Genomic DNA, 57,671 nt, shown 5'->3' with positions numbered 1-57,671 from the left:
AAAACGCCCGCCCCCGCCGCTGCGAACCCCGTCGCATCGTCCGCGCCGTCCGGCGCGAGCGCACCGGCCGCGAACTGACCGGCGGTCCAACCGGCCGTCCAACTGGCCGCCTGTATCGTCGCGCCCGGCCGCATCCGGCGCAGCGCGACGATACGCATCCCTTCCCCGTCATCCCCCGCAGGAAGATCCGCACCTCCGGCTACGTTTCCGCCATTGCAATAACGGGAACGTGAAATCGACGCTTCGCGGCAAACCACGCGCAGCCAATGCCCGAGGTTGCCAAAATCGACGATCGTCCTTCCGTCACCCAACCAACCTGCGTACCGGCTTCCCCGTTTACCGCAACGTCGCGCGCAGCGTCTGCACGCTTCGCGACAAGCCGCGCTTAGCCGATGCCAGCGGTCGCCAAAATCGACGATCGTCCTTCCGTCACCCAACCAACCTGCGTACCGGCTTCCCCGTTTACCGCAACGTCGCGCGCAGCGTCTGCACGCTTCGCGACAAGCCGCGCTTAGCCGATGCCAGCGGTCGCCCAAATCGACGCTCGTCCTTTCGTCACCCAACCAACCTGCGTGCCGGCTTCCCGGCTTACCGCAACGTCGCGTGAAGCGTCTGCAGATGCTCGACGGTCGCCGTCACGCCGCCGCAGACGATCACGGCAATGTCCGATGCCGACGTCAGCACCGGCACCGGCCGCTCGAGCGCGGCCAGCGCGGCGCCGCATGCGGGCTCGACGACGATCCGGTGTTCGTCGAGGAACCGCAGAGACGCGGCCACCGCGTCCGCATCGGACACGACGACGGAATGGATCTCGTGCCGCGTCGCCCATTCGACCGCCGCGTCGCACGGCCGCTTCGCGCCGAGCGACGTCGCGATGCTCGCGATCGCCGGCAATTCGACCGGGCGCCCCTGCGCGAGCGAGCGCGCATAGCAGTCGGCACCTTCCGTTTCGGCCGCGACGACCGGCACGTCGTGCCAGCCGTTGCGCGCCAGCCCTTCGAGCACGCCGCACAGCAGCCCGCCGCCGCCGACCGCGAGCACGACCGCGTCGGGCTTCGGGCCGACGGCCGCCATCTCGTCGATCATCGTCGCGTGGCCCTGCCACAGCACGCGGTCGTCGAACGGATGCACGAACGCGTCGCGCTCGCCGAGGGCCGACTGCGCGAACGCGTTCGCCTCCGCCCAGCTCGCGCCGTGCACGACCAGCTCCGCACCCTCGACGCGGATCAGCTCGCGCGCGCGGGCCGACGCGCTTTCCGGCACGACGACGCGCACCGGCACGCCGAGTTCGCGCCCGCAGTACGCGACCGCGATGCCCGCGTTGCCGCCCGACGACGACACGAACCGCCGCGCGCCGGCCGCGTGCCGCGCGTCGCAAACAGCACCGATGCCGCGCAGCTTGAACGAGCCCGACGGCTGCAGCGCATCGAGCTTCAGCCGGATGGTCCTGCCGAGCCGGCGGGACGCGATTTGCGAGCGGATATAAGGGGTCTGAATATGAAGCGGCATGGGGCGGGACACGGTCGGAACGCAGGAAACGCACGCGACTCGCGGACGAGTGCGGCAACGATGGTCATCGTACGGCACGCGCGTCATGCCTTCCAATACCATCGAATGGCGTTTGCTATGCTTCACAGGCATATCCATTCACCGAAACGGGCTCCGCATGCGCCAGATCGAACTGCGTCACCTGCGTTACTTCGTGGCCGTCGCGCAAGCGGGCAGCGTGATGGCCGGCGCCCGCGCGGCCGGCATCGTCCAGCCCGCGCTGTCGCGGCAGATTCGCGAACTCGAGGACGCGATCGGCACGCCGCTGCTGATCCGCCGCGCGACGGGCGTCACGCTCACCGCGGCCGGTACGAGCTTCCTGCAGGATGCGACCGGCCTGCTCGCGACACTGCAGGACAGCCGCGAACGCGCGTTGCGCAGCGCGGCCGGCCAGCTCGGCGAACTGCGGCTCGGCGCGCTGCCGAACTGCCTGCCGCTGCCGATCGTCGCGAAGGTCCTCAAGACGTTTCGCGACGCGTGCCCGGACGTGAAACTGTCGATCGCGCCGATGCTGTCGGCCGAACAGGCGAGCGCGCTGGTGCGCGGCCAGCTCGACGCCGGGATCATGGCGTGGCGTCGCGAAGAGGCGCCGCACCTGTCGGGCGTGCGGCTGCTGAGCGACCGCTTCGTGCTCGCGATGCCCGCGCCGCCCGGCGGACGCTTCAACGCGCCGCGCGCGCTGGCCGACGTCGCGAACGAGCCGTTCGTCTGGTTCGACGCGCAGCGCTCCGCCGCACACCACCGGTTCCTGATGGCGCAATGCCAGCAGGCCGGCTTCATGCCGCGCATCGCGCAGGTCGGCAGCGACATCCCGACGCTGATCGGCCTCGTCGCGGCCGGGATGGGCTGTGCGTTCGTGCCGGAAAGCGCGTCGCCGACCTGCCCGCGCACGGTTCGGCTCGTCGCGCTCGACGAACTCGCGAGCCGCTTCGACATCGAGTTCGTGTTCGACGGCGCGGCAGCGGTACCGTCGCCCGTCGTCGCACGGTTTCTCGCGGCCGTGCGCGACGCGGCCGGCGAACCGGCTTGATCGGGCGTCGCGCGTCGGGCGCCGTGCGTCGGGCGCCGGGCACGCGCGACGAGCGATCGGGCGACGCGATTCGCGCCGCCGGCTCGCGAACGGATTCCGACCTCCGCTGCATCGACGTTTTAGCCGTTGCAGCGCACTAAACGTGCGGCATCACGCCCGCAAAAATTCTTTTGAAGCGATGACGACGGACACGCTGGCGCCCGCATTTTTAAATTGACACCAAAAACGGCCGTTTAACGCCAATTCGAATTGTCATCCTCCGAAATATACTTCGCGCGCATCCAGCCCTCGTGCCAAAGAGAGGATGCGTTTCCGCCCCGGTCACGGTCCCCCTGTGGCCGGGGCTTTTTTTCCCGCGCGCCGCGCCGGCAAAGGGTTTCAGGTCGCGAGGGGTTGCAGCCTGCGCATGAACGCCCCGTTCGATCCCCCGGGCCACACGCTGCTGTGCAGTCGCCTGCCGACTCCCGGATCGCCGCGCGGGACGCTCGTCAATCCGTCGCGAACCACCGCCGGATCACGATCCCACAACCGGAAACCACGCCCTTTTCTTTACGAAAACCTTTTAGACAAGACACCTTCGTTCGCCCGCCCCGCAGGAGCGCCGCCCGCGGGCCGCGCGCGCACGCCGGACGCGCTCCGCATTGTTGACATGAAATCAAGATAATTTCGCCTTCACGCAGCTTTTTCCACAAAAGTAATGCAGGCACACTTCGCGCTGTTCTCAACGGCCCCGTGCCGTTGTCCGTCGATTACAGGAGCCCATCGCGTGAACGCCACGACCTCTTCTCCTTCCCGCCCGCGCGGCGGCGCCGCGCTGCCGCTGCTGGCGCTCGCCGCCGGTGCGTTCGGCATCGGCACGACCGAGTTCTCGCCGATGGGCCTGCTGCCCGTGATCGCCGACGGCGTGCACGTGTCGATCCCGCAGGCCGGCATGCTGATCAGCGCCTATGCGATCGGCGTGATGGTCGGCGCCCCGCTGATGACGCTGCTGCTCGCGCGCTGGTCGCGCCGCTCGGCGCTGATCGCGCTGATGTCGATCTTCACGATCGGCAACCTGCTGTCGGCGCTCGCGCCGGGCTACACGACGCTGCTGCTCGCCCGCCTCGTGACGAGCCTCAACCACGGCGCGTTCTTCGGGCTCGGCTCGGTGGTCGCGGCCGGCCTCGTGCCGCGCGACAAGCAGGCGAGCGCGGTCGCGACGATGTTCATGGGTCTCACGATCGCGAACGTCGGCGGCGTGCCGGCCGCGACCTGGCTCGGCCAGATCATCGGCTGGCGCATGTCGTTCGCGGCGACCGCGGGCCTCGGCCTGATCGCGATCGCCGGCCTGTTCGCCGCGCTGCCGAAGGGCGCAGCCGGCAAGATGCCCGACCTGCGCGCCGAACTGTCGGTGCTGACGCGCCCGGTCGTGCTCGGCGCACTCGGGACGACGGTGCTCGGCGCCGGCGCGATGTTCACGCTCTACACGTATGTCGCGCCGACGCTCGAACACCTGACCGGCGCGACGCCCGGCTTCGTGACCGCGATGCTCGTGCTGATCGGCGTCGGCTTCTCGATCGGCAACATCGCCGGCGGCCGCCTGGCCGATCGCTCGCTCGACGGCACGCTGGTCGGTTTCCTGTTGCTGCTGATCGCGACGATGGCCGCGTTCCCGCTGCTCGCCAGCACGCACGCCGGCGCCGCCGTCACGCTGCTCGTGTGGGGTATCGCGACGTTCGCGGTCGTGCCGCCGCTGCAGATGCGCGTGATGCGTGCGGCCCACGAAGCGCCGGGGCTCGCGTCGGCCGTCAACATCGGCGCGTTCAACCTCGGCAACGCGGTCGGCGCGGCAGCCGGCGGCGCGGCGATCTCGGCCGGCTTCGGTTATGCGGCGGTGCCGCTCGTCGGCGGGCTGATCGCCGCGGCCGGACTCGCGCTCGTCGTGCTGCAGATGACGCAGCGGCGCCGCGCCCCGGCCACCGCGAATTCGTAAGCGCCGCCCATCCGGTGCCGGGACCCGGCGCGGACGGACGGCGCACACCATCCGGCGCTGCCGCGTCAGCGCGCGGCGGCGAACCCGCCGAAGAACGCACGCGCGTTCGCGTCGAGGCTGTCGAGGTGATAACCGCCCTCCTGCACGATCACCGTCGGCAGGCCGAGCGCGCCGATTGCGCCGCCGAGCCGCCCGAACCCATCGGTCGTGACGGCGACCTGCGATTGCGGATCGTCCTTGTAGATGTCGAAGCCAAGCGCGAGCACGAGCGCATCGGGCTGGAACCGCGCGAGCGCGCGCAGCGCGTCGTCGAGCCGCTCGAAGAACACCGACTCCGGCGCGCCGTGCGGCATCGGCAGGTTGAGGTTGAAGCCGTCGCCCGCCCCCGCGCCCGTCTCTTCCTCGTAGCCCGCGACGACCGGATAGAAGTTGGTCGGATCGCCGTGGATCGACACGTACATCACATCGTCGCGGCCGTAGAAGATCTCCTGCACGCCCTGCCCGTGATGCATGTCGGTATCGAGGATCGCAACGCGCCGATGGCGGCCGAGCAGCGACTGCGCGGCGATCGCCGCATTGTTCAGGTAGCAGAAGCCGCCGGCCGCGTCGCAGCGCGCGTGATGGCCCGGCGGTCGGCACAGCGCGTAGGCCTCGCGCGCGCCGTCGTTGACGTCGGCCGCGGCCGCGAGCGCGCCCTGCGCGGACCAGTACGCGGCGCGCCACGTGTTCGCGCCGACCGGGCAACTGCCGTCGGCGAGGTAGCGCGCGGCTTTCGCGAGTACGCCGCGCAGCGGGTTCGGCTCGCGCACGAACACGTTCGACATCACTTCGTCGCCCCAGTCGTCGGGCATCCGTTTCCAGTCGCGGTGCGCGTCCTCGAGAAAGCGCAGGTAGTTCATGTCGTGCACGGCCGCGATCTGCGCGATGCCGCGGTCGGCCGGCTCGCACACGTCGAAGTCGAGCGAGCGCACTGCGGCGACGAGCCGCGCCGCGCGCTCGGGCACTTCCTGCGGTTCGCGCATCTGCCCGCGCGACAGGTAGCTGCGCGGATGGTGCAGCAGTTGTTCGGGATGGAAATAGGTTTTCATCGTTCGTCCTCGTCGGTTCGCCGCGTCATGCACCGTGCGCGGTGGTCGCCGCTTCGATGCGCACCGCGATGCCGGCGCGCGCCAGCACCGCATGGAGCAGCACGTTCGTGCCGCGCGTCACGTCGTCGGGCAGCGCATCCTCGGCTTCGTTGTGCGACAGGCCGTCGACGCACGGGATGAACACCATCGCGGTCGGGAAGCGGCGCGCGAGCAGGATCGCATCGTGGCCGGCGCCGCTGACGATCCGCTCGTTCGTGTAGCCGAACGCGGCCGCCGCCTGCGCGACCAGCTCGACGCAGTCGCGATCGAACGGCGTCGCCGGGCTGCGCCAGCAGGTGTCGATCGCGACCTGCACGCCGCGCGCGGCGGCGACGCGTGCGCACGCCTCGCGCAGGTCGCGCTCCATCGCATCGACTTCGGCATCGTCGTGATGACGCAGGTCGACCGTGAACGTCACGTCACCGGCGATGGTGTTGCGCGACGCATTGCTGATGCCGACCTGCCCGATCGTCGCGAGCCCGCGCGGCGCGTAGCCGGCGACGATCCGTTCGAGCTCGAGCGCGATCTGCGCGCTCGCGAAATACGCGTCCTTGCGATACGGCATCGGCGTCGTGCCCGCGTGCGCGGCGACGCCCGTCACCGTCACGTCGAGCCAGCGGATCGCCTGCCCGCCCGTGACGATGCCGATCGTCGTGCCGTTCGCCTCGAGCACGGGCCCCTGCTCGATATGCGCTTCGAAATACGCATCGACCTCGCCGCCCGTCGCGCGCGTGCCGCGATAGCCGCATGCGTCGAGTGCCGCGCCGAGCGTGACGCCGTCGGCGTCCTGCTTCGCGAGCGCGTCGGCGAGCGGCAACGCGCCCGTGAACACGGCCGACCCGAGCATCGCCGGCGCGAAGCGCGCGCCTTCCTCGTTGGTCCACGACACGATCTCCAGCGGCTTGTCGGTCGCGATGCCGGCATCGTTCAGCGTACGCACGAGTTCGAGCGCGGCGAGCACGCCGTACACGCCGTCGAAGCGGCCGCCTTCGGGTTGCGTGTCGAGATGGCTGCCGATCAGCACCGGCGCAGCCTGCGCATCGGCGCCGTCGCGCCGCGCAAACAGGTTGCCGGCTGCATCGACGCTCACCGTCATCCCCGCGTCGCGGCACCATTGCGCGAACAGGTCGCGCCCGAGCCGGTCGTCGTCGGTGAGCGCGAGGCGCCGCACGCCGCCGCGCGGCGTCGCGCCGACGCGCGCCATGTCGGCCAGGCTCTGCCACAGACGTGCGCCGTCGATTTCCAACAGGTCTTTCATGTGCACTCCAGATGAATTCGTTCGTAGAGGTTCATTGCGAGCCGAGCGCTTCGGCGGCGGCCGGCTGCGCCGCCCGGCGCGCATCGAGCGCAACGATGCAGAGCAGCGAGATGCCGGCGAGACACGTGTAGAACACCGCGAGCGGCCACCATTGGCCCGTGAAGCGATGCGCGAGCCACGTGCCGACGAGCGGCGTCAGGCCGCCGGCGATCGCGCCGCAGATCTGGTACGCGAGCGAGATCGCCGAATAGCGCACGTGCGCGGGAAACACGTCGCTCACGAAGCCCGCGATCACCGAATAGAAACCGGCCATGCACACGACCGCGAGCGCGATGCCCGCAACGAGCGATACGGACGTGCCGCCCTGCACGAGCATGAACATCGGATACGGCGACAGCATCGCGAGCAGCGCCGCGAGCTTCAGGAAGCGCGCGCCGCCGATGCGCTCGGCGATCCATGCGGCGATCGGCTGCGCGACGAACTGGATGATCGCGACCGCGAACAGGCTGTCGAGGATCAGCGAACGCGATACGCCGACGTACTGCGTCGTGTACGCGATCATGAACGTGTTCGTGAAATAAACGCCCGCGATCCCGATCGTGTTCGCGCCGATGCAGAGGGCCACGAGCCCCGATGCGGAACGGAACACTTCGGCGACCGGCAGCTTCACCGTGCGGTTCGCTTCCTTCACGCGCGCGAATTCCGGCGACTCGTTCACGCCGAGCCGGATCAGGATGCCGACCACCAGCAGCACCGCGCTCGCGAGAAACGGCAGGCGCCAGCCCCATGCGAGGAAGTCGGCCTTGTCCATCGACGTGACCGCGCGGAACGCGATCAGCGACAGGATCAGCCCGGCCGGGCTGCCGAGCTGCGCGAACGACGCGAAGAATGTGCGACGCCCCTGCGGCGCATGCTCGCCCGCCATCAGCACCGCGCCGCCCCATTCGCCGCCGACCGCGATCCCCTGCACCACGCGCAGCACGACGAGCAGCACCGGCGCGAGCATGCCGACCTTCGAGTAATCGGGCAGCAGCCCGACGCAGACGGTCGCGACGCCCATCATCATCAGCGTCGTCATCAGCGCCTTCTTGCGGCCGATGCGATCGCCGAGATGGCCGAAGATGACACCGCCGAGCGGCCGCGCGAAGAAGCCGACCGCGAACGTCGCGAACGACGCCATCGTGCTGACGAACGGGTCGCGCGACGGGAAATAGAGCTCGCCGAACACGAGCGCGGCGGCGGTCGCGTAGATGTAGAAGTCGTACCACTCGATCATCGTGCCGATGAACGCGGCCGTCGCGGCGCGTCCCGGCTGGCGGGCGGAAGGAAGGGACTGGGTCATGCGGGCTCCTGACGCGCGCCGCGGCGGTGCGACGCGCACTATCGTGATGACGGCCGTCTGGCGCGGCCTCGCGCCGCACGCTGCGGCACCCCTCCTTTATCGGCGACCGCAAATCATTAGTCAAATTTCAAGTTATTATTCGCCGTATAAATTCAACTAATACCCGCCACTACGCCTCGCCCGGAGACCCGATGCGCCCCGACCTCGCCCCGTTCCTGAACGACCGTCTCGACTGGAACCTGCTGCGCACCTACCTGGTGATCATCCAGGAGCGCAGCGTGAGCCGTGCGGCCGCGCGCCTGCACGTGACGCAGCCGGCCGTGAGCCAGGCATTGCGGCGGCTCGAGGACGCACTCGAGCGCCGGCTGATCGAGCGCCGTGGCGCGCACTTCGCGCCGACACCGGCCGGCGAAGCCGTGTACCGGATCGCGAGCGACATCTACGGCGGCATCTCGCGCCTCGAAACCGAAATCGACGACAGCACGGCCGACCTGACCGGTTCGATCCGGCTGCTGACGGTGAGCCGCATCGAGTCGCCCGTCTACGACGAGTTCCTCGCGGACTTCCATCGCGCCTATCCGCGCATCGACCTGCAGATCGAGGTGATGCGCTCGTCGGACATCCTGTCGTCGCTGCTGCAGAAGACGGCCACGGCCGGGCTCGGCCTGTGCCGCACGCCGCACGACAAGCTGGAAATGCGCTGCTTCCTGCGCCAGCGTTATGCGATCTACTGCGGCCGCCATCACCGGCTGTTCGGGCAGACGCAACTGCGGATGGACGATCTGCTCGCGGAGAATTTCGTGTCGTTCACGAGCGACCAGATCGGCGACAGCCTGTCGCCGCTCACGGTGTTCCGCGACCAGAAGGGTTTCACGGGGCGCATCGTCGCGTCGTCGCCGAGCCTCGAGGAAGTGCGGCGGCTGATCTTCGCGGGCTACGGGATCGGCTGCCTGCCCGAGCACATCGTGCGCGACGACATCGCGCAGCAGCGGCTGTGGCGGCTGCCGCCCGACGACGGGCTCGTCGACGTCGACGTATTCCTGCTGTGGCATCGCGACCGCAAGATGAACGCGGCCGAGCACGCGTTTCTCGATGCGATGGAGCGTTGCATGCAGCGCTATTCGCTCGCGGAGCGGCTGGGGAAGTAGCGGCGCGAACGCGCCCGGGGAAAGCGCCGGGCGCACACGGCCCGGCGCGTCGACGACATCAGAAGCGATGCACGATGCCGAGCTGCACGCCGCGCGCATTCGCGCCCGGATACGCGAGCGGCAGGCCGGGGTTCGCCGCGCCGGCGAGCGTGTAGCCGGCCTGGTTGCGATTGCGCAGGTACGACAGCGCACCGTAGAAGCTCGTGCGCTTCGACAGGTCGTATTCGTACATCAGCCCGAGCTGGTCCGCGTTGTTGCCCTGCGACGACTGGTCGTGCAGATACGCGTAACCGAGCGCGACATAGTTCGCCGGGTTGAACTGGTATTTGACCGACAGCCCGTACACGCGCGAATCGATCCCGAAGTCGGCCCACTTCACCGCCGAGAAACCGCCGTACACGGTTGCCTTGCCGATCGCATACGACGCGCCGGCCATGATCGTGCGATCGGTCGTGGTCGCCGTCGCGTTCTTCAGCCACTGGCCCGCGACGAACGCCGCGAACGGCCCGTGTTCGTAGGTCAGGTCGAACTGCTGGCTGGAGCCTGCCGAGCGCACACCGCCCGCATCGCCGAACCCGAAGTACAACCCGCCCTGGAAACCGGCGATCTCGGGGCTCTGGTACGACAGCGTATTGCTCGTGCGGAACGCGAACACGGTCAGGTTGTCCATGCCTGACGCCTGCGTGACGCCGCCGAACGCATCCTGCCCGCCCTGGTCGTTGAACAGCGGCGAATTCTGCCGGCCCGCGCGCACCTTGCCCCACTGCCCCGCGATGCCGACCCACGCCTGCCGGTTGAACATACTGCCCGAACTCGCCAGCGAGCCGTCGTTCGGGTTGAAGCCGTTCTCCAGCGCGAACTCGATCTTCTGCCCGCCGCCGATATCCTCGCCGCCCTTCAATCCGAACCGGCTGCCCCACTGGCCGCCCGAGCCGATCGCCGCCGTATAGCCGTTGCCCGTATTCACGTATTGCGCGAATTCGTCGATCACGCCGTACAGCGTGACGCCGTCCTGCGCGAGTGCAGCCCCCGAACCGGCGAGGCACGCGGCCGCTACCGTCATGCGAAGACCGGCGTGCACCGGCCGTGCCCGGGAATCGCTGCCGCGGGCTTTCATTTGTTTAGTCATACTATTCAATGGAAAGAGAATGAAACGATGCCGGGCGCGGCGATCACGCCGCACGGCATCGCGGGAAAGGGAATGTGCAGGAGAGCCCGGCGCAGGCAGCGCCCGGCTCGACGCGACGCTCAGGCCGGCTGCCCGCCGGCCCGATGCGCGATACGCGTCGTCAGTGGTGAGCTTCGCCGCGTTCGAGCGGCAGGATCAGGCGTTCGGGGATGCTGCGTCGCGACGCACGCGCGCCGATGTAATACAGCACGGCCGGCACGATCAGGCCAAGGATCCACGAGATGTCGGTGCCGCCGAGCGCGTCGACGAGCGGGCCGGTGTAGATGTGCGTCGACATGAACGGCAACTGCACCAGGATGCCGACCACGTAGATCGTGATCGCCATCACGTTCCAGCGGCCGTAGCGGCCATCCGGATCGGACAGCGCCGGCACGTCGTAGCGCGAGCGCGTGAAGCAGTAGTAGTCGACCAGGTTGATCGCGCTCCACGGCGTGAAGAACGCGAGCAGGAACAGGATGAACGCGGTGAATTCCTTCAGGAACGAATGACGGCCCGCGAGCGCGATCAGCGTCGACACGCAGATCATCCCGAAGATGTACACGAGACGGCTCTTCGACGACACCGCGCCCTTGCCGCGAAAGCCGCTGACGATCGTCGCCATCGACATGAAGCTGCCGTATGCGTTGAGCGCCGTCACCGTCACCTTGCCGAACGCGATGCTGAAGTACAGCAACGCGGCCACGGCGCCCGTCGAGCCGAGGCCGACGATATACGCGACTTCATGGTGCGCGAACTGGCCGCCGGCCAGCGCGGCCGCGAACACGCCGAACACCATCGCCGCCTGCGCGCCGATCACCGAGCCCAGGCCGACCGCGAGAAACGTCGCGACCGACGATGTCGCGCGCGGCAGGTAGCGCGAATAGTCGGCGACGTACGGGCCGAACGCGATCTGCCACGACGCCGACAGCGACATCGACAGCAGGAAGCTCGCGAGCGAGAAATGCCGGTTCGCGAGCAGCGCGCCGACGTCGTGGTTCGCGAACAGTTGCGAGAACATGTAGACGAACGCGACGATGCCGACCACGCTCGCGATCCGGCCGACGAAGTGGATCGCGCGATAGCCGAACACGGTCAGCACGACGATCACGGCCGCGAACAGCAGGATGCCGGCCGCGTCGTCGACGTGCAGCAGTTGCGCGACGGCCTGCCCGGCCAGCACCGAGCCGCTTGCGGAAAAGCCGATGTACATCAGGCACACGAGCACGATCGGGATCATCGCGCCGTACACGCCGAACTGCACGCGGCTCGAGATCATCTGCGGCAGCCCGAGCTGCGGACCTTGCGCGCCATGCAGCGCCATGACCGCACCGCCGACGAGCTGGCCGAGCAGCAGCGCGACCAGCGACCAGAACACGTCGCCGCCGAGCACGACGGCGAGCGCGCCCGTGACGATGGCCGTGATCTGCATGTTCGCCGACAGCCACAGCGTGAACTGGCTCAGCAGGCCGCCGTGGCGCTCGGCGTCGGGAATGAAGTCGATCGAGCGAACCTCGATCAGGCCGCCGGCTTTTCCACTGGGATTCGTTGACACGGGGGAAATCTCCAAAATACTCAGGACCGCAAATGGTTTGTAAGGGACGTAATCTGCGAGCCGCCCTTTCGGCGCTTCGGGTGCGGGGCGCCGTGGATCGCCGGCATGCGCCACGCTCGCACGGTCTGCACGCTGGCGCGCAAGCGACACGACGTGTGCCGACATTGCCAGCGGATGATCTTGTATATACAACTTGCGAGATATCGGTGATTACCCGGAATCGGCCCATTTTGGAAATTGTCCGAATAATCGGGGCGCGTCCGACCGGATCGGCCGTCGCTCGAGCGTTGGAAAAATGAAAGGTCAGGCACCAGCCGGCGGCGCCGGTTCAGGCGCGGCCGACATGTCGTCGGCAGGGAACGGGTTCAGCATGCGCCTCGCGGCTTCGACGTCGCGCGCGTGCAGCCATTCGTCGTAGTCGTCGCGGCGCAGGATCACGACGGCCCGCTTCTCGTCGCCCGGGCGATGCATGCGCGCGAACACCGGGTGATCGTCGGCATTCACCGTGAGCATCGCCATGCCGATGCGTTCGCGACCGTCGTCGCCAGCGTAGCGCCGCCAGATACCGGCAACGCAGTACGGCTGCCACCCGTCGACGCCGATCCGGTGCCACACGTTGCGGCCCGTCTCGTAACACGGCTCGCAGATCCAGTGCACCGGAATCAGGCAGCGCTGTCCGTTACGCCAGGCCTGAGCGTAGAGCCGCGACGAACCGACCGTTTCCGCACGTGCGTTCACGGTATCGAGCTTCTTTTTTTTCCGGCCGTTCTCGTCGAGCCGCTCGGGCTGCATGAATTTCGGCCAGAAGCCGAATACGGCCGCGACGACCGCAAGGCCGTCGCCGTCGGCGCACGCGACCGGCGCCGTGTAATCGGGATACACGTCGGGTGCCCACGGGTCGCGGCGGTACAGATCGCCGATGCCGATCTTCAGCTCGCTGATGCCCGGGTCTTCACCGGGGGCGCGGTAGTGGGTGCACACGGTTCGGAGGACGATGGATGCAATGTCTCCATCGTAGTTCAGCGCGCGTGTCGCGAGCGCGCTATCGCTTTGTGCGACGAAACATTCTTACGAATCGACGATGCACCGGGAGCCGGCCGGCGCATCCCGTCATGCGCGCGGCCGCGTCGTCGGGAACGGCCCGGCGCCAGGCGATTTCACCCATCGATCGAATCTGCCTTGTTCTGCCGCCGGCGCGATGCATACAGGCAGATCAGTTCCAGCGCGATCGTCGCGCCCGCCAGCGACGTGATTTCCGCATGATCGTACGGCGGCGACACTTCGACCACATCCATGCCGACCAGGTTGATGCCTTCCAGGTGACGCAGGATCTCGAACGCCTGGTGGCTCGACAGCCCTCCCGCGACCGGCGTACCGGTGCCCGGCGCGAACGCCGGATCGAGGCAGTCGATGTCGAACGTCAGGTACACGGGATGATCGCCGACGCGCTCGCGAATGCGCGCGGCGACCGCGGCAGGCGTCGACGCATGCACGCGACGCGCATCCTGGATGTCGAATCCCATCGGCTCGTCGTTGGTGGTCCGGATGCCGATCTGCGCCGACCGTTCGGGCACGACCCACCCTTCCCGCGCCGCGTGATAGAACATCGTCCCGTGATCGATGCGCTTCACGTCGCGGTCGGGCCACGTGTCGGTATGCGCATCGAAATGCACGAGCGACAGCGGCCCGTGCACCTTCGCATGCGCCTTCAGCAGCGGATATGTGATGAAGTGATCGCCGCCGAGCGTCAGCATCGCGCAGCCGCGCGCGAGGATCGCATCGGCATGACGCTCGATCGCGCCCGGCACCGATTCCGGTTGCCCGAGATCGAACGCGCAATCGCCATAGTCGACCGCGGCCAGCACGTCGAACGGATCGAATGACCACGGCCACGGGCGCTCCCACGCGATGCCCGTCGACGCGATCCGCAACCCGCGCGGGCCGAAGCGCGTGCCGGGCCGGTGCGATGCCGCGGCGTCGAACGGCACACCGGTGATCGCAAGGTCGACGCCGTCGAGATCGCGGCTGAAACGCCGGCGCATGAAGCTCGTCGCGCCCGCGAAGGTGGGTTCGGCCTGCGTGCCGTAAAGGCTGTCGCGCGTGAACGCGAGATCGTTGTGGCTCATCGTCGGATTCCTGGCTGAAGGGGAACTCGGCCGCACGGCTGGCGACCTCGTGCCCGATTCTGCCGTCAGCGCATCCAACGAAAAATATGAACTAACATAAGCCGACTTCACGAAACGCGATGTATCGCCATGCTGACCCGACTGAGAGACATGGATTTGCAGTTGCTGCGTCTATTCCTGACGATCGTCGAAAGCGGCGGCTTCAGCGCCGCACAGGGCACGCTCGGGATGGCGCCTTCGACGATCAGCACGCAGATGGCCAAGCTCGAGACGCGCCTGGGGTTCCGGCTGTGCGACCGCGGCAAAAGCGGGTTCCGGCTGACGCCGAAGGGCGAACGCGTGCTGCAGTCGACGCGGCGGCTCCTGCAGGCGATGGACGTATTTACGCGCGATACGCAGCACGTGTCGGGCACGTTGCTCGGCGAACTGCGCATCGGCCTGTCCGAGCGGCTCGCGCCGGACGTCGTCGAATCGATCGCGGCGGCCGTCGGCCGTTTTCGCGAACAGGCGCCGGACGTGCTGATCGAGATGATCGCGGTGCCGCCCGACGAGCTGGAGCGCAGGCTGCTGAAAGGCGAACTGCAACTCGCGATCGGCTATTTCTCGGGCCACCAGGCCGGGCTGCACTATGCACCGCTGTTCGTCGAACACCAGTCGCTGCATTGCGGCGCGCGGCATCCGCTGTTTGCGAAAAAGACCGTGTCGGTCAATGACATCGCGCGCACCAGCAACGTCGCGCGGCTCTACAAGACGAACACGTCGGGTTCGGCGCTGCGCAACGCGCAGCCGACCGCATTCTCGGAAAACGTCGATGCCGACGTGATCTTCATCCTGTCCGGCGCGCATGTCGGCTTCCTGCCCGACCACGTCGCGGCGCCGTGGGTCGCGGCCGGCAAGATGCGCAGGCTGCTCGCGAACAAGCTGAGCCATACGGTCGAATTCCAGCTCGCGACGCCGCGAAACTGCGACGGCAGCGAAGCGCTGGATGCGTTCACGGCAGCGCTCGCCGAACAGTTCGGCAGGCTCGACGGTTTCGCGGGCCAATAACCGGTGCGTGCCGCGCGGCGGCGCCGACGGTGCGCCGCGCGCTCCGCTTCAAACGAGCCGATCCGATGCGACGACCTGCACGCCCGGCCGCGCATCGATCGCAGCGTCGACCAGTGCGCGCGCAATCCGTGACGCGGGATTCACGCGCCACTTCGCGGGCAACACGGGGCGGGCGACGTTCAACGCGAACACCAGCAGCCGCTCGCCGAGCCTGAATTCGTCGCGGTTGCCGCCGATCAGGCCCGGCCGCACAAACGTGAGCGACGCGAACCCGACGCCGGCCAGCGCCTGTTCGACTTCGCCCTTGACGTGGTTGTAGAAGATGCTCGACGCCGGATCCGCGCCGAGCGCCGAATTCAGGACGTAGGCCGGCGTGCCGTGCCGGTGCGCGAGCCGCGCGACCGCGAGCGGATAGTCGTGATCGACGCGCCGGAATGCCGCCTTCGAGCCGGCGGTGCGCATCGTGGTGCCGAGCGCGCAGATCACCGCATCGGCCTGCCAGCAGTCGGCCGTGTCAGGCAGATGATCGAAGTCGACCTCCAGCGCGCGCATCTTCGGATGCGGCGACAACGGCCGGCGCGCGAGCACGACCACGTGATCGACCCGCGCATCGGCAAGCGCAACTTCGAGGACGTGGCGCCCGACGAGTCCGGTCGCGCCGACGAGCAGCAGTTTCATGTCCGGTTCTTCCGTATGGAGCCGGTGTTGGCGGGCCGGGAGCGGCCCGGTTTCCGGCTATCGACATGATCGTCGGCCGACGTGGCGCCGGCAACCTTCCCGCATCTCGAAAAATTACAGACCGCACTCGTGACCTAGCTCGCTCGGCCGCGTCATGCGGCACCGGCGCCGTAACCGGAACGCCGCCGATGCGCGCGTTGCGCACCGGCGGCTCCGTTTGGCGGCCACACGTCAGACATGCAACGCATGCCCCAGCGCACGCAACGCCGCCTCCTGCAGCGCTTCACCCAGCGTCGGATGCGCGTGGATCGTGCCGCCGATGTCTTCCAGCCGCGCGCCCATCTCCAGCGACTGCGAGAACGCGGCAGCCAGTTCCGACACGCCGCGCCCGACGGCCTGCCAGCCGACGATCAGGTGGTTGTCGCGCCGCGCGACGACCCGCACGAAACCGTCGGTCGCCTGCAGCGTCATCGCACGCCCGTTCGCCGCGAACGGAAACGATGCGCTCAGACAATCGACGCCGGCCGCACGTGCGTCGTCCGGCGACCAACCGGCCGTCACGATCTCGGGATCGGTAAAGCACACCGCCGGGATCGACGCGGGCATGAACTTGCGGCGCCGCCCGGCGATCAGCTCGGCCACCATCTCGCCCTGCGCCATCGCGCGATGCGCGAGCATCGGCTCACCGGCCACGTCGCCGATCGCCCACACGTTGCGCATCGACGTCCGGCATTCGTCGTCGATCTGCAGCGCGCGGCCGTTGCGGTCGAGCAGCAGGGTTTCGAGCCCGAAGCCGTCGACGCGCGGCCGGCGGCCGACCGCGACCAGCACGCGATCGGCGGGCAGCGTCCGCTCCGCGCCATCGGCCGCCTGCACGCGCACCGCGCCGTCGTCCGCGAGCCCGAGCACCTTGTGGCCGAGGCACAGCCCGACGCCGAGCCGCGCGAGCGAATCCGCGACCGGCCTCGCGAGTTCGGCGTCGTACGCGGGCAACACGCGTTCCGCCACTTCGACGACGCTGACATCGACGCCGAGCTTGCGATAGACGATTCCGAGTTCGAGCCCGATATACCCGGCCCCGACGACGACCAGCCGCTTCGGCAAGGTCGCGGGCGACAGCGCCTCGGTGGACGACACGACATGCCCGCCGAACGGCATCGACGGCAGCTCGACCGGTTCGGAACCGGTCGCGATCAACAGGTGTTCGCAGCCGATGTGCACCGCGTGGCCGCCGGCGACGACTTCGACGGTCTTGCCGTCGATCAAGCGCGCGTCGCCGTGCAGCACGCGCACGCCGTTCTTCTTGAGCAGCGCGCCGACGCCGCGCGTCAGCCGGTCGACGATGCCGTCTTTCCACGCGACGCTTTGCGCGATGTCGATCTCGGGCGTGCGCACACGAATCCCGAGCGCCGCTTCGCCGGCCTGGCCGCACGCCTGTTCGAATGCGTCGGCCACGTGGATCAGCGCCTTCGACGGAATGCAGCCGATGTTCAGGCAGGTGCCGCCGAGCCGGTCGCGTTCGACCAGCACGGTCGGAATGCCGAGCTGGCCGGCGCGGATCGCGGCGACGTAGCCGCCCGGGCCGCCGCCGATCACGAGCAGCGTGGTGTGTTCGTTTTTCATCGCGCTCACTCCACGAACAGCAGTGCCGGGCGTTCGAGCACCCCGCGCACGGCCTGGATGAATTCGGCCGCGTCCGCGCCGTCGACGACGCGATGGTCGAACGACGACGACAGGTTCATCATCTTGCGCGCGACGACCGCGCCGTCGCGAATCATCGGCCGCTCGACGATCCGGTTCACGCCGACGATGCCGACTTCGGGATGATTGATGACCGGCGTCGACACGATGCCGCCGAGCGCGCCGAGGCTCGAGATCGTGATCGTCGAGCCGCTCAATTCGTCGCGCTGCGCGCGGTTCGCACGCACCGCATCGGCGAGCCGCGCGATTTCAGCGGAGATCGACCACACGTCGCGCGCTTCCGCATGACGCAGCACGGGCACCGTGAGGCCGCCGTCCGTCTGCGTCGCGACGCCCATGTGCACCGCGCCGTAGCGCGTGACGACGCCCGCTTCGTCGTCGAAGCGCGCGTTGATCTGCGGGAAGTCGCGCAGCGCGATCACCATCGCGCGGATCAGCAGCGGCAGCGGCGTGAGCCGGCCGCGCGCGTCGCCGTAGCGGCGGTTCAGGTCCGCGCGCAACGCTTCGAGCTCGGTGACGTCGATTTCCTCGACGTAGCTGAAGTGCGGAATGCGGCGCTTCGCTTCCTGCATCTTGCGCGCGATCGCGCGCCGCAGGCCGATCACCGGCACTTCGGTTTCGTCGTTGCGTTCTTCGTAGCCGTGCGCTTGCGACGCACGCGCCGCACCGCTGCCGGTCTTCGCATACGCATCGAGATCGGCATGCATGATCCGGCCGGCTTCGCCCGTGCCGCGCACATAGCGCAGCTCGATGCCCATGTCCCACGCGCGCTGACGCACGGCCGGCGACGCGAGCGGCCGTTCGCCCGGCGCGAGCGCCGCGCGCGGCTGCGGCGCAGGTTCGGCACGTTCCGCACGACGCGGCTCCGCGGGCGCGCGGTTCGACGCGTGCCGCGGCGCCGCAGCAGCCACCGGCGATGCAGCCGGCGCGTCGGCCACAGGTGCCGGCCTTGCCGCCGCGGCAGCCTGAACCGGTGCGGTTTCCACCATTGTTTCTCGCACCGGCGCCCCCGCCTTCAGGTTGCCACCGCCTTCGACCTCGAGACGAATCAGCTCGCTGCCGACCGCCATCATCTCGCCGATCCGGCCACCGAGTTCCAGCACCTTGCCCGACACCGGCGACGGAATCTCGACCGCCGCCTTGTCGGTCATCACGTCGGCGAGCGGCTGGTCTTCCTTGATCGTCTGTCCGACTTCCACATGCCAGGCCACCAGCTCGACCTCGGCGATCCCTTCGCCGATGTCCGGCATCTTGATGACATGAATCCCCATTTCACGCCTCCATTACGCGTCGCAACGCTTCGCCGACCCGGGCCGGGCCCGGAAAGTACGCCCATTCCTGCGCATGCGGATACGGCGTGTCCCAGCCCGTCGTGCGCTCGACCGGCGCCTCGAGGTGGTAGAAGCAATGTTCCTGAACCAGCGACACCAGTTCCGCGCCATAGCCGCAGGTGCGCGTCGCCTCGTGCACGACGACGCAGCGCCCGGTCTTGCGCACCGACGCGACGACCGTGTCGAGGTCGAGCGGCCACAGCGTGCGCAGGTCGATCACCTCCGCGTCGATGCCCGTCTCCTCGGCCGCGGCGAGCGACACGTGCACCGTCGTGCCGTACGTCAGCACCGTCACGTCGCTGCCGGGTCGCACCACGGTGGCCGAATCGAGCGGCACCGTGTAGTAGCCCTCCGGCACCGCGCTCGCCGGATGCTTGAGCCACGACGTGACGGGCCGTTCGTGATGGCCGTCGAACGGCCCGTTGTACAGCCGTTTCGGCTCGAGGAAGATCACCGGATCGTCGTTCTCGATCGACGCAATCAGCAGCCCTTTCGCGTCGTACGGATTCGACGGCATCACCGTGCGCAGCCCGCACACCTGCGTGAACATCGCCTCCGGGCTCTGGCTGTGCGTCTGGCCGCCGTAGATGCCGCCGCCGCACGGCATCCGGATCGTCATCGGCGCGGTGAACTGGCCAGCCGAGCGATAGCGCAGCCGCGCGCCTTCCGACACGATCTGGTCGGAGGCCGGGTAGAAATAGTCGGCGAACTGGATCTCGCACACCGGGCGCAGCCCGTACGCGCCCATCCCCACCGCCACGCCGACGATCCCGCCTTCCGAGATCGGCGCATCGAACACGCGCGACTTGCCGTATTTGTTCTGCAGTCCTTCGGTACAGCGGAACACGCCGCCGAAATAACCGACGTCCTGCCCGAACACGACCACGTCGCTGTCGCGCCCGAGCATCACGTCCATCGCGGAGCGCAGCGCCTGGATCATTGTCATCGGCTGCGTCGCCGTACCTGTCTCTTGGTGCGCCATGGTCATGCTCCCAGTTCCTGGCGCTGGCGGCGCAGATGCGCGGGCAGCTCCTTGTACACGTCGTCGAACATCGAGGCCGGCGACGGAATCCGGTCGTCGGCCAGCGACCCGTATGTCTCCGCTTCCTTCTGCGCGGCGATCACCTCGGCCTCGAGCTCGGCCGTCAGCGCGTCGTGCGCGCTGTCCGACCAGATGCCCTTGACGATCAGGTGGCGCTTGAAACGGGCGATCGGATCGCCGAGCGGGAAATGGGACCAGTCGTCGCTCGGCCGGTACTTGGTCGGGTCGTCCGACGTCGAATGCGCGCCGGCGCGGTAGGTCACCCACTCGATCAGCGTCGGGCCGAGATTGCGGCGCGCGCGTTCGGCCGCCCAGCTCGACGCCGCGTAGATCGCGAGGAAGTCGTTGCCGTCGACGCGCAGCGATGCGATCCCGCAGCCGACGCCGCGCCCCGCGAACGTCGTGCCTTCGCCGCCCGCGATCGCCTGGAACGTCGAGATCGCCCACTGGTTGTTGACGACGTTCAGCACCACCGGCGCGCGGTACACGTGCGCGAACGTGAGCGCGGTGTGGAAGTCGGCTTCGGCCGTCGCGCCGTCGCCGATCCACGCGGACGCGATCTTCGTGTCGCCCTTGATCGCCGACGCCATCCCCCAGCCGACCGCCTGGATGAACTGCGTCGCGAGGTTGCCGGAAATCGAGAAAAAGCCCGCGTCGCGATCCGAGTACATCACGGGGAGCTGGCGCCCTTTCAGCGGGTCGCCTTCGTTCGACATGAGCTGGCAGATCATCCGCACGAGCGGCACGTCGCGCGCGATCAGGATGCTCTGCTGCCGGTAGGTCGGGAAGCACATGTCGCCGTCGCGCAGCGCCATCGCGTGCGCGGTGCCGATCGCCTCTTCGCCGAGGCTCAGCATGTAGAACGAGATTTTCTTCTGGCGCTGCGCGATCATCATGCGCGCGTCGAAAATGCGGGTCTTGAGCATCGCGCGCAACCCGGCGATCAGGCGCGTTTCGTCGAGGTCCGGCGCCCACGGGCCGAGGGCATTGCCGTGGTCGTCGAGCACGCGCACGAGGCTGCGGGCGAGATTGGCGGTGTCCGCCGCGGCAACGTCGATCGGCGGGCGGCGGACCGCGCCGGCCGGCGATAGATGCAGATAGGAAAAGTCCGTCTTGCAGCCCGGGCGCCCGGTGGGCTCCGGCACATGCAGACGCAATGGCTCTGACAGGCTCATCGTGTCGTCTCCACGCTCGATTGTGTCTCACGCTGATAGGAACGCGCGGCCGGTTCCCGGCCTGCGCGCGGGCTGGCGCGCGGATAAGCACGCCAACCTCGGGAATCTATGCAATGCCGCGCCGGCCGTCGATGACCAACCCGCTCGATCGCGGTGAGCATATTTGCCATGATAGGCGCGGGATGGCGGATCGGTATGCCTGTCGCGGCTGGCGGTCACGCGTTGCCGTGCCCGGGCGAACGGTGCCTGACGAGAATTCGCGGAGGCCGCCGCGATCGATGCCGAAACCGGGATCGGGTGCGCAGGACGGCGCCGTCATCCCGCCCTGAAGCGGGCGATTGCGAAGATCAGATGGAATGTCGATCGCGGAAGATCCCTGTCGATCGAGCGCGCGTCGCCTCGATCGGCGCGCGCGTGGCGGTCACGGCGAACCGGTCGCGCGCGCTTGCCGGGTGGATCCGGGGCGTATCCACCCGGCGACTTTCAGTTTCAGTTGCCTTGCTCAGGCGTGAATACCGACAGTTGCAGCGCCACGTGTCCCAAGCCGCCGATGCCGAGCACGGCGACCGTCTCATGCGGTTGCGGCGCCGCATCGCGCAGGCCGCTCCACGTCGTATGGCCGGCGCACATCATCGGCGCTGCATCGACATACGCCAGCCCGTCGGGCAACAACACCGTCCCTTCGGCTGCCACGGCGATGTACTCCGCATGTCCGCCCTGCGAAGCAAATCCGGTGGTGCGCGGTGCGTCGCCCGTGCCGCACATCCCGGACGCATGAACCTTCGCCAGCACCTGCCCCGGCCCGACTTTTGGAACCGGACCTCCCGGACTTCCCAGGGCCGATCGGCACCGGTCGTCACAACCGCCTTCATCTTCGTTGCCTGCTCCTTGTTCAACCGAACGTAGGGTTCATCGCGCAGTCCTTCAGCATATGCCGCCGCCCTGTCGTTTCCGCCGCAAGCGGCTGTTGCGATGAAGAACACCCCAGCATTCATGTACGGCTGCGGTACGACCGAAGCCGCACAAACTGCAACACCGATCCAAGCACGAAGATACCCAGCCACGCGGTGAGCGATCCGCGCACGATGGGGGATTCGGGGCCGTTCGCAAGCGGGTGACCGATCGGCAGCCGTGTCAGCGTCTCGTTGATTCCGGGGACCAGCAACAGAAAGAAACTGAACGAGAAGGCGAACTGCGCCAGGTACGGCCGCGCACGCCCCAGCGCTTCGATTCGCGGAACGAGGAGTCCGCCCGATGTCGCGATCAGCGCCAGGATGCCGAGTGCATGCCCGACATTGAAGCCGCCGGTGCTGGACAAGCCGAACGACGTGCACACCGATATCGCCATCCCTGCCAGGTAAATCCTGGCGGACCGGGTCGCGCTGTCGATCTTCTGATATCGGGCGAAGCTGTAGAGGCCCGCGGCGAACGTCACGAGGCTGACGATGGTGTGACCGGCACCCAGAGCGGAAATGGGATGAGGCATAAGACAACTCCTTCTGAAAATGTTGATCCCGATCGCCGCGACGCCGGCAACACCGGCGACATCCGCGGCACACGGAAGCATTCAAACGGTCTTGCGTTTCACTTGCTCCGCATGCAGACAGATTGTCCCGATCGTCCGAGCTGTCCGGGATCGGTCAAATGACCGACCCCGGACAGCGTCACGCAGCGGGGCGCACACCCCCGTACCCTCGCGTATGATCGTTCGCTCGTCCCAGCGATTTTCCAAGCCGAGTCCGATGTTCGACGCCGAAGCCAGCCACGCCGCACTGCGCATATTCGATTCCGTGAGGGCCATCGCTTTCATCGGCGATCTGAGCATGGGACAACCGACCGACCATTCGCTTCGCACCGCGTGGCTGGGTGTACGACTCGCGGACGCGGCCGGACTGGGGGCATCGGCTTGCGATACGGTTCGCGAGGTGTCGCTGCTTCGCTGGTCGGGTTGCACGGCGAATGCAGCAGGTGTCGCGGAGGTGTTCGGCGACGACATCGCGATCCGCATGGCGATGCTCGAGAACAGGCCCGGTATGGCCGAGGCAATCGGAAGCGCCGGTGCATCGATGTTGCAACTCGCGCGAATCCACTGCGAAGTATCCGGCGAGGTCGCGCGAATACTGGGTCTTTCGATGGTGACCGAAACAGCGCTGCGTCACATTTTCGAAGCCTGGGACGGCACCGGCGTACCTGCGCAACTCGCACGCGAACAGGTGCCCGTCGCCGTGCCGGTCGTTGCGCTTGCCGGCGATCTGGAGGTGTGGAGTCGCACGTACGGCGTCGAGCGGGCACTGGGGCTGATCGAGCGGCGTGCCGACTCGCGGTACCCGGCGCACCTCGTCGAGACGACGATACGTCACGCAGAAGCCTGGCTGGCGGAGCTTGAACGCACGTCGCCGGCCGACTTCGACATCGCGCTGGCGACGTCCGATATGCAGCGGATGACATCCGCGGAACTGATCGCCGACATCATCGACCTGAAATTGCCGTGGATGACGGGTTTTTCGCGTGCGGTCGCGGTGACGGCGGCCGGGTGTCATGCGCAACTCAAACCGGATGACGCCGGGCGCTCGCTCGTTTACCAGGCCGGACTGATTCACGGCATCGGCAGGGCCGCCGTACCCAACCATGTATGGAACCTGTCCACGACCTTGCCGGCAAGCGCGTGGGAGAAGGTGCGGCTGGTACCGTACTGGACGGAACGCGCCGGCAAACCGTCCGGCGCGCTGAGCCGGGCCGCCCTGCTTGCATCGTATGCGTACGAACGGCTGGACGGTTCGGGGTATTTCCGTGGCGCGCACGCGCCTGCGCTGACACTGGAGGCGCGCGTGCTGGCTGCGTCCGTCGCGTGGGTCGCGTTGCGATCGCCACGCCCCTGGCGCGCCGCGCTGACCGACGAGGCGGCCGCCCACCTGCTGCGAGACGAGGCCGCAAATGGCCGGCTATGCGGCGAAGCGGTCGGTGTGCTGACGTCCGCAGGCATCCCCGTCGCCAGACGTGTATCCAGCAGCGCACCGTCCGGTACGGGCCTGTCCGCGCGAGAGATCGACGTGCTGCGCGTGATCTCGCGCGGAGCGAGCAACAAGGAGGCTGCGCGGGAATTGACCATCAGCCCGAGCACGGTACGCACGCACATCGAAAGCGTGTTTCGCAAGCTTGGATGTTCGACGCGCGCGGCAGCGACGCTCAAGGCGTCGGCAATGGGCCTGATCTGAAGGAATGGCGTTGCGCGGGTTTGCCCCGACGATACGATCCGCCCAGGCACGATGTCCGGTACACCGCTCGCCTGGACCATGATATGGACGACCTTCTCGTTCGTTTCGTTCTTGACGTGGTGAACGACGCCCGATCGATCGAATGACCGACCCGCCCCCGAAGGTGATCGTTACGAGTATCGAGCTGCAACGTGTGCGGAAGAAGCATGCGCGCTGCATGCCCGCGGACCGCAAACGCATCCGATGCCACGCCGCAAAAACAAAAAACCCGCGAGCGCCTGGCTTCTCGCGGGTTTTTGAACCGTCGTCGAATCGCCTGAAAGCGATCGTGGTGCCGGGGACCGGACTTGAACCGGCAAGCCAGTTAAGGCGGCGGATTTTCGTCACACTGCTTCTTTCAAAGCCGGCGTCGCGTGGGCGAAGCCGTTCGTGCGCTGGACTATGCCTTCGCCGTCGCACGCGGGCGTAACCGCTGCCCGTGCGCCTTAGGCGCCCCCCGTCTAGTCTCTACACCTTCCTCGCGGATGCCGCGAGGCTTGGCTCGGCGTTGCCTCGATGCGCGCATCAGGGGTTTCACCGAATTTGAAGGGTTCTGCACCGATCGTTTCCGACCGGGCACTCAATCGTTTAAGTCCGCTATGTTTACCAATTTCATCACCCCGGCAAGAGGGCGGAGCGCATTCTACCATCGGTCCGGCCCTGCAACGCGGTTACTCGACGATCGCGTCGACGGGCCATGACGCGACGCCAGGTCTTCGCCACACTGCTTCATTCGAAACCAATCTCGTCCGTGCGGGGCTTTCGACGCGGTCAAGCTCCGCCCGATCGCAGGGGACTGATTCCAGCTCCGTCGCTCCGTCAACCCGCCCCTCCGGCCACCCCGCTCCCGCGACCGGATCGCAAACGCGTGACGCACCCCTCCGCCGTCAGCGAATCGATCGCGTTTTCAATCGCACATCCTTTCATTAGCATAACGCAAATATTCGAATTCGCTTGATATCGACGCGCGCTGCCTGCTCGCGATCACGCATGAATTTCATCGAATTTTTCCCGCGCCGATCGATTCGACGCGCTTCCTTAAGCCCGCCTTAATCTCCGCCGTGCTACGGCCATCACCCGCTCCGGGCGATCGGCGCAGGCGCGTGACGTTTGTCACCGAAACGAAATATGCGCGGCATAGCCTGACCCGCGCCTCAGTAACCGACAGTAATAAACCCGTGACGCTCATCCGGCACGATTCATTTTCTTAGGAAACCGTAATGTTAAGAAAGCCCCTGTTAACCGTCATGTCGGCATCGGTCTTTCTTGCCGCCTGCGGCGGCGACGACGCAACTTCCACCCCCGGCATCGCGCCGACCAATACCGCGGCCGTACCGAACACCGCCACCGCGTCCGGCTATACGTTGTCCGTGTTCGCGAAAGCGCCGACGTCCACGGACAAGCCCGATTCGATCGTCCAGTTCAACAACACGGTCTTCATCGGCTACCAGAAAGCCGGCGACGTAAAGGACGGCTCCGTGCCCGGCCTGACCAACGACATCGTGCAATACGACCTGAGCGGCAACGTGCTCAAGACGTATACGGTGCCGGGCCACGTCGACGGCCTGATGGCCCGCGCCGATACGAACACGCTGTGGGCGATGGCCAACGAGGACGGCAATCCCGAACTGACGATCATCGACCTCAAGGCCGGTACGCAGAAAACCTACGCGGCGACCGTCAATCCGACCGTACACGGCGGCGGCTTCGACGACATGCAGCTGCTCAACGGGAACGTCTACGTGAGCGCGTCGAACCCGACGACGCCCGGCACCGCCGCACCGACTGTCGGACAGCTCACGCTGAACGCGAACGGCACGACGTTCGACGTCGCACCGGTGCTCGCCGGTAACGCGCAGGCCACCGACGTGACCCCGTCCGTCGGCGGATCGTCGAATCCGACCTTCAACCAGCAGGTAACGCTGAGCCTGACGGACCCCGATTCCGAAGCAATCGATTCCGCCGGCGATCTCGTGCTCGACAGCCAGGCCGACGGCAAGCTGGTGTTCATCCACAATCCGGGCGCGAGCCAGACCGTCAGCGTGCTGACGCTCACGCTCTTCAGCGACAAGGACGGCCCTGTCTATCCGGTCGACGACACGCGCTGGGTGCCGGCGCCGGGCCCGCAAGGCAAGACCTTCATGCTGTTCACCGACGCCAGCAACACGACCTACCGCGTCGACGCGCCGTTCGCGCAAGGCGACGCCTACAGCGCCGGCCAGGGCCAGGTGATGAAGCTGGACATGAAGTCCGGCCACCTGACGCCCGTCGCGACGAGCGTCGGCAATGCGTCTGCCCTTCAGGACCCGCACGGCATGCTGTTCGTCGCGCTGTAACGCCCCCCCGCCCTGCGGCGGCGCCGCCGCGTGATCGCCGCACCTGCGGCGAGACGCGGCGCGCACATCGCGCCGTCGCATGTGCGTACATGCTGGGTCGCGTCGCGCCCGGTCACGGGCATCGCGCACCGCGCCCGCTTTCACCGATACAATCGACAGCGGCGGCGCGCGGCCGATCCTTCACATGAATCCGCCCTGCCCGACGTCCCAACCGTCTGACGTTTGTATCGTGCTTTTTACGAAACAAACGTCGCGTGCGTCATCGCGAAGTCACAAACGTTTTCGATAATTTCCCGGCCGAAAACGTTTACATCGCGCTACTTAATGACCTCGACCATCAAGGATGTCGCTGCCCTCGCGGGCTTCTCGATCGCCACCGTCTCGCGCGCGATCAACTCGCCGCATACAGTCAGCCCCGCCACGCTGCAGACGATCCGCACCGCGATCGACACGCTGCAGTTCCGCCCTAGCCCGCTCGGCCGGCAGCTGCGCGGCGAACGCACGCGGCTCGTCGGCGTCGTCGTGCCGACGCTGTCGAACCCCGTGTTCGCCGACTGCCTGCAAGGCATCGACGAGCTCGCGACGGCGGCCGGCTTCAAGCTGATCGTGATGACGACCGAGTACGACGCGGCGCGCGAGCGTCACGCGATCGAGACGCTGCGCGAGCAGCGCGTCGAAGGGCTGATCCTCACCGTCGCCGACGCGGACACGCACCCGCTGCTCGACATGCTCGATCGCGACGGCCCGCATTACGTGCTGATGCACAACGACACGCAGCGCCGCCCGTCGGTGTCGGTCGACAACCGCAGCGCCGCCTATGACGGCGTGCGGCTGCTGACCGCGCGCGGTCACCGCCGCGTGCTGATGCTGGCCGGTTCGCTCGCCGCGTCGGATCGCGCGCGTCAGCGCCATCTCGGTTACGCGCAGGCACTCGAGGAAAGCGGCGTCGCCACATTGCCGCCGGTCGAAGTCGACTTCAATGCGCCCGAGCTGCCCGACGCGGTGCTCGCGCACCTGACCTCGCGCGCCACGCGCCCGACCGCCCTCTTCTGCAGCAACGACCTGCTCGCGATGGTCGTGATGCGCGGCCTGCGCCGCGCGGGCTTCTCGATCCCGGACGACCTGTCGGTGCTCGGCTTCGACGGGATCGCGATCGGCGAATTGCTCGCACCGGCGCTCGCGAGCGTCGCGACGCCGAACCGCGACATCGGCCGCCATGCATGGCGGCGTCTTGTCGAATGCATCGGCGGCGCGACGATCGAACGCACGTCGCTGATCCTGCCGCATGCGGTGCGCGACGGCGCGACGGTCGCGCCGCCGGCTACCGACCTGCAATTGCACAAGGCCTGAACGTACGGGCCGCGCCACCACGCACGCCGACCACCACACCAGCGCCACACTCGCCCGGAGACCCACCGTGTCCTTTCGCCTGACCTCGCTGCTGCGCGCGCTTGCCGCGCCGCTCGCCTGCGCCGCGCTCGTCGCCGGCGCACCCGCCGCCCACGCCGACGAAACGGCGATCTGCTACAACTGCCCGCCCGAATGGGCCGACTGGGCCGCGCAGATCGCGGCGATCAAGCAGAAGACCGGCATCCGCGTGCCGTTCGACAACAAGAACTCGGGCCAGTCGATTGCGCAACTGATCGCCGAGCAGAAGAGCCCGGTCGCCGACGTCGTCTACCTCGGCGTGTCGTCGGCATTCCAGGCGAAGGACAAGGGCGTGATCGCGCCGTACAAGCCCGCGCACTGGAACGACATTCCCGCGAACCTGAAGGACCCGCAAGGCTACTGGTTCGCGATCCATTCGGGCACGCTCGGTTTCTTCGTGAACAAGGACGCGCTCGACGGCAAGCCGGTGCCGCGCTCGTGGGCCGATCTGCTGAAGCCCGAATACAAGGGCATGGTCGGCTATCTGGATCCGTCCAGCGCATTCGTCGGCTACGCGGGCGCGGTGGCCGTCAACCAGGCGCTCGGCGGCAGCCTCGACAACTTCAAGCCGGCGCTCGACTGGTTCCGCAAGCTGAAGGCGAACGCGCCGATCGTGCCGAAGCAGACCGCGTATGCGCGCGTGCTGTCCGGCGAGATTCCGATCCTGCTCGACTACGACTTCGACGCATATCGCGCAAAGTACAAGGACAACGCGAACGTCGAGTTCGTGATTCCGAAGGAAGGCACGATCGCGGTGCCGTACGTGATGAGCCTCGTGAAGGGCGCGCCGCACGACGCGAACGGCAAGAAGGTGCTCGACTTCGTGCTGTCGGACGAAGGCCAGAAGCTGTGGGCCAATGCGTACCTGCGCCCGGTGCGCGCGCAGACGCTCGGCGCCGACATCGCCGCGAAGTTCCTGCCGGCGAGCGAGTACGCGCGTGCGAAGTCGGTCGACTTCGGCAAGATGGCGACCGGCCAGCAAGCGTTCGGCCAGCAGTACCTGCAAGTGATGCAGTAAGCGACGGGACGCCACGGATGCTCGACCTGACTTTCCCGCTGCGCTGGCGCGTCGCGCTCGTCGCGCCGGCGCTCGCGGTGTTCGCCGCGTTCTGGCTGTTGCCGATGGCGGCGCTCGTGCGGGTGTCCGCCGACGGCGCGTTCTTTTCGCAGTACGCAGCGCTGCTCGGCAACGCGCGCTACATGAAGAGCCTCGGCGAGACCATCGCGCTGTCCGCCGGCGTCACGCTCGCGACGCTCGCGCTGTCGACGATCTCCGGCCTGCTGCTCGCGCGCCGCGAATTCGCGGGCAAGCGCGTGCTGCTCGCGCTGCTCACGTTCCCGCTCGCGTTCCCGGGCGTCGTCGTCGGCTTCATGGTGATCATGCTCGCCGGGCGCCAGGGGCTGATCGGCATGCTGTCCGCGAAGCTCACGGGCGACAAGTGGGTATTCGCGTATTCGGTCGCGGGCCTGTTCGTCGGCTACCTGTACTTCTCGATTCCGCGCGTGATCGTCACCGTGATCGCGGCCGCGTCGAAGCTCGACGCGTCGCTCGAGGAAGCCGCGCGCTCGCTCGGCGCATCGCCGTGGCGCATCTTCGTCGACATCGTGCTGCCCGCGCTCGCGCCGGGCCTGATCGCGGCCGGCGCGATCTGCTTCGCGACCGCGATGGGCGCATTCGGTACCGCGTTCACGCTGGCCACCGACCTGAACGTGCTGCCGATGACGATCTATACCGAGTTCACGCTGAACGCAAACATCGCGACGGCGGCCGGCCTGTCGATCGTGCTCGGCATCGTCACCTGGGCCGTGCTCGCGCTCGCGCGCCGCTTCACCGGCCAAACCGCCGCCGCCGCGGCCTGAGGATTCCTGCATGCAATCGCTTTCCGACTCTTCCGCGCCGTCGCCGGCGCCCGCTCCCGCGCAGGCGAGCGGCGTCGCGCGGCGCGCGCCGCGCGTCACGGGCGCACGCGCGATCGCCGCGCTGCAATGGGGCGTCACGCTGCTGCTGTGCGCATTCCTGATCGTGCCTGTCGTGATGTCGGTGCTCGCGGGCCTGACCGTCAACTATTTCCGCGGACTGTCGAGCGGCCTCACGCTGCGCTGGCTCGAACAGGTGTGGCAGCAGTATCACGGCTCGGTCGCGCTGTCGCTCTACGTTGCGTTCGCGACGCTCGCGATCGTGCTCGCGGTCGGCGTGCCGGCCGGCTATGCGCTCGCGCGCAGCAAGAGCCGCGTCGCGCGCGCGATCGAGGAAGCACTCGTGCTGCCGGTCGCGCTGCCGGGTCTCGCGTCGGCGCTCGCGCTGCTGGTCGTGTATGGCGGCTTCACCGCGTTCCGGATGAGCCTGTGGTTCATCGTCGTCGGCCATGTCGTGTTCACGCTGCCGTTCATGGTGCGCGCGGTCGCGGCCGTCGCGGCCGGCGCCGACCTGCGCACGCTCGAGGAAGGCGCGGCCAGCCTCGGTGCGTCGTTCGTCACGCGCTTCGTCACGATCGTGCTGCCGAACCTGCGCCCCGGCATCGTCGCGGGCGCACTCGCGGTGCTCACGCTGTCGATCGGCGAATTCAACCTCACGTGGATGCTGCACACGCCCGACACGAAGACGCTGCCCGTCGGGCTCGCCGATACCTATGCGTCGCTGCGCCTCGAAGTCGGCAGCGCATACACGATCCTGTTCCTGCTGATGACGTTGCCGCTCCTCGTCGCGATGCAATGGCTCGGCGTCGACCCGTCCGGCACGCGTGCGCTCAAGCGGCGCGCGCGCTAAATCTTCCGCTCCGATGAAACTCGATTCCACTCCCATCACCCTGACCGGCTGCGCGAAGACGTTCCGCGGCACGCGCGTGCTCGAACCGCTCGACCTGTCGATCGGCGCGGGCGAAACGCTCGTGCTGCTCGGGCCGTCGGGCTGCGGCAAGACGACGACGCTGCGCCTGATCGCGGGCCTCGACACGCCGGACGCCGGCGGCACGATCGCGTTCGGCAACGACGACGTGACCGCGTTGCCGATCGAGCGCCGGCAGGTCGGCATGGTGTTCCAGAACTACGCGCTGTTTCCGAACCTGACGGTGCGCGGCAACGTCGGCTACGGGCTGAAGATCCGCAAGACCGAGCCGCGTGCGCTGCGCGAACGTGTCGACGAGCTGCTCGCGATGATGCGGCTCGACGCGCACGCGGACAAGCCGATCGATCAGCTCTCGGGCGGCCAGCGTCAGCGCGTCGCGCTGGCGCGCGCGCTCGCGGTGCGGCCGCGCGTGCTGCTGCTCGACGAACCGCTGACGGCACTCGACGCGAAACTGCGCGACGTGCTGCGTCGCGAGATGAACGCGCTGCTGCGCGAGCTCGGTGTGACGACGGTCTACGTGACGCACGACCAGGCCGAAGCGATGGAGCTCGGCGACCGGATCGTCGTGATGGGCGCGGGCCGGATCGAACAGATCGGCACGCCGCGCGACATCTACTACCGGCCGGCCAACCGTACGGTTGCACAGTTCATCGGCACGCTGAACCGACTTGACGGACAATGGCGCGATGGCGCGCTCGTGACGACGGGCGGCGCGCTCGTCACGCCGCATGCCGGCGACGAGTGGTTCTTCCGCCCCGAGGATGCGCAACTCGCCGATCCCGCGCATGCGCCGCTGCGCGGCACGGTCAGCGCATGCGCGTTCCTCGGCGAGCGCACCCGGCTCACGATCGCTCACGCGGCGCCCGACGCGCTCGTGATCGACGTACCGGGCCGCATCGCGCTTGCGCACGGCACGGCGGTCGGCATTACGATTGCACCGGAAGGCCTGATTGCGCTCGGCGCGTAATGCAGTTCGATTGCAGCACCCATGCACCACCCCACCGCGGCGCATGACGCCGCACCTACAATAACCAGACAATTCCGAGAACCGACGATGCTGCTAGCTCAAATCAGCGATCTCCACATCAAGCGGCCGGGTCAGCTCGCGTACCGGCGCGTCGACACGGCGGCCGCGCTCGCGCGCTGCATCGCGAAGCTGAACGCGCTCGTGCCGCGCCCCGACGCCGTGCTCGTCACCGGCGACCTGACCGACTTCGGCCACGACGACGAATACGGCAACCTGCGCGACCTGCTCGCGCCGCTCGAGATTCCGTACTACCTGATGATCGGCAATCACGACGACCGCGCCGGGCTGCGCCGCGCATTCGCCGATCGCCCGGAGCTGCACGAAGGCGAATTCGTGCAGTACGCGATCGACGTCGGCGCGGTGCGCGTGCTCGCGCTCGATTCGCAGGTGCCCGGCGCGAGCCACGGCGACCTGTGCGACACGCGGCTCGCATGGCTCGCCGCGCAGCTCGACGCCGCGCGCGATCGCCCGGTGATCGTCGCGCTGCATCACCCGCCGTTCGCATCGGGGATCGGCCACATGGACGCGCTGCGCCTCGCGCCCGCCGCCGCCGCGAAACTCGACGCGCTGCTGCGCGGTTATCCGAACGTCGAGCGCGTGCTGTGCGGCCACGTGCACCGCATGATGTTTACGCGTTTCGGCGGCACGCTCGCATCGGCCGTGCCGGCGCCCGCGCACCAGGTCGCGTTCGACCTGCGGGCCGATGCGCCGTCCGCGTTCCGGCTCGAACCGCCGGCGTTTGCGGTGCATCGTTATGCGCCGGATACGGGGATGACGTCGCACCACGTGTATGTGGACGAAGGCGCCGGGCCGTATCCGTTCTACGAGCCGACCGGGGAGCTGGTCGACTGACCGCGTGAAGTGCATGCAGTGACGGGCGGCCGGTTGCGCCGGTCGGCCGGTTCGCCGCCCACCCGGCAGGATTCACGACGCTCCGGTATGATCGGCAGCCTCGGCCGGCGCCCGGCCCGCCTGCGCACCCGGCGCGTGCGCCGCGCGCCGCGCCGCCCAACTTCGCCCGCGCCGCCATGTCCACCGCCTCCACCGACCGTCCGACCGACGCCGCCTCGCCCCACTACTCGCGCAGCCTGCTGTTGCTGCTCGCGACGATCGCGGGCGTGTCCGTCGCGAACATCTACTACAACCAGCCGCTGCTCGACAGCTTCCGTTCGGCCTTTCCCGACGGCGCGTCGTGGATCGGCGCGGTACCGACCGCGACGCAGCTCGGCTATGCGGCCGGCATGTTCCTGCTCGCGCCGCTCGGCGACCGCTTCGATCGTCGCGGGCTGATCCTGATGCAGATCGCCGGCCTGTCGGTCGCGCTGATCGTGGCAGCCGCTGCGCCATCGCTGGCCGTGCTCGCCGTCGCGAGCCTCGCGATCGGCGTGCTCGCGACCATCGCGCAACAGGCCGTGCCGTTCGCGGCCGAGATCGCGCCGCCCGCCGAACGCGGGCACGCGGTCGGCACCGTGATGAGCGGCCTGCTGCTCGGCATCCTGCTTGCGCGCACGGCCGCCGGTTTCGTCGCCGAGTATTTCGGCTGGCGCGCGGTGTTCGCCGCGTCGGTCGCGGCGCTCATTGCGCTGGCCGCGGTGATCGTGCTGCGGCTGCCGCGCAGCTCGCCGACGTCGACGCTGTCGTACGGCAAGCTGCTCGGCTCGATGTGGCATCTGGCGGTCGAACTGCGCGGGCTGCGCGAAGCATCGCTGACGGGCGCCGCGCTGTTCGCCGCGTTCAGCGCGTTCTGGCCCGTGCTCACGCTATTGCTCGCCGGCGCGCCGTTCCATCTTGGCCCGCAGGTGGCCGGCCTGTTCGGGATCGTCGGCGCAGCGGGTGCACTGGCGGCACCCTACGCGGGCCGTTTCGCGGACACGCGCGGCCCGCGCGCGATCATTTCGCTCGCGATCGCGCTGCTCGCGCTGTCGTTCGTGATCTTCGCGCTGTCGGGCTCGAGCCTCGTCGGGCTCGTGATCGGCGTGATCGTGCTGGATGTCGGCGTGCAAGCCGCGCAGATCTCGAACCAGTCGCGCATCTATGCGTTGAAGCCCGAGGCGCGCAGCCGCGTCAACACGGTGTACATGGTGTGCTATTTCATCGGCGGCGCGCTCGGCTCGTCGGCCGGCGTCGCCGCATGGCACGCGTTCGGCTGGACCGGCATGTGCATGGCCGGGCTGCTGTTCACCGCGCTCGCGGGCTGGTCCCACCATCGCGGCGGCCGGCGCGGCTGAGCGCGCCCGGCAGCGCCGGCGTCACGCGTCGGCGCGCGGCGTGGCCGGATCGTCGGCGGGCGGCGGCGCGAACGCCTGCGCCGGCTCCATGGCGACTGCCGGATCCATCACGGCAGCCGGTGTCGGTACCGCAAGCGGGACGGCGGAAGGCACCAGGATGGGCGCCGCATCCGGCAGCGCGATCTGATCGGGTGCGGACGCAACGTCTGCCGCCGACGCGGCCGCCACGGCCGGCGAACCGACAGCCGCCGCGCGTGCCGCGGGCCGGCGCGCCGGATCGAATACGAACGACAGCCCGACGCTGCCGAGGATCGCGACGGTCGCGACCACGGTCGCCATCGTCACGGGTTCGCCGAGCAGCAGCGCACCGAGCGCGACCGCGACGATCGGGTTCACGTACATGCAGCTGCTCGCGATGATCGGGCTCGTGTGGCGGATCAGATAGCCGTACGCGACATACGCGGCCATCGTGCAGAACACCATCAGGTACAGAAACGCGAACACCGGCCCCACCATCACGTGTTCGATGCGTTCGCCGATCAGCCACGCGACGAGCGTCGAGATCAGGCCGCCGAGGCCGATCTGCAGCGACGTCGACAGAAACAGGTCGGACGGCAGCTTGAGCCGCGTCGCGAGGTGCGCGCCGCCCGCCCAGAACAGCGCGCCGGCCAGCACGCAGATCGTGCCGAGCGCCGAATTCTGCGCCGCTGCGCCGCCCGAATTCAGCACGACGATGCCGACCATCCCGAGCGCGACCGCCGCCCACTCGCCCTTCGTCACCGGCCGGCCGGCCACCGCCGCGATCACGGTCGCGAACAGCGGCACCGTGGCCACCATCACCGCGGCCGAGCCGCTGCTGACCGAGCTGATCCCGAGCGCGATCGTGCCCGACGACAGCGCGACCAGCATCGTGCCGACGATCCCCGCATTGCGGATCTCCAGCAGCGTCGGCCATTCGGGCTTGCGCCGCAGCGCGAAGATGAACAGGCCGATCCCGCCGAGCAGGTTGCGCAGCCCCGACAGCAGCAGCGGCGGGAACGACTGCAGCGCGAAATGCAGGCCGCTGTAGGTCGAACCCCAGACGAAATAGATGAACACGAGCGCCAGCGCGACGCGGCCGCCGCGGCTTTGCGGCAGGCGGATCCGGAACGAAAGGCGGGAAAGGAAATCGAGGAGACGATCGAGCGGGGTCATCGGGCAACCCGCCCGCACGTCGCGCCGCGTGCTCCGCTGAAAGACGCCGGCAATGCCGGCAAACGGTCCTGGCGGGACCGGGAAGGCAGAGCGAACGTGCGGAACGACATGGCAGTGCGAACGGCGACGAAAGAGAACCGGCAAGCGGCGGCAGAGGGACAAAAAAACGCGCGCAACCGCTTCGGCTGCGCACGCTCGGCATTATGGCATCAAGGATTCGAAAGCATCGCCAGACCTGTCTGAAAGGATAGGGACTGACGTTTCGGCGCGACATTTTTCGGCCGACGGGCGGGTGAAATCCGGGGCCGGATGCGCAATGCGCACACGTTGCCGGCGGTCGTGCCGCACGCAATTCCGCACTCGATCCATCGCAATCCGTAACGGTCGAACCAGACCTCGGCCGAACGGCCAGTCATGCGCGCCGGCCCTCGCTTCACGCTTATCGTGACGGACGGCACACCCTCCCCGTGCCGTCCGCAGCCTCCATTCGAAACCCGCACCAGGCATATAAAATTTTGTATAATTCGACCATTCTTCCGCCGAAGCCGGTCGTGTTCGTCGGCAGCGCGCTCGACGATCTTCGCGACTTTCCGCTGCCTGCGCGACGTGACGCCGGCCACCAGATCGACCAGGTGCAGCGCGGCCTCGCGCCCGACGACTGGAAGCCGATGCGCACCGTCGGCGTCGGCGTGCGGGAAATTCGCCTGCGCGATGCGAGCGGCGCGTTCCGGATCATTTACGTCGCGACCTTCGCCGACGCCGTCTACGTGCTTCACTGCTTCCGGAAGCAAACGGCGCGCACGAACAAGACCGATATCGACCTGGCCGCCCGGCGTTATCGCTCGCTGATGATGGAGTTGAAACGATGACCAATGAACGTTACACGAACGTCTGGGACGCAATCGAGGGTCAGCCGGCCGAGGCCGAGAACATGAAGCTGCGCTCCGAACTGATGATCGCGCTCAAGCAGCGCATCGCGCAGCTCGAGCTCAGTCAGGCCCAGGCTGCGCAACGGCTGGGCGTCACGCAGCCGCGCGTCTCCGACCTGCTGCGCGGCAAGATCAACCTGTTCGGGCTCGACGCGCTCGTGAACATGGCCGCGGCAGTCGGCCTGCGCGTCGATCTCCAGGTGCGTGAATCCGCATGACGCATGACGCATGACGCGTAACGCGTAACGCGTAACGCGTGACGCGCGATGCAGCGCGGCACGCGCATGCGCTGCGCTGCCGAGCCATGCGCCGCTCACGATCCGCCGAACCAGTTGTATCCCTGATCGACCCAGTAGCCACCCGGAAACGTGTCGGTCACGAAGATTTCCATGATGTGTTTCGGGTTCTTGTAGCCGAGCTTGGTCGGCATCCGCAGTTTCATCGGGAAGCCGAATTCAGGTGGCAGGCGGCGGCCGTCGTACTCGAACGCGAGCAGCGTCTGCGGATGCAGCGCGGTCGGCATGTCGATGCTCTCGTAGTAGTCGTCCGCGCACTTGAAGCCGACATATTTCGCATGCGTATCGGCGCCCGCGCGCGCGAGGAATGCGCCGAACGGCGTGCCGCCCCAGCGGCCGATCGCGCTCCACCCTTCCACGCAGATGTGCCGCGTGATCTGCTCCGCATGCGGCAGCGCGCGAAGCTCGTCGAGCGTCCACACGCGCTTGCCCGTCACGCGGCCGGACAGCACGAGCCGATAGGTCGATTCATCGACGTGCGGCACGTCGTCGATCCCGTAGTACGCGTTGAACGGGAACGGCCGCGTGATGTCGGCTTCGGTGTAGGTCGGCGCGAGCCGGTCGGGGCTGAACAGCCACGCCTGCACGCGATCGTTCATGCGCGACACTTTCTCGAGGAACGCGTTGACCGACGCGTCGTCCTGCAGCGTGCAGCCGGTCAGCATCGTCAGGCCGCCGAGCGTCAGCACGCGCCGGTTGAAGAGCCGCCGCGACGGCATCTCGAGCTCGCGCCGCACGTCGAGTTCGAGCGACTTCCGGTCGAGTGTCCAGCGCGGGCGGTCGCGCTTGTGTTCGGATTCGGACATGATGATTTCCTTCGGCACCTTCGTGCCGTTCAACGGCCGCGCAGCATCGCGAGCAGCGAGCGCGGCACCAGCAACGCCATCCCGACGTGCACGACGAAGAACGCGACGAGCAGCGACATCGCCCAGAAATGCACGACGCGCGCGTTGTCGTAACCGCCGAACAGTTCGCGCAGCAGCGGGAACTGCACGGATTTCCAGATCGCGAGCCCCGACAGCACCAGCACGACGAGATCGGCGATCGCGGTCAGGTACGCCGCGCGCTGCACCGCGTTATAGACGCTCAGGTCGGCATGCGACAGCCGCCCGCCGAGCGCCGCGCGCACGTCGCGCCACACGGATGCCGGCGTGACCGGCAGCATCTTGCGTACCAGGCGCCCGGTCGCAAGCGACATCGTCAGGTAGAACAGCCCGTTGCCGACGAGCAGCCACATCGCCGCGAAATGCCATTGCAGCGCGCCGCCGAGCCAGCCGCCGATCGTGATGCCGTGAGGAAACGTGAACGGCGGATAGATCGGCGACGCGTCGTAGATGCGCCAGCCGGACAGCGCCATCAGCACGGCCGCGAGCGCGTTGAGCCAGTGGCTCGCACGCACCCAAAGCGGATGGATCGGGCGCGCGGGCGGCGTGGCGGCCGCGCGCCCGGTGGCGGGAACGGTTTGCATGATGAAAACTCCCGGAATGAGGCGACGGAGCGCGAGAAGGGGCCGGAGACCGGCCACGCAGCGCATGCGCTGATGCGCGACGTGGCGCGTGCCCCGCGCGTCAGCCGGCACCGCGTGCCGTCCCGGCACGCAGCGGCGACACGCGCGTCGGCCGCGCTCCGTCCGTTTCCGTCAGTTCGACGGGGCCATCTTGTCGTCCGATTTCGGCTTGCCCATCGAGTCGTGCGACATCGCGTCCTTCTTCATCGCGTGCTTCTTCATGCCGCCCTTCTTCATCGCGCCGTCCTTGGCCATCGCGTCGTCCTTCGCCATCGCGTCGTGGCCCATCGCGTCCTTCGACATCGACGAACCTTCCTTCGACATCGCGTCGTTCTGCGCATACGCGCCGGTTGCGACCATGGCGAAACCGGCGACACAGGCTGCGATCAGTACTTTTTTCATGACATCTCTCCGAAACATGGGTTTGAGGAGCCGAATAGACGGAAGACGTCGCGGGAAATGACAGGCGTTTCGAAAATATTTTTTTGGGCTGCCAAAAGTGCCGCAATGCTGCGCCGCGCCGTCATTGTCAGCCGGGCTGCAGGGCCGTGCGGCGGCGTCATGCATCGCGGCATGCGCGGCAGGCGCGCCGCCCGCAATGCTGCAACTGCACCGCGGCAACCGATGTGCCGCCGGTTGAAACCGCCGCAAAGCCAGTGTATCGTGTGCGCTGCTAACGCGGGGGTCCTGCAATGCGCCCGGTCAACAAACCGGCATTGCGGGTGAGAAATACCCTTTGAACCTGATCTGGATAATGCCAGCGCAGGGAAGCGTACGGATTCCGCCGCCATCCTTCTGACGAAATCCGCCGCCTCACCAAGCCTCGTCTCCTGCTTAGCTCGAGCCCCACATTCGTCAAGGGCTCCGGGCAAGCGCCGCAGCGCCTGTCCGGCGCTCACACAGGAGATTGCATGAACGCCAATCCGAAGTTTCTGTCCGCCGACGCCCACGTCGATGCCGCTGCCGTCGCGCCGCTGCCGAATTCGCGGAAAGTCTATGTGACCGGCTCGCAGCCCGACATCCGCGTACCGATGCGCGAAATCACGCAGGCCGACACGCCGACCGGCTTCGGCGGCGAAAAGAATCCGCCGATCTACGTGTACGACACGTCGGGCCCCTACACCGATCCGGAAGCCACGATCGACATCCGCGCGGGCCTGCCTGCACTGCGCCAGCGCTGGATCGAAGCGCGCGGCGACACCGAAGTGCTCTCCGGCCTGTCGAGCCGCTACGGTCTCGAGCGCGCGGCCGATCCGGCCACCGCCGACCTGCGTTTCCCGGGCCTGCACCGCAACCCGCGCCGCGCGCAGGCCGGCAAGAACGTCACGCAGATGCACTACGCGCGTCAGGGCATCATCACGCCGGAAATGGAATACATCGCGATCCGCGAGAACCAGCGCCGCGCCGAATACATCGAGAGCCTGAAGACGAACGGCCCGAACGGCGCGAAGCTCGCCGCGATGATGGGCCGCCAGCATCCGGGCCAGGCATTCGGCGCTGCCGCGTTCGGAGCGAATGCGCTCGCCGAGATCACGCCCGAGTTCGTGCGCGACGAAATCGCGCGCGGCCGCGCGATCATTCCCGCGAACATCAACCACCCGGAATCCGAGCCGATGATCATCGGCCGCAACTTCCTCGTGAAGATCAACGCGAACATCGGCAACTCGGCCGTCACGTCGTCGATCGGCGAGGAAGTCGACAAGATGACGTGGGCGATCCGTTGGGGCGGCGACACGGTGATGGATCTGTCGACCGGCAAGCACATCCATGAAACGCGCGAGTGGATCATCCGCAACAGCCCGGTGCCGATCGGCACGGTGCCGATCTACCAGGCGCTCGAAAAGGTCAACGGCAAGGCCGAGGACCTGACCTGGGAGATCTTCCGCGACACGCTGATCGAGCAGGCCGAGCAAGGCGTCGACTACTTCACGATCCACGCGGGCGTGCGCCTGCAGTACGTGCCGCTCACCGCGAACCGGATGACGGGCATCGTGTCGCGCGGCGGCTCGATCATGGCGAAGTGGTGCCTCGCGCATCACAAGGAAAGCTTCCTGTACGAACACTTCGAAGAGATCTGCGAGATCATGAAGGCGTACGACGTGAGCTTCTCGCTCGGCGACGGCCTGCGTCCCGGCTCGATCTACGACGCGAACGACGAAGCGCAGCTCGGCGAGCTGAAGACGCTCGGCGAACTCACGCAGATCGCGTGGAAGCACGACGTGCAGGTGATGATCGAAGGCCCCGGCCACGTGCCGATGCAGTTGATCAAGGAGAACATGGATCTCCAGCTCGACTGGTGCAAGGAAGCGCCGTTCTACACGCTCGGGCCGCTCACCACCGACATCGCACCGGGCTACGACCACATCACGTCGGGCATCGGCGCCGCGATGATCGGCTGGTTCGGCACCGCGATGCTGTGCTACGTGACGCCGAAGGAACACCTGGGCCTGCCGAACAAGGACGACGTGAAGGAAGGCATCATCACGTACAAGCTCGCCGCGCACGCCGCCGATCTCGCGAAGGGTCACCCGGGCGCGCAGGTGCGCGACAACGCGCTGTCGAAGGCGCGCTTCGAGTTCCGCTGGGAAGACCAGTTCAACATCGGTCTCGATCCGGACAAGGCGCGCGAATTCCACGACGAGACGCTGCCGAAGGATTCGGCGAAGGTCGCGCACTTCTGCTCGATGTGCGGCCCGCACTTCTGCTCGATGAAGATCACGCAGGACGTGCGCGAGTTCGCGGCGCAGCAGGGTGTGTCGGAGACCGAAGCGCTGAAGAAAGGGATGGAAGTGAAGGCGGTCGAATTCGTGAAGACCGGCGCCGAGATCTACCACCGTCAATAAGCGCACGCGGCGGTCCGCACCGGACACGCATCGCGATGCACGAAGCCCGCTTTCGAGCGGGCTTTTTTGCGTCGCGCGTGCCAGCCGATGCACGGGAAACAATTGATTACGAATCCGCGCGAGGCTTAACAAGTCCTTACAGCAGCGTCGCCAGACGGCGCGTAGATTGGGATCATGCGTGGCCGCCAGCCGGTCGCGCGTCCTTCCGTTCACGACCACAAGGACAACGATCATGACCTATTCGATTCGACGTATTGGGGTATGCGCGCTGCTCGTCGCGACGGTGGCAAGCCTGTCGGCCTGCGACTCGATGACGACGCGCCAGCGCAACACGGCAATCGGCGCGGGTATCGGCGGCGTCGCCGGCGCGGCGATCGGCGGCAACGCGCTGTCGACGCTGGGCGGCGCGGCGGCCGGCGGCATCATCGGCAACCAGGTCGGTAAATAAGCCGACCGGCTCCCCGGCCGCCGCGCGAAGCGCGGCGAGTTCCGGCCTGACGGCGTTTTCGCACTGCGGAAGCGCCGTTTTTCGTATGCGGCGCCGCAGCACGCCGCAGCGGCCCGGAAATGGTCCGTTACCGTTTTGCACACCCTGTCATCGGCGCGCGGCCTAAGCTTAAGCATCTGCCGATAGCCGGCTCCGCCGGAGAGACATCATGAACAGGATCCTCGTCGCCGCGGCGCTCGCCTGCACGACGCTCGCCGGCTGCTACTACCCGTACGGCTACTATCCTGGCGCCTATTATCCCGGCGGTTATTACGCGGCCGCACCGGTGCAGCCGGCCCCCGTGTACGTCGATCCGGGCCCCGCCTACTACTATCCGGCGCCTGCGTACGCACCGGCGTGGGGCGGCTATTGGGGACCGGCGCTGTCGCTCAATTTCGGCTTCGGCGGACGCGGCGGACACGGCGGCTGGCACCATCACTGACCGGGCAGCCGGGCAGCCTGCGGCTGTAACCGGCGCATCTCCCGTTTCTTGTCGTTTCATCCAATCGTGAAGCGACGGCGTGGCAGCGCGGTGTAAGATCCATCGCATCCTGTCCCTCGCCCTCACGATCGATGTCACCCAAGAACGCCATCCTGCTGACCGTGCTCGCTGCCCTGTGGGGCGCGTCGTTCCTGTTCATCCGGATCGGCGTGGTCGATTTCGGCGTCGCGCCGCTGATGGCGCTGCGCGTCGGCATCGGCGCGCTGTTTCTCACGGGCTTTGCGCTGACGCGCTTCAAACCCGCCGATCTCGGCGCGCGGCTGCGCCGTCATGCATGGCCGTTGTTCGTCGTCGGCGCACTGAACTCGGGCATACCGTTCTGCCTGTTCGCGTTCGCCGAACTGACGCTGTCGGCCGGCCTGACGTCGGTGATCAACGCGACGACGCCGCTGTGGGGCGCGCTCGTGGCCTACCTGTGGCTGAAGGACAAGCTGTCGCTGCCGCGCGCGCTCGGCCTCGTGATCGGTTTTGCCGGCGTGATCACGCTCGTGTGGAACCAGATCGCGAATGCGCACGGCGACACGGGCGCCAGCGCGACCGCGCTCGCCGCCGCCGCGGCGCTCGGCGCGACGCTGCTGTACGGCATCGCGGCCAATTACACGAAGCGCAAGCTCAGCGGTGTCGATCCGCTCGTCAACGCGGCCGGCAGCATGATCGGCTCGACCGTGCTGCTGCTGCCGTTCGCGATCGCCACGTGGCCGGCCGCACCGGTCAGTGCGCACGCATGGGGCTCCGTGCTCGGCCTCGGCATCGCTTGCACGGGCATCGCGTATTTCATCTTCTTCTACCTGATCGCGCATGTCGGCCCCGCTCGCGCAATTACCGTGACGTTCGTGATCCCGGTGTTCGGCCTGCTGTGGGGCGCGCTGTTCCTCGGCGAGCATGTGTCCGTCGTCATGATCGAAGGCTGCGCGATCGTACTCGTCGGCACCGCACTCGCGACCGGCGTGATCAAGCGGATTCCCGGCCTGGGGCCGCGTAGCGGCGAAGCGACCTGAGGATCCGGGCACACGCCGCCGTTCGTCGTTCGTCGTGACTTGATCGCCGCCTGCTCCCCGTTGCGCTGAGGATGGCGCTGCAGCGCGACGGCATCCGTCTGACGGCGACGTTCGGACGCGCCCGCGGCGGACTTTCCCGCACCGCCACGCGCGCCATGCGGCCATGACGCAGTTCATGCCGCCGGATTGTCATGTGCTTCCGCGGCACCTTTCACTGCGTAGCGGTCATGCACTGCGCGCACTCCAGCGACGCCGGTCATCGCTGCGCGCTGGCCAGGGCCGCGCCGTGTCCCGTGTGCGTCTGGAGTTTCCCTGATACGCGCGCCGTCGCATTCCCGTTACACTCGTAACATTCTTTCGCCGAAGGCGGTCACGATGCCTCACGTTCTTTCGCGTCCGCCTGCGCGTGCGACTGCTTTGGCGTGGCGGCGCGCTGCCGGCCCGCCGCTCGCCCCTGGGCACCGCTGACATGAAGCCCGCCCGCGACCTGTCGCTCGACTCCCTGCTCGAACGCCTCACGCTGACGCCCGGCGGCTGGCACGCCACCTATCGCACCACGACGCTGCGCAGCGTATTCCAGCCCGTGCTGTCGATCACGCACAAGCGCGTCGTCGGGTACGAGGCGCTGCTGCGCGTCGTCGACGCGAACGGCGCGCTGATCTCGCCCACTGCCCTCTTCGACAAGACGCGCGCCGACGCCGACGCGCTGCTGCTCGACCGGCTCGCGCGCTGCCTGCACACGGCCAATTTCGTCGCGCAGGGCATCGGCGACGGCTGGCTGTTCCTGAACGTGACACCGCGCGTGCTCGATTCGGGCCTCGTGCAGCGCGAGTTCGTCGAGGCGCTTTGCCGGCATTTCGTGTTGCCGCCGAACCGCATCGTGCTTGAAGTCATCGAACAGCCGGCACGCGACGAAGCCGCGCTCGCCCGCACGATCGACATGATCCAGCATCGCGACTTCCTGATCGCGATCGACGATTTCGGCACGGGATTCTCGAACTTCGACCGCGTGTGGCGCGCGCGGCCCGACATCGTCAAGCTCGATCGCTCGCTCGTCGAGCGCACGACCGGGTCGGCCGACGACCGCCGCATCATGCATCACCTCGTGTCGATGCTGCACCAGGCCGGCGCGATGGTGCTTGCCGAGGGCGTCGAAAGCGACGACGCACTGCAGGCGCTGATGGAGGCCGACATCGATTTCGTGCAGGGTTTCCAGTTCGGCCAGCCCGACACATCGATCGCGCACGCGAGCGCGGCCGCGCCCGCGATGCTCGACGCCGCGTGGAAGCGCTTCATCGCCCGCCGGCACACGCCGGTCGTCGCCGAGCAGCCGGGATTCGACGCGATCGAGCGGCTCGTGCTCACCGGCGCGGCCGCGTTTTCCGCCAGCGGCAACCTGCAGGATGCCGCGCAACGCGTGTTCGCGGTGCCGGCCGCGCGCCGCGTATTCGTCACCGACGAGATCGGCGAGCAGTTCCTGCCGTCGATCGGCGCGCCCCCCGACGACGGCCAGGCAATCGCCACCCGCCTCTCGCCGCTGTTCCCGGAAACCCACAGCAACTGGTCGCGGCGTCCGTACTTCCAGCGCGCGATCGCCGCGCCCGGGCGCGTCGCGCTGATGGGCCCGCACTTCTCGCTGACCGAAGGCCGCGACTGCTATACGGCCGCCGTCGCGATCCGCGCGCAGAGCCGGCTCGTCGTGTTCTGCGTCGACTTCGTGCTCGACAGCGCGGGGACCGTGATGCGCTAGCCCGCCGGCGCTGGCGGCATGCGTTCGCCTGCGATGCCCGTCGAGCGTGCGGCGCCCCGGCCATCCATTCGTCAGTCGACTATCTTCCCTCTTCCCGACTTCACCGCGCTGCGGCGCGACTTGTGTTCGAGCCGTCGCTCCTTCGACGCGCGCGTCGGCCGCGTCGCGACCCGTGCGCGCGGCGTGAACGCGACGCCGGCGATCAGCGCATCGAGTCGCGCCAGCGCGGCTTCGCGGTTTTTCTCCTGCGTGCGGTATTCCTGCGACTTGATCACGACGATGCCGTCGCGCGTGATGCGCTGGTCGGACAGTGCGAGGAGCCGCTCCTTGATGACCGGCGGCAGCGACGATGCGCGGATGTCGAAACGCAGGTGAATCGCGCTCGATACCTTGTTCACGTTCTGCCCGCCCGCGCCCTGCGCGCGCACGGCCGTCCATTCGACTTCGGCGGGATCGAGCGTATAGCGAATCATCATCGCGAAGCCTCCGTGCGTCGCCGTGCGAGCGCCTCGTCGACGCGGGCCGCGAGCCCCGAATCGCGCTGCGTGCGCGTCGCGACCGCCTGCGCCAGCACGCGCCGCGGCCCGATCACCTGCACCCGCGTGCGTGCCCGCGTGACGGCCGTATAGACGAGTTCGCGCGTGAGCACGCGGCCGAACGATGCCGGCAGCACGAGCGCGGCTTCGTCGAATTCGGAGCCCTGCGATTTGTGGACCGTCAGCGCGAACGCCGTTTCGTGCGGCGGCAGCGCGGCCGGCGACACTGCGCGCGCGGTGCCGTCCGCACGCCTGAACCACACGCGCAGCACGCCGTGCGCGTCGGGCAACGCGATGCCGATGTCGCCGTTGAACAGCCCGAGCGCATAGTCGTTGCGCGTCACCATGATCGGCCGCCCGGTGAACCAGTGCGCGCCGACCGCGAGCGGCACGCGCGCCGCATGCCGCACGTGCGCGGCCACGAGCGCGTTGACGTGCTCCGCGCCGCGCAAGCCGCTGCGCGTTGCGCACAGGATCCGGAACCGGTTGAGCGCGTCGAACAGCGGCAGCGGATCGGGTACCGGCGCGGCCAGCACGCCGCGCAATGCATCGAGGTATGCGCCGAACCACCGCGCGAGCCGCTCGACCGTCGACGACGCAAGCGACTCGCCCGCATCGTCGTGGAACGACGCGGCAGCCGCGTCGTCCGCGGGCAGCGCATCGAGCGCGGCCTGCACGTCGCCGCGGCGGATCGCAAGCGACAGCCGCCCGATCGGCGAATCGAGGCCGAAGCGGTAATTGCGTTCGAGCCACACGACACAGTCGGCGAGCGGTGCCGGTGCGGATGTGGCAGGCGACGCAGCGGGTTCGCCGGGCAATGTCGACGTCACCGACGCAAGCGCCGCGTCGCCGGCGTCGAACGGCGGCAGCTCGACGGCGTCGAGCCACGCGAGTTCGTCGACCTCGATCCATGCGGGGGCACCACCCGCATCGCCGATATCGTCGGCATCGGTCAATGCCGGACCCGCAGACGGCGATGGCGCGACGTCGGCCGCGGCAACCGCGTCGTCCTGCGGTTCGTCGTCGAACAGCGACGCCTGTCGCGCATCGGCGCGCGGACGTGACGCCCGTTTGCGCGAAGCGGCGGCAGATGCCGAAGCGGAAGCCTGGGCCGGTGCCGCAGCGGAAACCGGATTCACGGCAGGCACAGTCGCCGTCGCGGCTTCGTCGGGCATCGGCAACGCCGCGACGAACGCCGCCTCGTCGATGCCGAGCGCCTGCGCGATGCGCGTGCGCGCCGCGGCGGTAAACGCCGGCCGCGCGCTCAGCTCCGCGAACACGGCGCCCGCCTCGACCGCGGCCAGTTGATCCTTGTCGCCGAGCAGCACGAGCCGTGCGCCCGGCGCGAGCGCGTCGAGCAGGTGCGCGGCGAGCGCGACGTCGATCATCGATGCCTCGTCGACGACGATCAGGTCGTACGGCAGCGGATTGTCGCGATGATGCCGGAAGCCGGCCGCCCCGCCGCCGCCCAGCAGGCGATGCAGCGTGTACGACGTGTCGGGCAGGCGCGCCGCGAGTTCCGGCGGCAGGTCGCCGGCCCGCGCATGCAGCGCTTCCTGCATCCGCTGCGCGGCCTTGCCCGTCGGTGCGGCCAGCGCGATGCGCAGCCCCGGATGCGCATCGAGCAGGCAGGCCAGCACGCCGACGACGGTCGTCGTCTTGCCGGTGCCGGGACCGCCGCTGACGATCGTCACGCGGCCCGTCAGCGCGACGATCGCCGCAACGCGCTGCCAGTCGACGTCGCCGGTCGCGGGCCCGAAGTAACGCGCGAGGTTGTCGCGCAACCGGTCGGGCGACATCCCGTCGTCCGGCGCCGCGACGCCGGCTTGCGCCACGAGCGCATCGGCCAGCCGCCGTTCGTAGTCGAAATAGCGCGACAGGTACAGGTGATCGTGCCGGTCGACGATCAGCGGCCGCTCGTCGCCGCGCGCGAGCGTGCCGAACGCGACCACGCCGCTCGCGGCAAGCGCCGCACGGATGTCGTCGAGCGGTTCTTCGTAGCGCTGCGCGAGCGCGCCGAGCGCGACGCACACGTGGCCGCCCGCGGTTGCGCGGCTCGTCGCGAATGCGGCGCGCGCCGCCCAGCGCGCGGCCGCGGCCGGTGCGCCGGCGCGGCGTGCGAGGTCGCCGATGCGGCGCGCGAAGCCTTCCGCGAGCGCAATGCCGAAATCGGCGGGCTCAGGCAGCCGCGCGACGAGGCCGCCGGTAAATTCGAGCAAGTCGTCGGACGCATTCATGCGCGGCCCCCTTCCATCATCCGGTCGAGTGCGTCGACGAGCACGCGTTCGGGCCGCCGCGCATGCACGCCGGCCGGCGCGCCGCCGCTGCGCCAGTCGGGCCGCACGCCCCGTATGAACAGGTACAGGTAGCCCGCGATATGCGTGTCGTAGTCGTAATCGGGCAGCCGCCCGCGCAGGTAGCGATGCAGCGCGACCGTGTAGAGCAGCGCCTGCAGGTGATACGCGTGATCGGCCATCGCGACGTCGAGCGCGCGCGGGCCGTAGGCGTCCGGCGTCGTGCCGAGATGGTTCGACTTCCAGTCGACGATCCAGAAGCGGCCGTCGTGTTCGACGATCATGTCGATGAAACCCTTGATGAAACCGGCGAGCATGCCCGCCTCCAGTGCAACGTCCGGGTAGCCGTGCGCGACCAGCAGCCGGCGCAGCGCCGCCAGGTCGAGCGACGGTGCCGGGAACAGGAACCCCATTTCGTCGAGCCGCTTCGCGGGATCGAGCTCGGCGAGCCGCATGCCCGGCACGAGCTCGGTGCGCACGACGTCGTCGACGAGCCGCGCCATCATCGCCGGCAGGCGCGTCGCGAGTTCGGGCTCGGCCTCGACCGGCCGGTCGTGCAGCGCGCCGAGCGCGGCCTTGTGCCACGACTCGGGCTCCGTGAACCGGCTGAGTTCGAACAGGCGGTGCAGGCATTCGCCCGCCGCTGCGCCGCGCGGAAACACGAGGATATCGTCGTCGGGCGGTTCCGGCGCAACCGTATCGGCCAGGATGAACTCGCCGTCCGGCGCCACCTCGGCAAGCGCGTCGTGATCGGGCCGCAGCTCGTCGTCGGGCACGGCTGCGACGCCGGCCTCCTCGCGCGCCATCGACGCGGTCAGCGAACTGAAGCTCGCCATCCGCCACGCATCGCGCAGCACGCGCGTCGCATGGCGCGCCGCGAGCGTCTGCGATGCGTCGTGCCCGGCCGCGAGGCGCTCGCGGCGCGCGGGCACCGGCAGCGGCGCGACGCTCACGGGGCCACCCGCGAGCGCAAGCCACGCGGCATCGAGCGCGGCTTCGTCGGGCGGCTCGTCGAGCCACGCATCGAACGACTGGCCGGCGCCGGCGACGAGCCAGTTGAGCACGCTGCGCCGCGCTTCGCGCGTCGAGCGCGACGACTGGTACGGCCCGGCGACGACGTAGCTGCGATAGACCGCGCGCGTGAGCGCCACGTAGACGAGCCGCGCGCGTTCCGCGGCCTGCTCGCGCAGCGCCTGCCGCGCGGCGTGCGCGGCCGCCTCGTCGTCGCATCCGTAATGCAGCACCGCGTCGCCCGCGTCGTCGTGATACTCGCGCGCATCGGGCAACGCGGACGCCGGCGGCTCGCGCAGGCCGCCGTCGTTCAGGAACGGACAGAACACGATCGCGTATTCAAGGCCCTTCGACTTGTGCACGGTCACGATCTGCACGAGGTTGCGATCGGATTCGAGACGCAACTGCGCTTCCTCGCCGCCGCCGTCGAGCCGTTGCGCAGCGAGCCAGCGCAGCGTCGGCGCGATGCCCGGCTGCGCGGATGCGCGCGCCTGCGTCAGCTCGGCCAGATGGTTGATGTCGGTCACGCGGCGCTCGCCGTCCGCGCCGGCCATCAGCCGCTCGGCGATCCGCAGCTCGCGCGTGAACGTGCGCCACATCACCGCAAAACCGCGTTCGCGCCACAGCAGCCGATAGCGCGAGAAACGCTCGACCCAGCTCATCGCGTCGGCACTGTCGGCCGCCGACGCTTCGTGCGACGCATCGCCGTCGCCCTGTTCCATTCGCCACAGCGCGCCGGCATCGAGGCCGAACCAGTCGGCCGCGAGCGCCGCGCGCAGACGCCGCAGGTCGCCCGGCGCATCGATCGCCGCCAGCACGCGTTCGAGCTGCTCGGCGTCGCCGGTCGAGAACACCGAGGCCTGCGCCAGTTCGACGCTGCCGATGCCCCACGTGGCGAGCACACGCTTCACGAGACTGCCCTGCCGGTGCGTCTGCACCAGCACCGCGATGTTGCCCGGCGACAGCGGCGTGTCGCCCAGCCGCACGCGCCCTTCGCGCGCGCCGCGCATCAGCCGCGCGATCTCGGCCGCGCAGGCCTGGGCGGCCTGCGCCTGCGCGTCGCGCTTGAGCAACGTGCCTTCGCCGCCCGGCAGCGCCCAGACCCGGAAATCGCCGGCCGGGCCCGGATCGGTTTCGTCGACGAACGGCGCACGCACGCGCGTGCCGGCTCGCACCGCGTAGTAGTCGAGCCCGTCGAGCACGAACGCGCGCGGATTCGACATGAAGAAGCGGTTGCACGCATCGACGATCGCGGGCGTCGAGCGCTGGTTGACCGCGAGCGTGTAGCACGCGCTCGCGCTCTCGCGTGCCGCAAGATAGGTATGCAGATCGGCCGCGCGGAAGCTGTAGATCGCCTGCTTCGGATCGCCGACGAGGAACAGCGGCCCGCCCGGCGCGAAGATGCGGTCGAAGATCGCGAACTGCAGCGGGTCGGTATCCTGGAACTCGTCGATCAGCGCGGCCGGATAGCGCGCGCGCAGCGTCTGCGCGAGCCACGGATGCGCATGCAGCGCGTGGTACAGGTTCGCGAGCAGATCGTCGAACGAGACGACCCGCCGCGTACGCTTGCGCTCGGCCAGTTCGCCCGGCGCCATGTCAAGCCATTCGGCGATCAGCGCGAGCCAGCGCGCGCGCTGCGCGGCTTCGGCCGCGGCCACGGCCGCTTCGAGCGCGTCGGCCACGTCGAAGAACGCGTGTTCGGGGGTCGCGCCGCCCTTTTTCGTCGCTTTCACGAGCGCGGTGCGCGTGAGCTTCAGTGCGGCCTTCGGCAGCGCGGCCGTCGCGTCGCCCTGCGCGAAATGCGCGGCCCACGCGGCGAGCGCATCGGCGACCGCGTCGGGCTTGTGCGAGCGCTGGTTGAGCGCGGGCTGCGCGGTGCGCAGCAACGCATCGATCGCGTCGCGCTCGGCCGCCCACATCCGCGCCGCCTCGGCGAAACATTCGGCCGCGGCGGCCTCGGCCGATTCGTCCGGCTCGGTCACGCCGTCCCAGCGCAGCGCGGCGAGCGGCTTCTTCAGCCGCCGCGCGAGCTGCGCATCGAGCGCGGCCGGGCCGGCGCCCGATTCGACGAGCCAGGTCGCGAAGCCCGGCCAGCGCGCGGCCGCCGGTTCGACGCGCGTGCGCCAGAAGTCCGCCGCGAGCTCGAAGCGCAGCGACGCATCGTCGGCCTCCATGTCGAACGCGAACGGCATCGCGGCCGCGAACGGCGCTTCCTGCAGCGCGCGCTGGCAGAACGCGTGGATCGTATGGATCGCGGCCTGGTCGAACGCGCGCAGCGCGCGCCGGATCCGCTTCGCGGCCGTCTCGGGATCGAGCGAGCCGTCTTCGCCGAGCGTGGTCTCGAGCAGGCGCGCAATGAACGGATCGCCGCCGTCGTCGCCCGTGTCGAGCACGTGCGCAAGCTGCGCGAGCCGGCCGCGAATCCGCTCGTGCAGCTCGGCCGTCGCCGCCTTCGTGAAGGTCACGACGAGGATTTCGTCTGCACCGAGATCCTTTTCGAGCAGCAGGCGCACATACAGCGCGCAGATGTTCCAGGTCTTGCCGGTGCCGGCCGATGCCTCGATCTGGTTGACGCCGTCGAGCGGGCACGCGAACACGTCGAGTTCGAGCGCCGGCTGCGGCTGCGACACGGCGCTCATGCGACCTCCTTCAGATGTTCGACGAGCGGCTCGAACACGAGCCGCGCGAGCGTGCCGAACGGCTCGTCGAGCGACGCATGCGCACCGCGCCACGCGATCGCGATGGCCGGATCGTCGGCTTCGCTCACGACGCGCTCGTTGATCCAGACGCTCGCGGCCTTGGCTTCGCCGTCGGACACCCGCGCCCACGCACTGCGCGGGAAAAACCGCAGCGGCGTGCGCCGCCCTGCGCGAAACAGCGCGGCAAGCGGCGCGAGCCGTTCGAGCGGCGCCGCGACCGGCGTGAGCTCGAACGCGCCGCCGCTGCCGAACCATAGCGTACGGCGCGGGCCGCCCGGCTCGACCGCGCAGTACACGAGATGCGCGAGCCACGCGGACAGGTAGTCGCGTGCGCTCGGCCGCGCATAGCGGTAGATGATCTGCCCGGCCGGCGTGAGCCGGTTCAGCGTGCCGTGCAGCTCGAGCGGCGCGCTCACCGCGTCGCCCGACAGCATCGCGTCGTCGGCGCCGAACAGCGCCTGTTCCGTATCGGGCCACGCGGGCACGATGACGAGCGAAAACGGCCGCCGCTCGATGCCGTCGGCCAGCGCACGGCGCACATGCGACGCAAGCTGCGTCATCGACCCGAGCGCCTGGTCGCGCCACACGGCGCCCGTCGCGCCGCCCGGCAGTTCGGGGCTCGCATCGGCAATGCGCAGCGCATGATCGTGCACGGCGCCGTCGTCCGATTCGATCAGGAGCGGCAGCACGCGTTCGGCGAGCGCGTCGCTGCCGGCGAAGTCGAGCGTGAACGGCTCCCTGTCGAGCAATTCGGCCTGTGCGTCGGCGAGCACGATGCCGAGCCGTGCGCGCAGCAGCGCACGCGCGGGATGGCGCCAGAAGCGCTCGAATTCGCTGAACGCGACGGGCTCGACCGGTTCGGCCGGCAGCGGCTGCGCGAAGAACGGCAGTTCGCGCGGCCCGTCGCGCGACGCATCGGCGGCCAGCAGCGACGCGAGCGCCGCACGCTCGGCGTCATAGGAAACGAGCCCGCTGCCGGGATGGAAATACGCGGCCGCGAACGGTTGCAGCGGATGCTCGACGATGAACGCGCGCCGCGCGGCATCGACGGCGTCCGGCGCCGCGTCGGGCCCGGCCGTGACGAGCGCGAGATGGTCGAGCAGTTCGTCGACGAGCGCCGCGGGCGGCAGCGGCGCGTTGTCGCGGATGCTGCGGCCCGTGTACGCGATCAGCAGCCGGTCGCGTGCGGCGAGCAGCAGGTCGAGAAACAGGTTGCGCTCGTCGTCGCGGCGCTGCCGGTCGCCGAGCTTCGGCATCACGGCCATCAGGTCGAATTCGTCCGCGCGCGCGAGGCTCGGCAGCACGCCGTCGTCCATCCCGAGCAGGCAGACGACGCGGTACGGCAGGCCGCGCAGGCTCGTCAGCGACGAGAACGTGACGCCGCCCCACGGCACCCCGCCGCGCGCCGGATCGTCGAGCGCCGCGGTCAGCCCCGCGCGCACGACGGCCGCCGGCAACGCTTCGTCGGGCGCGCCCTCCGTCATCGCGGCCAGCATCGCGTCGAGCGCGTCGCGCACGCCGGCAAGCGCGTCCGCATACGCGGCGCCCGAATCGAAGAAGCGCGCGAGCGTGTCGGCGAACAGTTCGCTCCAGCCGCGCGGCGTGTGCGATTCGGCGAGCCGCCGCGCGAAGCCGTCGAGATCGTCGGTAAAGCGCGCGAGCCGGCCGAGCAGCTCGGCCTCGCTGCCCGTGGCCGCCTCGATCGGCAGCCACGCGCCGACCGGCGCCGCACCTTCGGGCATCGCATAGCCGAGAAAGAGTCGCGCAAGCGCATCGGAGAACGTATGGCGCGGCGAAGGCACGGCCGCGTCGTCGCTCGCGAGCGGCGACAGCCCGCGCCGCGCGCCGGCGGCCGCGAGCCAGGTCTGCACCGTCTCGAGCGCGGCCGCATCGATGCCGTAGCGCGCCGCCACCGCGTCGACGCGCAGCCACTCGACCAGCTCCGGCGCGCCGACCTGCCGGTCCGGCAAGGCGAGCCAGTCGAGCAGCACGCGCGCGACCGGGTTCGCCTGCGACGGCGGCAGGCCGGTGATCCGGTAAGGCACGCGCGCGCCGCCGGCGCCGGCCGTGCCGAACACGGCATCGATCAGCGGCCCGGCCGCCGCCAGGTCGGCCACCGCAACGAGCACGTCGGACGGCTGCAGGCTCGCGTCCGCGTCGAACCACGCGAGCAGCCGGTCGTGCAGCACCTCGAGCTGGCGCGCGAGGCTGTGGCATACATGCACCTCGATCCCGCGCTCGGCCGGCGCGTCGCCGGCTTCGGCCTCCGGCTGAAGCTCGAGGATCGCGTTCTGCACGCGCGCGAGCCACGTCGGCGCGGGATTCTCGACGAAACGCGACGCATCGCCCGACGCGGCGCTTTCAGTCAGTTCGTGCAGCATGTGCAGTTGCGCCTGCGTCTGCCGGCCCCACTCGGCGAGCAGCGGATGGCCGACTTCCTGGTAGTCGAGCCGCCCGGCCGCATCGAGCGCCTCGGCATGCGCGGCGGTCACGATGTCGAACCAGAACTCGCGGCACGGGTTCAGCGCATAGACGCGCACGTCGATCCAGCGCGACAGCTCGCGCAGCAGCGCGACGTGCAGCGGCGGCATCGTCGGCAGTGCGAACACGCTGACCGATTCCGGCCAGTCGACGCGCGCGACCGCATCGGCATCGAGATGGCGCGCTTCGACGAGGAAACGGTGCGCGGGCGGCGTGCCGCTGTCGCTCAGTTCCGCGAGCAGCGCGCGCCACAGCGCGGCCTGCCAGCGCTCGTCGTCGCGCGCGGCGTCGCTGATCCCGCGCGGTGCGCCGTCGCCGGCGAGAACCGACTCGCCGGCCTGCCACGCGGCCAGCCATTCGGGACGATAGGTCAGGTAATGATCGAGCACGGCCGCGACGCGATGCGCGAGCTCGTAGCGCATCGCATCGTCGGACGCGGACAGATACGCGGCCAGCCGCGGCGACGCGAGCCACGGCGCGCCGTCGGCCGCCTGCGCGAACAGCCGGTAGCAGCGCCACACGAGGCGGTCGGGCGCGAACGGCGAACGCTTGGGCACCTCCATCACGCGGCCGATCTGCGCCCACAGCCATTGCGCGAGATACGTGAACTCGACGTTCGCGCACACGCCGTTGCGCGCGGCGATGTCGAGCTCGAGACGGCGGCGCAGCGCCGCGCTCGGCACGATGACCTGCTGCTGCGCCCACGGGCCGTTGCGGGCCGGGAACGCGGCCAGATCCTCGAGCAGCGCGTCGGCCAGCGTTTCGTGACGATTCGAATAGAAGAGATGGAGCATGAGGCAGGCGTCGGGACCTCGCGCCGGCCGGGCCGGGCGAACAGGGTCCCCAAGGATAGCAAATGGGCCGCCGCCGCGAGCCTCGTCCGGAAAGCCAGGTTTTGCGGAACGCGAAATACGATAGACTCGTCGCCAGTCAACACGCCGCCCCCGGGCCTCTTCGTCTGCCATTCAGCCCATCGATGCGCTATTCGGTCGAAATCAGAAAGTTTTTCTACAGCCAGTACTTTTTCGGCGGCCTGCGGATCGCGGTCGGCGTTTCGCTGCCGGCCGTGCTGTGCCTGATCGTGTTTCACAACCGGGAGCTCGGCTTCACGATCTCGACGGGCGCGCTCGGCGCATGCGTCGTCGACATGCCGGGCCCGCTCAAGTACAAGCACAACGAAATGCTCGCATGCAGCGTGATCGGCTTCCTGGCCGCGCTCGCCACCGGGCTCGCGACACCGAACATCTTCGCGCTGTGGCTCACGATCGTGCCGCTCACGTTCGTGCTGTCGCTGATCGTCGTCTACGGCAACCGCTGGCCGCAGATCAGCTTCGCGACGCTGTTCATGATGGTGATGACGCTCGAGGAGAAATTCACGCCGCTGCAGGCGTTCGTCAACGCCGGCTGGATTCTCGCGGGCGGCCTCTGGTATACGTACTGGGCCACGCTCGTGTCGCAGTGGCAGGCGCGCCGGATCGAGCAGCAGGCGCTGGCCGAGAGCCTGTTCGCATGCGCCGACTACCTGCTCGCGCGCGCGCAGTTCTACGATCTCGATGCCGATCTCGACGAGTGCTATCGCAATCTCGTCGCTAGGCAGATCACCGCGGTCGAAACGCAGGAAACCGCGCGCGACATCGTGCTGCGCAACCTGCCGAAGCTGAGGCGCGGCAAGCTCGATCCCGGCCGCACGACGATGTACAACCTGTTCATCAACAGCGTCGACCTGCACGAGCTGTTCGTCGGCGCGCACACCGACTACCCGCTCGTGCGCAACACGTTCGGCGGCTCGGATCTCATCATTTTCTACCGCGACCTGATCCGCAAGGCGGCTGCCGATCTCGAGGAGATCGGTCTCGCGGTGCTCGAGAACCGCGCGCCGCATTCGCGGATCAGCGTGAAGGCCGAACTGCGCGCGATCGAGTACGAGATCGAGCTGATGCGCAAGAAGAACTTCGCGGCCACCAACGCGGAAGCGTATGCGGCCGTGCTCGCGACGTTCCGGCGTATCTGGAGTGCGACGCGCCTGATCGAACGGATGCGCCGCAACCTGTCGGGCCACGCCGATCCGCAGCAGACCGAACTGAAGATCGACAAGGCGCTCACGCGCTTCCTGCAGCGCCGCCGGATGTCGCCGCTGCTGATCTTCTCGAACCTGAACATGCGCTCGCCGAGCTTCCGCCACGCGCTGCGCGTGACGATCGCGGTCGCGGTCGGCTTCTGGCTCGGCCGGCTGCTGCCGCTCACGAACGCGTACTGGATCGTGATGACGACCATCATCATCCTGAAGCCCGGCTATTCGCTGACCAAGCAGCGCAACGCGCAACGGATCATCGGCACGCTGATCGGCTGCGCGGCGAGCATCGCGCTGATCTACACGGTGAAGGAGCCGCACCTGCTGATCGCGATCATGTTCGGGTCGATGGTGATGAGCTACAGCCTGCTGCTGTTCAATTACGCGGCGAGCGTCGTATTCACGTCGTCGTACGTGCTGCTGATGTTCCACCTGCTCGCGCCGGGCAGCATGCGGATCATCGGCGAGCGCGCGATCGACACGGTGGTCGGCTGCATGATCGCGATCGCCGCGAGCCGGTTGTTCCCGTACTGGGAATACCGGTTGATGGGCAAACAGGTCGCCGACATGCTCACCGCGACCCGCAAGTATTTCGAGGCCGTGTGGCGCGCCGGTCGCGGTGTGTCGTCGCCGCCCGTGCCCACCGCCGACGGCGCGGCCGTGGTGCCGGTCATCGCCGCGGCGGTCGAGACGCCGGCCACGAGCCTCGACGACGACTACCGCTACCGCCTCGCGCGCAAGGACGTGCATATCGCATTCGCGAACCTCGGGCAGGCGTTCCAGCGGATGATGATCGAGCCGAAGGCGCATCAGCGTTTCGTGCCCGAACTGAACGACCTGCTCGTGCAGACGCATGTGCTCGGCGCGCAGATCACGGCCGCCGCGCCGCTGATCCGCAACGCGTGCGCGGCCGACGGCGGCCTCGTCCATGACGACGCGCTGCAGCGCGGCCTCGCCGCCGTGCTCGACAATCTCGAGAAGGCCGAGGCCGGCGAGCCGCCGCCCGCCGATCAGCTCGACGCGTCGAAGCAGATCACGCGCGATCTCGACGCGATGGTCGTGTCCGCGGAAAAATCCGCTGCGGTCGGCGCCGAGCTCACGCACGACCTGAAGGTGCTCGCGCACCAGTGCAAGCAGATGCTCGCGTCGTCGCTGCTGATCCGCAAGGACGCAAGCATGATCCGCCTGCCCGCCTGACCCTGCCCGACTGTTCCCGCCGGTGGCCGGCCCGCGCACGACGCGGCTCGGCTACCGGCGTTCCCCGATTCAGCGATCCCCCGAAGCATGACCCGCCCGCTCCACGCGGCCCGCGCATCCGCCGCGCGACTGCCCCACGCCGTATTCCGCTCGTCGCGCCAGTCAGGGAATACCCGATTCCGGTTACCGGGCCCGGCTTGTTATCATTCGTTCACATTCAAGTTGTATAGACAACTTGAGCCAATCGGACCGGTCCCGCTCGCCCGGTCCGTCGCATAACGATATCGGAGACTCGATGAAAAACTTGCAGCGCCATCTGAGCGCGCGGCACATCCGCTTTCTCGCGCTGGGTTCGGCGATCGGCACCGGCCTGTTCTACGGTTCGGCGTCCGCGATCCAGCTCGCGGGCCCGGCCGTGATCCTGGCGTACATCCTCGGCGGCGCGGCCGTCTACATGGTGATGCGCGCGCTCGGCGAGATGGCCGTGCGCGAACCCGTCGCCGGCTCGTTCGG

At 68.5% G+C, this 57,671-nt stretch carries 47 protein-coding genes and 1 riboswitch (2 of these 48 running past the window's edge); of the genes, 24 read left to right on the top strand and 23 right to left on the bottom strand.

Annotated elements, in window-relative coordinates:
• On the top strand, positions 1 to 78 hold the 3' end of the coding sequence (locus LXM88_RS11370) for a DUF2242 domain-containing protein (RefSeq protein ID WP_262542301.1). The gene continues 1,008 nt to the left of window position 1, outside the view; only the last 78 of its 1,086 coding nucleotides appear in the window; the start codon falls outside the window, past its left edge; its stop codon occupies positions 76 to 78.
• Between the two features lie 151 nt (positions 79 to 229).
• Positions 230 to 607: a hypothetical protein gene (locus tag LXM88_RS11365; protein ID WP_262542300.1), complete on the top strand. Its 378-nt coding sequence runs from the start codon at positions 230 to 232 to the stop codon at positions 605 to 607.
• Here the strand turns inward: LXM88_RS11365 and LXM88_RS11360 are convergent.
• The gene (locus tag LXM88_RS11360; protein ID WP_262542298.1) at positions 589 to 1,509 is read right to left on the bottom strand and encodes a pyridoxal-phosphate dependent enzyme; all 921 of its coding nucleotides are present in this window, start codon (positions 1,507 to 1,509) and stop codon (positions 589 to 591) included. The two genes, LXM88_RS11365 and LXM88_RS11360, sit on opposite strands and share 19 nt — an antisense overlap.
• Before the next feature lie 157 nt (positions 1,510 to 1,666).
• On the opposite strand from LXM88_RS11360, the gene LXM88_RS11355 reads away from it, so the two are divergent.
• Positions 1,667 to 2,578 carry a LysR family transcriptional regulator gene (locus LXM88_RS11355; RefSeq protein WP_262542295.1) on the top strand — a complete coding sequence of 304 codons (912 nt, stop codon included), beginning with the start codon at positions 1,667 to 1,669 and terminating at the stop codon, positions 2,576 to 2,578.
• A gap of 766 nt (positions 2,579 to 3,344) precedes the next feature.
• A complete protein-coding gene (locus LXM88_RS11350) occupies positions 3,345 to 4,550 on the top strand; it encodes an MFS transporter (RefSeq protein ID WP_262542292.1) in 1,206 nt (401 codons plus the stop codon).
• A 65-nt stretch (positions 4,551 to 4,615) separates the two neighbouring features.
• Here LXM88_RS11350 and LXM88_RS11345 read toward each other — a convergent pair whose 3' ends face one another.
• From LXM88_RS11345 to LXM88_RS11335, 3 genes are read right to left on the bottom strand one after another with little or no spacing between them, the layout of a single operon-like run.
• Entirely contained in the window at positions 4,616 to 5,638 is a 1,023-nt protein-coding gene (locus tag LXM88_RS11345) for a histone deacetylase family protein (protein WP_262542289.1), read from the bottom strand.
• Between the two features lie 25 nt (positions 5,639 to 5,663).
• Positions 5,664 to 6,935, bottom strand: coding sequence for a Zn-dependent hydrolase (locus LXM88_RS11340; protein ID WP_262542287.1), 1,272 nt, complete (start codon positions 6,933 to 6,935; stop codon positions 5,664 to 5,666).
• A 31-nt stretch (positions 6,936 to 6,966) separates the two neighbouring features.
• Complete coding sequence (locus tag LXM88_RS11335; protein ID WP_262542285.1) at positions 6,967 to 8,277, bottom strand: MFS transporter; 1,311 nt, start codon at positions 8,275 to 8,277, stop codon at positions 6,967 to 6,969.
• Between the two features lie 191 nt (positions 8,278 to 8,468).
• Between LXM88_RS11335 and LXM88_RS11330 the strand changes: the two genes are divergently transcribed.
• Positions 8,469 to 9,425 (top strand): LysR family transcriptional regulator, encoded by a 957-nt coding sequence (locus LXM88_RS11330; RefSeq protein ID WP_034183237.1) that lies wholly within the window; start codon positions 8,469 to 8,471, stop codon positions 9,423 to 9,425.
• A 58-nt stretch (positions 9,426 to 9,483) separates the two neighbouring features.
• On the opposite strand, the gene LXM88_RS11325 is transcribed toward LXM88_RS11330, so the two are convergent.
• The 4 genes from LXM88_RS11325 to speB all read right to left on the bottom strand — a co-directional run bounded on the left by LXM88_RS11325 (position 9,484) and on the right by speB (position 14,271).
• On the bottom strand, positions 9,484 to 10,554 hold the full coding sequence (locus tag LXM88_RS11325) for a porin (protein WP_096472924.1): 1,071 nt from the start codon (positions 10,552 to 10,554) through the stop codon (positions 9,484 to 9,486).
• Positions 10,555 to 10,714: 160 nt separating this feature from the next.
• Positions 10,715 to 12,145 (bottom strand): purine-cytosine permease family protein, encoded by a 1,431-nt coding sequence (locus LXM88_RS11320; RefSeq protein WP_262542278.1) that lies wholly within the window; start codon positions 12,143 to 12,145, stop codon positions 10,715 to 10,717.
• Positions 12,146 to 12,448: 303 nt separating this feature from the next.
• A complete protein-coding gene (locus tag LXM88_RS11315) occupies positions 12,449 to 13,126 on the bottom strand; it encodes an SOS response-associated peptidase (RefSeq protein WP_262542275.1) in 678 nt (225 codons plus the stop codon).
• A gap of 176 nt (positions 13,127 to 13,302) precedes the next feature.
• The gene (gene speB, locus LXM88_RS11310) at positions 13,303 to 14,271 is read right to left on the bottom strand and encodes an agmatinase (RefSeq protein WP_262542273.1); all 969 of its coding nucleotides are present in this window, start codon (positions 14,269 to 14,271) and stop codon (positions 13,303 to 13,305) included.
• Between the two features lie 129 nt (positions 14,272 to 14,400).
• Here speB and LXM88_RS11305 point away from each other — a divergent pair, with 129 nt between their 5' ends.
• Positions 14,401 to 15,318 carry a LysR family transcriptional regulator gene (locus tag LXM88_RS11305; RefSeq protein ID WP_262542270.1) on the top strand — a complete coding sequence of 306 codons (918 nt, stop codon included), beginning with the start codon at positions 14,401 to 14,403 and terminating at the stop codon, positions 15,316 to 15,318.
• Positions 15,319 to 15,366: 48 nt separating this feature from the next.
• Here the strand turns inward: LXM88_RS11305 and LXM88_RS11300 are convergent, their stop codons facing one another.
• From LXM88_RS11300 to LXM88_RS11270, 7 genes are all read right to left on the bottom strand, one after another.
• Entirely contained in the window at positions 15,367 to 15,996 is a 630-nt protein-coding gene (locus LXM88_RS11300; protein ID WP_262542267.1) for an NAD(P)H-binding protein, read from the bottom strand.
• Between the two features lie 231 nt (positions 15,997 to 16,227).
• Positions 16,228 to 17,619 (bottom strand): dihydrolipoyl dehydrogenase, encoded by a 1,392-nt coding sequence (gene lpdA, locus LXM88_RS11295; protein WP_262542263.1) that lies wholly within the window; start codon positions 17,617 to 17,619, stop codon positions 16,228 to 16,230.
• Positions 17,620 to 17,624: 5 nt separating this feature from the next.
• The gene (locus tag LXM88_RS11290; RefSeq protein WP_262542261.1) at positions 17,625 to 18,968 is read right to left on the bottom strand and encodes a dihydrolipoamide acetyltransferase family protein; all 1,344 of its coding nucleotides are present in this window, start codon (positions 18,966 to 18,968) and stop codon (positions 17,625 to 17,627) included.
• 1 nt (position 18,969) lies between these two features.
• Positions 18,970 to 20,016, bottom strand: a complete 1,047-nt coding sequence (locus LXM88_RS11285; protein ID WP_412524135.1) for an alpha-ketoacid dehydrogenase subunit beta — start codon at positions 20,014 to 20,016, stop codon at positions 18,970 to 18,972.
• Positions 20,013 to 21,245 carry a 3-methyl-2-oxobutanoate dehydrogenase (2-methylpropanoyl-transferring) subunit alpha gene (locus LXM88_RS11280; protein ID WP_262542259.1) on the bottom strand — a complete coding sequence of 411 codons (1,233 nt, stop codon included), beginning with the start codon at positions 21,243 to 21,245 and terminating at the stop codon, positions 20,013 to 20,015. The genes LXM88_RS11285 and LXM88_RS11280 overlap by 4 nt, the downstream gene beginning before the upstream one ends.
• Before the next feature lie 489 nt (positions 21,246 to 21,734).
• Positions 21,735 to 21,938 carry a hypothetical protein gene (locus LXM88_RS11275; protein WP_262542257.1) on the bottom strand — a complete coding sequence of 68 codons (204 nt, stop codon included), beginning with the start codon at positions 21,936 to 21,938 and terminating at the stop codon, positions 21,735 to 21,737.
• Positions 21,939 to 22,236: 298 nt separating this feature from the next.
• Positions 22,237 to 22,731 (bottom strand): hypothetical protein, encoded by a 495-nt coding sequence (locus tag LXM88_RS11270; protein WP_262542255.1) that lies wholly within the window; start codon positions 22,729 to 22,731, stop codon positions 22,237 to 22,239.
• Between the two features lie 256 nt (positions 22,732 to 22,987).
• On the opposite strand from LXM88_RS11270, the gene LXM88_RS11265 reads away from it, so the two are divergent.
• The 9 genes from LXM88_RS11265 to LXM88_RS11225 all read left to right on the top strand — a co-directional run bounded on the left by LXM88_RS11265 (position 22,988) and on the right by LXM88_RS11225 (position 34,363).
• Complete coding sequence (locus tag LXM88_RS11265; RefSeq protein ID WP_262542253.1) at positions 22,988 to 24,460, top strand: HD domain-containing phosphohydrolase; 1,473 nt, start codon at positions 22,988 to 22,990, stop codon at positions 24,458 to 24,460.
• A 1,259-nt stretch (positions 24,461 to 25,719) separates the two neighbouring features.
• The gene (locus tag LXM88_RS11260; RefSeq protein ID WP_262542250.1) at positions 25,720 to 26,835 is read left to right on the top strand and encodes a hypothetical protein; all 1,116 of its coding nucleotides are present in this window, start codon (positions 25,720 to 25,722) and stop codon (positions 26,833 to 26,835) included.
• A 324-nt stretch (positions 26,836 to 27,159) separates the two neighbouring features.
• Positions 27,160 to 28,185, top strand: a complete 1,026-nt coding sequence (locus tag LXM88_RS11255; protein WP_262542248.1) for a LacI family DNA-binding transcriptional regulator — start codon at positions 27,160 to 27,162, stop codon at positions 28,183 to 28,185.
• A 67-nt stretch (positions 28,186 to 28,252) separates the two neighbouring features.
• Positions 28,253 to 29,281: an ABC transporter substrate-binding protein gene (locus tag LXM88_RS11250; protein ID WP_262542246.1), complete on the top strand. Its 1,029-nt coding sequence runs from the start codon at positions 28,253 to 28,255 to the stop codon at positions 29,279 to 29,281.
• 17 nt (positions 29,282 to 29,298) lie between these two features.
• Entirely contained in the window at positions 29,299 to 30,123 is an 825-nt protein-coding gene (locus tag LXM88_RS11245; RefSeq protein ID WP_096472909.1) for an ABC transporter permease, read from the top strand.
• Positions 30,124 to 30,133: 10 nt separating this feature from the next.
• Complete coding sequence (locus LXM88_RS11240; protein ID WP_262542242.1) at positions 30,134 to 31,030, top strand: ABC transporter permease; 897 nt, start codon at positions 30,134 to 30,136, stop codon at positions 31,028 to 31,030.
• A gap of 13 nt (positions 31,031 to 31,043) precedes the next feature.
• Entirely contained in the window at positions 31,044 to 32,075 is a 1,032-nt protein-coding gene (locus LXM88_RS11235) for an ABC transporter ATP-binding protein (protein WP_262542239.1), read from the top strand.
• Between the two features lie 87 nt (positions 32,076 to 32,162).
• Positions 32,163 to 32,987 (top strand): phosphodiesterase, encoded by an 825-nt coding sequence (locus tag LXM88_RS11230; protein WP_262542237.1) that lies wholly within the window; start codon positions 32,163 to 32,165, stop codon positions 32,985 to 32,987.
• Between the two features lie 176 nt (positions 32,988 to 33,163).
• Positions 33,164 to 34,363: an MFS transporter gene (locus tag LXM88_RS11225; protein WP_262542235.1), complete on the top strand. Its 1,200-nt coding sequence runs from the start codon at positions 33,164 to 33,166 to the stop codon at positions 34,361 to 34,363.
• A gap of 21 nt (positions 34,364 to 34,384) precedes the next feature.
• Here LXM88_RS11225 and LXM88_RS11220 read toward each other — a convergent pair whose 3' ends face one another.
• Positions 34,385 to 35,557, bottom strand: a complete 1,173-nt coding sequence (locus LXM88_RS11220; RefSeq protein WP_262542233.1) for an EamA family transporter — start codon at positions 35,555 to 35,557, stop codon at positions 34,385 to 34,387.
• Positions 35,558 to 36,072: 515 nt separating this feature from the next.
• Here LXM88_RS11220 and LXM88_RS11215 point away from each other — a divergent pair.
• Together LXM88_RS11215 and LXM88_RS11210 are read left to right on the top strand one after the other, a co-directional pair.
• Positions 36,073 to 36,426, top strand: coding sequence for a type II toxin-antitoxin system RelE/ParE family toxin (locus LXM88_RS11215; RefSeq protein ID WP_262542232.1), 354 nt, complete (start codon positions 36,073 to 36,075; stop codon positions 36,424 to 36,426).
• Positions 36,423 to 36,704 carry a helix-turn-helix domain-containing protein gene (locus tag LXM88_RS11210; protein ID WP_048251311.1) on the top strand — a complete coding sequence of 94 codons (282 nt, stop codon included), beginning with the start codon at positions 36,423 to 36,425 and terminating at the stop codon, positions 36,702 to 36,704. Before LXM88_RS11215 ends, LXM88_RS11210 begins: the two co-directional genes overlap by 4 nt.
• 95 nt (positions 36,705 to 36,799) lie before the next feature.
• Here the strand turns inward: LXM88_RS11210 and LXM88_RS11205 are convergent, their stop codons facing one another.
• The 3 genes from LXM88_RS11205 to LXM88_RS11195 form a co-directional block, all read right to left on the bottom strand.
• Positions 36,800 to 37,588 carry a molybdopterin-dependent oxidoreductase gene (locus LXM88_RS11205; protein WP_262542229.1) on the bottom strand — a complete coding sequence of 263 codons (789 nt, stop codon included), beginning with the start codon at positions 37,586 to 37,588 and terminating at the stop codon, positions 36,800 to 36,802.
• Positions 37,589 to 37,617: 29 nt separating this feature from the next.
• Positions 37,618 to 38,250: a cytochrome b/b6 domain-containing protein gene (locus tag LXM88_RS11200; RefSeq protein ID WP_262542227.1), complete on the bottom strand. Its 633-nt coding sequence runs from the start codon at positions 38,248 to 38,250 to the stop codon at positions 37,618 to 37,620.
• A 171-nt stretch (positions 38,251 to 38,421) separates the two neighbouring features.
• The gene (locus LXM88_RS11195; RefSeq protein WP_262542226.1) at positions 38,422 to 38,691 is read right to left on the bottom strand and encodes a pentapeptide MXKDX repeat protein; all 270 of its coding nucleotides are present in this window, start codon (positions 38,689 to 38,691) and stop codon (positions 38,422 to 38,424) included.
• Between the two features lie 268 nt (positions 38,692 to 38,959).
• Positions 38,960 to 39,076, top strand: a riboswitch (TPP riboswitch).
• A gap of 124 nt (positions 39,077 to 39,200) precedes the next feature.
• Between LXM88_RS11195 and thiC the strand changes: the two genes are divergently transcribed.
• The 5 genes from thiC (at position 39,201) to LXM88_RS11170 (ending at position 44,869) form a co-directional block, all read left to right on the top strand.
• Complete coding sequence (gene thiC / locus LXM88_RS11190; RefSeq protein WP_262542224.1) at positions 39,201 to 41,132, top strand: phosphomethylpyrimidine synthase ThiC; 1,932 nt, start codon at positions 39,201 to 39,203, stop codon at positions 41,130 to 41,132.
• Positions 41,133 to 41,364: 232 nt separating this feature from the next.
• Positions 41,365 to 41,580, top strand: a complete 216-nt coding sequence (locus tag LXM88_RS11185; protein ID WP_262542222.1) for a glycine zipper 2TM domain-containing protein — start codon at positions 41,365 to 41,367, stop codon at positions 41,578 to 41,580.
• Between the two features lie 208 nt (positions 41,581 to 41,788).
• Entirely contained in the window at positions 41,789 to 42,061 is a 273-nt protein-coding gene (locus LXM88_RS11180; protein ID WP_262542221.1) for a hypothetical protein, read from the top strand.
• A 131-nt stretch (positions 42,062 to 42,192) separates the two neighbouring features.
• A complete protein-coding gene (locus LXM88_RS11175; protein WP_262542219.1) occupies positions 42,193 to 43,119 on the top strand; it encodes a DMT family transporter in 927 nt (308 codons plus the stop codon).
• Positions 43,120 to 43,588: 469 nt separating this feature from the next.
• Positions 43,589 to 44,869, top strand: a complete 1,281-nt coding sequence (locus tag LXM88_RS11170) for a sensor domain-containing phosphodiesterase (RefSeq protein ID WP_262542217.1) — start codon at positions 43,589 to 43,591, stop codon at positions 44,867 to 44,869.
• A 71-nt stretch (positions 44,870 to 44,940) separates the two neighbouring features.
• Here the strand turns inward: LXM88_RS11170 and arfB are convergent, their stop codons facing one another.
• Genes arfB through recC form a run of 4 tightly spaced genes read right to left on the bottom strand, consistent with a single transcriptional unit; the run spans position 44,941 to position 54,684 of the window.
• Positions 44,941 to 45,345, bottom strand: coding sequence for an alternative ribosome rescue aminoacyl-tRNA hydrolase ArfB (gene arfB, locus LXM88_RS11165; protein ID WP_096472899.1), 405 nt, complete (start codon positions 45,343 to 45,345; stop codon positions 44,941 to 44,943).
• Positions 45,342 to 47,642 carry an AAA family ATPase gene (locus LXM88_RS11160; RefSeq protein WP_262542213.1) on the bottom strand — a complete coding sequence of 767 codons (2,301 nt, stop codon included), beginning with the start codon at positions 47,640 to 47,642 and terminating at the stop codon, positions 45,342 to 45,344. The genes arfB and LXM88_RS11160 overlap by 4 nt, the downstream gene beginning before the upstream one ends.
• The gene (gene recB / locus LXM88_RS11155; RefSeq protein WP_262542210.1) at positions 47,639 to 51,349 is read right to left on the bottom strand and encodes an exodeoxyribonuclease V subunit beta; all 3,711 of its coding nucleotides are present in this window, start codon (positions 51,347 to 51,349) and stop codon (positions 47,639 to 47,641) included. Before recB ends, LXM88_RS11160 begins: the two co-directional genes overlap by 4 nt.
• The gene (gene recC / locus LXM88_RS11150; protein WP_262542208.1) at positions 51,346 to 54,684 is read right to left on the bottom strand and encodes an exodeoxyribonuclease V subunit gamma; all 3,339 of its coding nucleotides are present in this window, start codon (positions 54,682 to 54,684) and stop codon (positions 51,346 to 51,348) included. Before recC ends, recB begins: the two co-directional genes overlap by 4 nt.
• A 182-nt stretch (positions 54,685 to 54,866) precedes the next feature.
• On the opposite strand from recC, the gene LXM88_RS11145 reads away from it, so the two are divergent.
• Positions 54,867 to 57,158 carry an FUSC family protein gene (locus tag LXM88_RS11145; RefSeq protein ID WP_262542205.1) on the top strand — a complete coding sequence of 764 codons (2,292 nt, stop codon included), beginning with the start codon at positions 54,867 to 54,869 and terminating at the stop codon, positions 57,156 to 57,158.
• Between the two features lie 295 nt (positions 57,159 to 57,453).
• On the top strand, positions 57,454 to 57,671 hold the start of the coding sequence (locus LXM88_RS11140) for an amino acid permease (RefSeq protein ID WP_262542202.1). Its footprint extends 1,150 nt past the window's final position; the window shows 218 of its 1,368 coding nt (coding positions 1–218); the start codon lies at positions 57,454 to 57,456; its stop codon lies off the right edge, out of view.

The organism is Burkholderia sp. S-53 (genome assembly GCF_025560745.1).
Lineage (GTDB): Bacteria > Pseudomonadota > Gammaproteobacteria > Burkholderiales > Burkholderiaceae > Burkholderia > Burkholderia pyrrocinia.
The sequence above is the reverse complement of the archived record's forward strand: the minus strand, read 5'-3'. Positions and strand labels throughout refer to the sequence as shown.

Excerpts from the sequence above, each read along its gene's own strand:
- LXM88_RS11340 (WP_262542287.1), bottom strand. The coding sequence starts at position 6,935 with ATGAAAGACCTGTTGGAAATCGACGGCGCACGTCTGTGGCAGAGCCTG.
- LXM88_RS11220 (WP_262542233.1), bottom strand. The coding sequence starts at position 35,557 with ATGACCCCGCTCGATCGTCTCCTCGATTTCCTTTCCCGCCTTTCGTTC.
- LXM88_RS11290 (WP_262542261.1), bottom strand. The coding sequence starts at position 18,968 with ATGGGGATTCATGTCATCAAGATGCCGGACATCGGCGAAGGGATCGCC.
- LXM88_RS11175 (WP_262542219.1), top strand. The coding sequence starts at position 42,193 with ATGTCACCCAAGAACGCCATCCTGCTGACCGTGCTCGCTGCCCTGTGG.
- LXM88_RS11210 (WP_048251311.1), top strand. The coding sequence starts at position 36,423 with ATGACCAATGAACGTTACACGAACGTCTGGGACGCAATCGAGGGTCAG.
- LXM88_RS11170 (WP_262542217.1), top strand. The coding sequence starts at position 43,589 with ATGAAGCCCGCCCGCGACCTGTCGCTCGACTCCCTGCTCGAACGCCTC.
- LXM88_RS11360 (WP_262542298.1), bottom strand. The coding sequence starts at position 1,509 with ATGCCGCTTCATATTCAGACCCCTTATATCCGCTCGCAAATCGCGTCC.
- LXM88_RS11280 (WP_262542259.1), bottom strand. The coding sequence starts at position 21,245 with ATGAGCCTGTCAGAGCCATTGCGTCTGCATGTGCCGGAGCCCACCGGG.
- LXM88_RS11180 (WP_262542221.1), top strand. The coding sequence starts at position 41,789 with ATGAACAGGATCCTCGTCGCCGCGGCGCTCGCCTGCACGACGCTCGCC.
- LXM88_RS11265 (WP_262542253.1), top strand. The coding sequence starts at position 22,988 with ATGTTCGACGCCGAAGCCAGCCACGCCGCACTGCGCATATTCGATTCC.
- speB (WP_262542273.1), bottom strand. The coding sequence starts at position 14,271 with ATGAGCCACAACGATCTCGCGTTCACGCGCGACAGCCTTTACGGCACG.
- LXM88_RS11260 (WP_262542250.1), top strand. The coding sequence starts at position 25,720 with ATGTTAAGAAAGCCCCTGTTAACCGTCATGTCGGCATCGGTCTTTCTT.
- LXM88_RS11145 (WP_262542205.1), top strand. The coding sequence starts at position 54,867 with ATGCGCTATTCGGTCGAAATCAGAAAGTTTTTCTACAGCCAGTACTTT.
- LXM88_RS11255 (WP_262542248.1), top strand. The coding sequence starts at position 27,160 with ATGACCTCGACCATCAAGGATGTCGCTGCCCTCGCGGGCTTCTCGATC.
- lpdA (WP_262542263.1), bottom strand. The coding sequence starts at position 17,619 with ATGAAAAACGAACACACCACGCTGCTCGTGATCGGCGGCGGCCCGGGC.
- recB (WP_262542210.1), bottom strand. The coding sequence starts at position 51,349 with ATGAGCGCCGTGTCGCAGCCGCAGCCGGCGCTCGAACTCGACGTGTTC.
- LXM88_RS11245 (WP_096472909.1), top strand. The coding sequence starts at position 29,299 with ATGCTCGACCTGACTTTCCCGCTGCGCTGGCGCGTCGCGCTCGTCGCG.
- LXM88_RS11305 (WP_262542270.1), top strand. The coding sequence starts at position 14,401 with ATGCTGACCCGACTGAGAGACATGGATTTGCAGTTGCTGCGTCTATTC.
- LXM88_RS11160 (WP_262542213.1), bottom strand. The coding sequence starts at position 47,642 with ATGAATGCGTCCGACGACTTGCTCGAATTTACCGGCGGCCTCGTCGCG.
- LXM88_RS11230 (WP_262542237.1), top strand. The coding sequence starts at position 32,163 with ATGCTGCTAGCTCAAATCAGCGATCTCCACATCAAGCGGCCGGGTCAG.
- LXM88_RS11240 (WP_262542242.1), top strand. The coding sequence starts at position 30,134 with ATGCAATCGCTTTCCGACTCTTCCGCGCCGTCGCCGGCGCCCGCTCCC.
- thiC (WP_262542224.1), top strand. The coding sequence starts at position 39,201 with ATGAACGCCAATCCGAAGTTTCTGTCCGCCGACGCCCACGTCGATGCC.
- LXM88_RS11205 (WP_262542229.1), bottom strand. The coding sequence starts at position 37,588 with ATGTCCGAATCCGAACACAAGCGCGACCGCCCGCGCTGGACACTCGAC.
- LXM88_RS11185 (WP_262542222.1), top strand. The coding sequence starts at position 41,365 with ATGACCTATTCGATTCGACGTATTGGGGTATGCGCGCTGCTCGTCGCG.
- LXM88_RS11325 (WP_096472924.1), bottom strand. The coding sequence starts at position 10,554 with ATGACTAAACAAATGAAAGCCCGCGGCAGCGATTCCCGGGCACGGCCG.
- arfB (WP_096472899.1), bottom strand. The coding sequence starts at position 45,345 with ATGATGATTCGCTATACGCTCGATCCCGCCGAAGTCGAATGGACGGCC.
- LXM88_RS11285 (WP_412524135.1), bottom strand. The coding sequence starts at position 20,016 with ATGACCATGGCGCACCAAGAGACAGGTACGGCGACGCAGCCGATGACA.
- LXM88_RS11200 (WP_262542227.1), bottom strand. The coding sequence starts at position 38,250 with ATGCAAACCGTTCCCGCCACCGGGCGCGCGGCCGCCACGCCGCCCGCG.
- LXM88_RS11235 (WP_262542239.1), top strand. The coding sequence starts at position 31,044 with ATGAAACTCGATTCCACTCCCATCACCCTGACCGGCTGCGCGAAGACG.
- LXM88_RS11195 (WP_262542226.1), bottom strand. The coding sequence starts at position 38,691 with ATGAAAAAAGTACTGATCGCAGCCTGTGTCGCCGGTTTCGCCATGGTC.
- recC (WP_262542208.1), bottom strand. The coding sequence starts at position 54,684 with ATGCTCCATCTCTTCTATTCGAATCGTCACGAAACGCTGGCCGACGCG.
- LXM88_RS11345 (WP_262542289.1), bottom strand. The coding sequence starts at position 5,638 with ATGAAAACCTATTTCCATCCCGAACAACTGCTGCACCATCCGCGCAGC.
- LXM88_RS11270 (WP_262542255.1), bottom strand. The coding sequence starts at position 22,731 with ATGCCTCATCCCATTTCCGCTCTGGGTGCCGGTCACACCATCGTCAGC.
- LXM88_RS11300 (WP_262542267.1), bottom strand. The coding sequence starts at position 15,996 with ATGAAACTGCTGCTCGTCGGCGCGACCGGACTCGTCGGGCGCCACGTC.
- LXM88_RS11330 (WP_034183237.1), top strand. The coding sequence starts at position 8,469 with ATGCGCCCCGACCTCGCCCCGTTCCTGAACGACCGTCTCGACTGGAAC.
- LXM88_RS11335 (WP_262542285.1), bottom strand. The coding sequence starts at position 8,277 with ATGACCCAGTCCCTTCCTTCCGCCCGCCAGCCGGGACGCGCCGCGACG.
- LXM88_RS11225 (WP_262542235.1), top strand. The coding sequence starts at position 33,164 with ATGTCCACCGCCTCCACCGACCGTCCGACCGACGCCGCCTCGCCCCAC.
- LXM88_RS11355 (WP_262542295.1), top strand. The coding sequence starts at position 1,667 with ATGCGCCAGATCGAACTGCGTCACCTGCGTTACTTCGTGGCCGTCGCG.